The following is a 57,671-nucleotide window of genomic DNA, read 5'->3' on the forward strand; positions in this document are numbered from 1 at the left end:
GAGGCAGATGACTCATTTCGAGTCATCTGCCTCCCCCCTATTTAGAACTGTCATTAACCGACAGCCCCTTTTTATAGACTATATAATATTTGGAATTTAGGTGGTTGCAGAAATATACTCAATTTCATTTTCTTGAAAATAAGCCATGGCTTCTTCAGGGATAGGATCGTTGCTGATGATTGCGGACGGCTGCTTGTTAGGAAATAATGCAATAGTAGATAATTTAGATAATTTTGTATTGTCTGCAAGTACATATGTTTTGTTGGCGCTCATGGCCATAGACTGTACTGCTTCAGCACGAGAAATATTTGAGTTTAAAAAACCTCTGGCGGGGCTGAATCCACTGAGTCCTACAAAAAATTTATCTACATATATCTGTGATACACACAGTTTTACCAGAGGTCCTACAACTACTTCTGCATCTGGATGGTAATCACCGCCAAGAAGGATAATATTTGTATTGTGTTCTGCAATATAGCGAGGAATGAAAGTAGAGTTTGTAATAATGGTAACATCTCGTTTTTTTTCGGCTACGATAGAAGCAAACAGCGCACAGGTTGAGCCAGACTCAACTAAAATAGTTTCTCCGTCGCTGACCAGTGAACATGCCTTGCGGGCGATTGCTTGTTTGGCTTCATAATTGAAAGCCATCCTATAATTGATATTGTCGGAAGATACACGGGAGGCATATCCATGCTGACGTTTTAAAAGTCCTTGGTTTTCCAGATATTCCAGATCTTTTCGGATAGTTGAAGGCGAAATATTAAATTGTTTTGCCAGTGTTGTAACGTCTAATCTTTCATGGGTTTCTAAGAGTTCAAGAATATTCAAATGTCTTTGTAACATAATATCACCTCAAATTATAGTTTTAAATCACTTTGAATAAAAGAGCGGATTTCTTTGTATCGTTGGTATTTTTCTGTGTAATAATTGGCTTTTGAATATGTTGGGGGTTTAATTTTATCAAGGGAGTTGCTGCTCTTGACAGCCTCTTCTATGTTGCCGAAATAATTCAATGAAATGGAAGAGACAGCAAATAGTCCAAAAAGGCCGGTATTTTTGTTGGAATTGATCCACAGAGGAGCTTCAAGAATATCGGCGCGTAATTGAAGCCAGTCCTCGAATTGGGCCCCGCCTCCTGAGGCAATTATGCGATTACTGGATATTCCGCAGTTCGACAGCAGTTCCATGTTTAACTTCATTTCGAATGCAACCCCCTCCATGACAGCCAAAAGCATGTCATGTGCTGTTGTTTTATCTTCCAGTCCCCAGAAACTACCGGATAAATAAGTGTGACAGAAAGGTGTTCCGGAACCATTGATAAATGGAAAAAATAAAACATCTGTCTGACGTGAAATAGCCATGTGGATATCATCTGCGCAAGCCTTGGCAGAAAAATTACCATGAGAAGAAAATAAAAGACTATATGCCCATGTCAGAGATTTGCCTCCGCTTGGGATCTGTGCATAAGTTAAGTAATTTGATGTGTTGAAATAAGGTTCACATTGAAATCCATATTGATAGGTATCATTGTTGATAATGGAGTCTGGAAGAATTATATTCAGACTATCAGAAGTACCCATACCATATACGGCTTCTCCGGGATACATTGCTCCAGCCCCGATTGTGGCAAAAGGCTGATCATGCCCACCGGCAATCAATTTTGGAACCATTTCAGTATTATATCGCTTGCAGAAATAAGAAGACATCATACCCGTAATGTCACCAGCCTCTCTTACGGGAGAAAATTTTTCTGCAGATACGCAGGCTGCTTCTAGGATTTCATATAATTGCTCTTGGGCATTGAAGTCCATCCAATTTGTAGTTACGGCAAATGATTTTGACATAAAGGGGGCCGCACCAAGACGAACCAGGATATAGTCAGCAACAAACAGGATGTGAGAGCTCTTCTTTAGAATCTCTTTCTGATTTTCCTGCATCCAGCAGAGCTTTCCCAGAGGAGAAACGGTACCTAGACGATGCCCTGTCTGTTGGTAAATAGACGATTCATCATACTTTTGGCACAGCTTTTGGAGCTGCGGTTTGGATCGGGTATCAAAGTACAGAATGCTGGGAGAAATGGAAATACCTTTTTGGTTAGTACAGACAAAAGTTTCACCAAAAGAGGTGGAGGTAATTGCTTCAATATTATGGAAGCGTGAGAAAAGTTTTAAAAGTTCACGATCGATAGCCTGAAAAATGACTTCACAGTCAATCATATTATCTGGAAGCTGTGCATTGTGTGGGAAAGCAGATTCCTCCAAAAGTACTCCCTGTGAATTAATGACTGCAATCTTGCACCTGGTTGTTCCAATATCAATACAAATAACGCTCATTTGAGAGTATCTCCTTTTTCAAATAAGATTTTTTGATAGAACAATTATAACTTTACAAGACTAATAAATCAATATTTACCTTAAAAATCGGCATGTTTCATATAAATATTTGCTTGATTTTGATAAATATGACTAAAATGCTTATTTGAGATAAAAAATATGCTCAAATGAGAAAAATATTATTGACAAATAAAATATTGGCGTGTATTATAAGGACAAGAATAACGGAGCTGGCCAGAACCGAAAGAAAACAAAACTGAAAGGAGAAGCAAAGTATTATGTTAGTACCTATGAAACCGCTTCTGGATGAAGCGCAAAAGAAGAAATACGCTGTGGGTGCTTTTAATGCAGGAACGGTGGAAACGATGGAGGCAATTATCGAAGCGGCTGAAGAAGTCAATACACCGGTTATTTTTAACCATGCGCAGTGTATAGAAGAGTTTGCACCCATTCGTGAAGTTGCTCCGAAGCTGATTTCCATTGCAAAGGCATCAAAAGTACCAGTTGCTGTGAATCTGGATCATGGTCTTGATTTTGAATATATTATGACTGCGATCCATTTGGGCTTTACTTCTGTCATGTCTGATTTTTCACTTCTGCCTTATGAAGAAAATGTAAAAAATGTAAAACGGGTTGTTGATATCTGTAAGGCATGTGGTATTTCTACGGAAGGTCTGCTTGGAGTTATGCCGAGCAATGTAGTTGGGCAGGAACAGAAAGTTCCGGAAGGAATGAAAGTAAGTGACTTTTATACCAAACCAGAGGAAGCAAAAGATTTTGTTGAAAGGACAGGTCTGGATGCTCTTGCAATTTCGTTTGGTACGGTGCATGGTCTCTATGTCGAAGATGTAGTGCTGGATATTGATTTGCTAAAAAAGATTCGCGAAAACGTAGACTGTAATCTCGTCATGCATGGAGGATCCGGTGTAGCCCCGGAACAGATTAAGAAAGCAATTGACAATGGTGTTAGTAAAATCAATTACTATACCTATATGTCCAATGCGGGTGTATCAGCAATGAGAGAAGTAATGGAAAAATCTACAGTTCCGCCTTATGTACATGAACTGGCTTACTACTCAAAGAATGCGATGAGAGAAAATGCAAAGAAGGCAATGCTTCTTTTCAATAATGGTTATAAACGCGAAAAATAAGATTAAAAAGTGTAAAAACGAAGAAGGGAAGGAGGATTTCTTATGAACAAGAAAATTTTGGGGTTAATGCTTGCTATGATTTTAGGTACTTCTGCCCTGGCGGGTTGTGGAAAGACGGAAGAAGCAAAAGAGGCTGAGGTTAAGACAGAAGAAACTAAGACAGAAGAAAAAGTAGAAAATACGGACGGCGAGTTACCTAAACTGATCTTTATTGCAGGTGATATGTCTAATGAATCGCAGGTGTTTGCGTCCAAGATGTTTACAGAACATGCAGAAGAGTATGGATTTGAAGTTTCTACCTTGGATGGGCGCGGGGATCCACAGATTCAGGCACAGGTTGTTGGTAATGCCGTTGCTCAGGGTGCGGATGTAATCTGTGTAAATCCGAATGATGCGAGTGGAATTGTTCCAAGCTTGGAAGCTGCAAAAAAAGCAGGTGTTATTGTTGGTGTATATGGCTCTGAGATTATGAGTGACACTCCTGAAAAGGCACGTGACTTTTATGTAACCCAGGATGATATCCAGGGAGGAAAACTCGCAATTGAAGCAATTCTTGAAAAGTATCCGTCTGGATGCAATGTAGTAGAAGTTGAAGGACAGGCTGGTCATGATGCAGCAATTAAGCGTCATACTGGCTTTACAGAAAATCTTGATGGTACAGGACTGAATCTTCTTGCATCTATGGCTCCGACACAATGGGCTACAGCAGAAGCGCTTTCTATTACAGAAGACATGATTGTAAAATATGGCGATGAGATTGATGCGATCTTTTGTCATTGGGATAACGGTGCAACTGGATGTATTGAAGCTTTAAAAGCTGCAAATATGGAAGATGTTGTTGTAATCGGTATTGATGGATGCCAGGCAGGCTACAATCAGGTGAAAGCTGGTGATCAGTATGCTACAATTAGTATTGATGCAGATAAACTGGTAAGAAGATGTATGGAAGTGGCACGTAAGGCTATTAATGGTGAAGAATATTCAGCAGAAAATCTGATTGCTTTTGATATGATTACGCAGAATAATATTGATGAATTTCCGGTTCCGGAATGGTAATATATAGAAGAAGGCTCGTATCGGCTTTGAGCCGATACGGGCTTTGTCTTTTTTATAGAGGACAGAATATTCCGGTTTTTTGAACAGAGGCGAAAGGAATGGATATAGATATGAGCGAAAAGGATTCCGTGTTTATTTTGCAGGTAGAAAATGTTTGTAAATCATTTCCTGGAGTTAAGGCACTTGATCATGTAACTATAGAAGTACAGCGCGGGGTCGTGCACGGAATAGTCGGTGAGAATGGTGCAGGAAAATCTACCCTGATGAAAATTCTGTCGGGGGTTTATACAAAGGATGAAGGAACGGTTATTTTTGATGGAGAGGTGATTGAGCGTACGACACCAATACAGTCTTTGAATCGCGGCCTCAGCATTATTTATCAGGAGTTAAATTTGGTAAATACGATGAGTGTGGGAGAAAACATTTTTTTGGGACGGTTTAAAGAGGCGAAGGGGATGCGTGGAACACATACAAAAGCGCAGAAACTTTTGGAACAGATTGGGTGTTCTATTGATACGCATACGATGGTTTCGGAACTTAGTGTTTCACAGAAACAGATGGTAGAGATTGCAAAAGCACTTTCTTTTAATTCAAAGTTGATTATTATGGATGAGCCCAGCAGTAGCCTTACAAATGATGAACTGAAAGGACTCTATAAGATTATTGGTGATTTGAAACAAATGGGGATTTCCATTATTTATATTAGCCATAAACTAGATGAGATTTTTGATCTTTGCGATATGGTAACGATTATGCGTGATGGTAATGTGATTGACAGTAAACCTATTACTGAATTGTCGCGCGAAGAGATGATTACTAAAATGGTAGGAAGAACTATAGAGAAGGAATATCCGGAACGCCCCTACTGCGTTGGTGCCCCCCTTCTGGAAGTGCGTAATCTAAATACCAGGAAACTACATAATATTAATTTTACTCTACATAAAGGAGAAATTCTAGGACTGGTTGGACTGGTAGGAGCGGGGCGTACAGAGATTATTCGTGCAATTTTTGGAGCAGATAAAGTAAAAGGGCAGGAGGTTCTGATTGATGGAAAATCCGTAAAGATCAAAGGCCCAAAGGATGCGATCAGAGTTGGAATGGCATTGGTGCCGGAAGACAGAAAGCAGCAGGGGCTGATCCTTTCGCAGAGTGTTGAGACGAATATTACAATGGCAGCACTGAAGGATCATGTAAAAGGTATTTTTCTGGATAAAACATCTCAAAAAAAGATTGCAGAAAAGCATGTTGCGTCTTTGGCTATTAAAACTCCTGGTATTAAATCCAGAGTAGTTAGTTTGTCAGGAGGAAATCAACAAAAATGCATTGTCGGAAGGTGGCTGGAAATACAACCGAAAATTCTAATCATGGATGAACCAACACGAGGAATTGATGTCGGAGCTAAGTACGAAATCTACCTTTTAATGAAAAAGATTGTAGAGGATGGAGGTTCCATTATTTTGATTTCTTCTGAATTAGCTGAGGTCCTGAGTATGAGTAATCGTATTCTTACTATTTGCGGTGGCAGAATATCTGGTGAGTTTAATCCTGAGGAAGTCAGCGTTAATTCTATTATGGAAAGAGTGCTGGGATAAGGAGGGATTATGGTGCAGAGTAAAGAAAATATAAAATTTCGGGGAACTGTAAGCAAAGTGATGAAATTCCTGAAAAGTTATCTTGTCATGGTTTCCATTGTACTTCTTGTTATTGTGACAATTCTGGTGGAACCTAAGTTTTTATCTATGCCAAATCTGATTAATATTATTCGTCAGTTTGGCCCTTTAAGCTTTTTTGCATTGGGAATGACCTTTGTAATAATGTGTGGTTTTATTGATTTGTCTATTTCCGGTATTATCTCACTGGTTGTTGTAACGACTTATTTACTGATTGAACCGTTAGGGCAGTGGGCTGCAATGCTTGTCGGAATCGTGGTTGGTATGGCTGCCGGTTACTTAAACAGCATTTTGATTATAACATGCGGGGCATTGACCAGTGCGAAAGCATTATTTATTACATATGGTATGAGTACAGTTTACGGAGCAATTGCATTGATTATTACGGCTGGAAAAACAGGGCATTTATCCTGGCTTCAGACAGATACGTCAGCATTTTCGCTGCTGGCGCAGGGAGGATTTGGAGAACTGCTGTCGTTCTCTTTTCTGCTCTTTATTGTGTGCCTGATTTTATTGTACATTTTTCAGTCGAAAACATATATGGGTCAGAGTATCTATCTGACAGGTGGAAACAAAGAAGCAGCGAGATTGTCAGGTATTTCTATTTATAAAAGTATTTCAACCATATATGTTATCTCAGGTTTAATGGCGGCTATTGGAGGAATTGTTCTTTTATCGCGTGTTACGACAGCATCTCCGGTTGTTGGAAAAGGGTATGATACAAATGCAGTTCTCTCTGTTGTTGTTGGAGGTACGCGTCTCAAAGGAGGACAGGGAAGCGTTATGCGAACAGTTATGGGAGTACTGTTGGTGACGTTACTGTCAAACTGTCTGAATTTGTTGGGCCTTACACCTTATATGCAGACTGTATTCCGTGGAGTAATTCTTGTGATTGCAATTTGGATTGATAATCGAAACGAGGAGGGAAATTAATGAGGGGTCAGAAAACAGTAAAACGTCTGGGATATCCAATATTAAAGCAGAAAGCCTTTCTTGCGACGGTTGCGATTCTCGTTATAATGATCTTTCCGAAGACGGGCTTTTATACAAGTTATAATTTAATAGAATTACTGAAGGCAGCTGCGGTGTTGGAAATTCTTGCATTTGGAGTTACACTTACGGTTATCTGTGGCGGCTGTGATCTTTCCATTGGAAGTACTATGAGTCTTTCAGGAATAATTGCGATTTTGCTGATGAGCCATGTCCCTATGTGGATAGCGATTCTGGCAGGTATTGCAAGTGGGGCAGTGATTGGTTTTATCAACGGTTTCTTCATTGTTCAGCAGAAAACAGAACCCTTTATTATTACTTTAGGAACCGGCATGGTAATCAAAGGCGTCTGTCAGCAGCTGACAGATGCAAAACCCATTGCGCCGGACAATCCAATGTTCGTTAAGTTGGCAAATGGACTTGCTTTTGGGTTCCTGCCGAATGTAATTCTTGTAACTATTATTTTAATGATTCTGTTTCATCTGCTTCTTCGCTACACAGCCTTTGGCCGGAATTGCTATGCGATAGGAGGCGGTTACGATGTTGCTTTATACTCAGGTATCAATGTAATCAAGACAAAATGGATGACTTATGTTATTTGTGGGATGACAGCTGCCGCTGGTGGAATTATGCTATCCTCACAACTTAATACGGGGTCTTCTATTTATGGAGATAACACAGCTCTGCTGGTTAATTGTGGCGTAGTTGTAGGTGGTACATCATTTGCAGGTGGCATTGGAGGCATACCTCAGACTGCTATTGGACTTCTCTTATTTTCTGTTTTGGAAAATGCAATGAACAGTCTGATGATAAGTCCTTATATTCAGCAGGCAACAAAAGGAGTTCTGATTGTGCTGATTATCTGGCTTGATTGTTATACCATAAAACGGAAAAATGAAGCAGTTTAGGAGGAAAGAAAATGAAAGAACAGAACTATTTGGATCATCTGGTAGGTGTATTTGGACAGCCTGTTTCAGAAAATCCAGGTGTTGTAATTCAGGATGCAGCTTTTGAGGCAATGGGGTTGGAACGTTGGCATTTTCTGACCCTGGATGTGGATAAGGATAAGTTGGAGGATGCAGTTCGTGGTTTGAAAGCCTTCAAAATGCGAGGAATTAACTGTACGATTCCGCATAAAATAGCAGTTATGAATTACCTTGATGAGATATCGGAAAGTGCAAAGTTAATTGGCGCGGTCAATATGATTGTAAATGAGAATGGACATTTATTTGGAGAAAATACAGATGGAAAAGGTTTTATGATGTCTCTGGAGTCCAATGGGATCTGTGTGGAAGGAAAAAAAGCAGTGATTATGGGAGCTGGTGGAGCTGCCCGTGCAATCACTGTCGAAATGAGCCTGGCAGGCATAGCTGATATAACAATTGTAAATCGAACATCGGATAGGGCATTGGGAGACGCTTTGGTTGATATTTTGAATAAGATTGGGAAAACAAGGGTTCATTATGTAGATTGGAATGGTACATATTCTGTTCCGGAGGATACAGATATTGTGATTAATGCTACATCTGTAGGTTTGTATCCTAATGTAAATGATATGCCGAATATTGATTTGGATTCCATCAAACAAAGCATGTTTGTTCAGGATGTAATTCCGAATCCAATACAGACAGCTTTTATAAAAGAAATGCGTCGAAGAGGAATTCCTTGTGCGACGGGCGCAGGCATGTTGATCAATCAGGCAGCTTTAAATATTGAAATGTGGACGGGAAGAAAACCTGATAAGCAGATAATGCTTAAGGCTCTGGAAAATGCTCTGGAGTAAAATGAAAGGGGCTGTCGGTTAATGACAGTTCTAAATAGGGGGAGGCAGATGACTCGAAATGAGTCATCTGCCTCCCCCTAAAATTTTACCTATAAAAAGAGAAAAAGGTGGCTAACGACAACCACCTTCGCTCCGTTACATTGTATAATGTAACTATGAATAGCAATAAATATTATAACGAATTTTTTGAATTAGGGCAACAAAAAATCAACTTCAACTTCTACGACTTGAGTTTACCTGATGACGATCCAGTCTTTACCCTTAAAAAAGTTATGGAGGAAATGGATTTTACAGCTTTATTAGCACAGTATTCAGGCAAGGGAAAACACGGGTTTAACCCAATCATGAAGTATGGAGTCCTTACATATGCAAACATGCGTGGCATTCGCGAGATAGACCGCATTGTGGAACTATATAAAAGAGATCTGGCATTCATCTGGCTCTCACAAGGAGAGCAGCCAAAAAGAGATGCCTTTTATGATTTTATAAACAAGAAACTTACACCGGAAATATTAGATGATCTGAATTATCAATTGTTACGACGCTTAAAAAAGGAAGGTCTGATCACATTAGAGGCGCTTTTTATCGATGGTACGAAGATAGAAGCCAATGCAAACCGTTACACTTTTGTTTGGCGTGGAACTTTGAACTATCATCTTGTGGGACTCCTTGACAACATAGATTCTCTTTATCGTAAATACAACGTACTGTTAGAAGATAATGGATATAACGAAAAATACGGATTGGGAAATGCAAGGATATTTATTATCGAAGGTATGGATAAAGTGCGTGCAGTGATTGAAAAGAATCGGAAGTGGAAACTCACAAAACACAAAAAACTGCCAAACAATACCATCATTGAAATTGACCACTGTTCTCCGTTGGATATATTAAAGTTGCAGAAAAATCTGATGACGATAGCAGAGGGCGAAGGAATCGGATTCGTTTACGGAAAAGGAAAGAAAAAATCCGAAATACAGCAGCTTTATGAAGAATTAGATGTTTGCGGCAGCAAACTTATGGAATATAAAGAGTGTTTTGAAGTCATGGGAAAAGAACGTAACAGTTATTCCAAGACAGACCTGGAAGCAACTTTCATGAGAATGAAAGATGATCATATGATGAATGGTCAGCTCAAACCAGCTTACAATGTTCAGATCGCAGTAGAGAATTACTTCATTGTTCATGCATATGTAAGTAACGACAGAACAGATTACAATACATTGATTCCGGTTGTCCAAAAACATATCCATGCTTTTGGAGAAGTGTTGAAAGAAGCTACTGCAGACAGTGGATATTGTAGTGAGAAAAATCTGCTGTTTTTAAAAGAGCATAACATAGAAAGTTATATCAAACTGCAGGATCACGAGCAGAGAAAGACGCATGCTTACAAAGAAAATATCGGGAAATATTATAACATGACAACTCAGATATTCGAAGACGAGCATTTTTATGTTTGTCATGATGGACGGGAACTGAGACATATCCGCACAGAAGAAAAAGAAATGGATGGTTATACACAAACCCTGGAAGTGTATGGATGCGCTGATTGCAGTGGCTGTAAACACAAAGCCCAATGTCTTTACAAATACAATCCCGAAAAAGATGCAGATAAAAATAAAGTCATGAAGATCAATGAACGCTGGGAAGCATTAAAAGAAAAATCTCACGCGAATATTCAGAGTGAAAAAAGTATCCTGAACCGTCAGATCCGGTCCATTCAAACAGAGGGGCACTTTGGAGACATCAAAGAGAATGATGACTTTCGACGATTTAATCATCGTACAGCCGATAAAGTATACAAAGAGTTCATGTTATATGCAATTGGCAGGAATATCAACAAATATCATCGTTTTCTTTGCAATGAAATACAGAAATTCGAGGGCAAAAAAGAAGAAAATGCAGCTTAAATAAAAGTCTGTTTGATTTTACATATCCCTTTGATTTTTTGCGCCAAAAAATAATAATCCATCTTAGAAATAGAGATACCCCGCGGAATATGCCAGTGCTGAGAAGCACGCATTTCCGCGGGGTATCTCTATTTCTCTTTAAAATTGGTAGAAATCGGCATTAGCCGATTTCCCCCCTGTGATTTTCTATAAAAACTCTGTCAAGTTCCTATACCAGATTTTTGATGATATCGAAACAGTCGAAGGTGGCGAAATAATCCTTCGGGGTCTCTGCCCGACGGATAAGTTTCGCGCTGCCGTCCTCCTTCAGCAGAATCTCGGCGGACTTCAGCTTGCCGTTGTAGTTATAACCCATGGCGAAGCCGTGAGCTCCGGTGTCATGAATTACCAGATAGTCGCCCATATCCACCTTGGGCAGCGGACGGTCGATGGCGAACTTATCGTTGTTCTCGCAAAGGGAGCCGGTCACATCGTACACATGGTCGCAGGGCTCATTTTCCTTGCCCAGAACAGTAATATGATGATAAGCGCCGTACATGGCCGGACGCATCAGGTTCACTGCACAGGCGTCTACGCCGATGTACTCCTTGTAGGTATGCTTCTCGTGAATGGCTTTGGTCACCAGACAACCATAGGGGCCCATCATGAAACGGCCAAGCTCCGTGTAGATAGCCACATCACCCATACCTGCCGGGACCATAACCTCCTCGTAAACTTTACGGACGCCTTCGCCGATGGCGCGGATATCGTTGGGCTCCTGTTCTGGGCGGTAGGGGATACCTACGCCGCCGGACAGATTGATGAAGCGGATATCCGCTCCGGTCTCCTTCTTCAGGCGGACAGCCAGCTCAAAGAGAACCTTTGCCAGCATGGGATAGTAATCGTTGGTAACGGTGTTGCTGGCCAGGAATGCATGGATACCAAAGTGTTTGGCGCCCTTCTGCCGCAATACCCGATAGGCGTCAAAAAGCTGCTCCTCGGTCATACCATACTTGGCATCGCCGGGGTTGTCCATGATATCGTTGCTGATCTGGAAGATTCCACCCGGGTTGAACCGGCAGCTGATGGTCTCGGGGATATAGCCCAGAGTCTTTTCCAGAAAATCGATATGGGTGTAATCGTCCAAATTGATGATGGCTCCGATCTTTGCTGCGTATGCGAACTCCTCGGCCGGAGTGTCGTTGGAGGAAAACATAATGTCGTCTCCCTTGACGCCGATCTCATGAGACAGCATCAGCTCTGTCATGGAAGAGCAGTCGCAGCCGCAGCCGTACTCCCGCAAAATATTAATCAGGAACGGGTTCGGCGTCGCCTTTACCGCAAAGTACTCCTTATAGCCTTTATTCCAGGCAAATGCCTCCTTCAGGGCCTTTGCGTTTTCCCTGATCCCCTTCTCGTCATAAAGATGGAAGGGAGTCGGATAGGTCTTTGTGATCTCCTGTATCTGTTCCAGTGTTACAAATGGTTCTTTTTTCATTGGTGACGCTCCTTTTTCTCGTTTCTTTCGTTTTATGCCTTTCGTTTATCGCGAAATCCGCGAATTCTGCCTTTTATCCTTGACTATTATAACCATATTTCTTATCATTTGTATAGCGAATAATTTTGATTATTATAATTTATTTTTTCGATTATAGGAGGAGTTATGGATACCCAGAATCTGAAAACCTTTCTGACCCTGGCCGGAGTCAAAAACTTCACACGGACTGCGGAACTCATGTACATTGCCCAGTCCACGGTAACGAACCGGATCGCGGAACTGGAAAAGGAAGTGGGGAAGCCACTTTTCATCCGCAATAAGAAAAATATTTCTCTCACCCGGGAGGGCCTGCTCTTTCAGGATTATGCCCGGCGTATCCTGGATCTGGAGGAACGCTCCATCCTGGAACTGAATTCCCCCGCCTTTTCCCGGACGGCTCTCCGTATCGGCACCACCAATACCATCTACGAATGCTTCCTGGCCCCCGCTCTGATTCGGCTTCTGAAGGAGGATACCGGTTACGCGGTCAACCTGACCATCAGTCACTCCGTCAGCCTTCTGAAGGATCTGCAGGACGGCCTTCTGGATCTGGTTTTCACCTACCAGCCCCTGCAGAAATCCGGCTTTCGCTGCCGCCTTTTCAAGACCGAGGAGCTGCTTTTAGTGACCTCCCCCTCCAATCCCCGCTGCCGGGACGCCGTGCGGAAGGAGGATCTTCCTTCTTTAAATTATCTGTTCTGTAACTTTGCTCTTCAGGAGGTGGGCCAGTTCATCCGGGAGCTGTTTCCGCCCTTTTATCAGTTTCCCTTCGAGATCGATAACAGTACCAAGCTCACTGACTACCTGCTGGCCGGTATCGGATACAGCTTTCTCCCCACAGGTCTGGTGCAGCCCCTCATCGAAGCAGGCAGCTTATGTGTGGTACGGCTGCTGGACTTCGGGGCCCCGCGGATCAACTGTTATGAGTGTTTTCCGGAGGGGAAGGAGCCGGTGCTGCTGCTCTGATTTTACAGCAGGCGGAACACAGCCATTCCGCCTGCCCTTTTTCTCAATTACATCCACAATTCGTTGTGCCGCTGTCAAAAGCCGGATTGAAAGCGTAAAAATTCTTGGAATTCAGTTTATCCTGCACAATCCGCAGGGCTTCACCGAAACGCTGGAAATGAGCGACTTCCCGGGCCCGCAGAAAACGGATAGCATCAGTCACATCCGGCGAATCCGCGCAGAGCCGCAGAATATTGTCGTAGGTGGTGCGGGCTTTTTGCTCTGCCGCCATATCTTCCGTCAAATCTGTAATCGGATCACCCACAGACTGGAACATGGCAGCCGTAAACGGCGTTCCCGAAGCCGCCTGAGGCCACAGAGCCAGGGTATGATCCACATAGTAGTCTTCAAAACCGGAGGTCTTCAGCTCCTCCATGGTCATATTCCTGGTCAGCTGGTGGACGATGGTGGCAATCATTTCAAAGTGCCCCAGTTCTTCGGTGCCAATGTCTGTTAAGACCGCGGCACACTCCTTATAGGGCATGGTATATCGCTGGGACAGATAGCGCATGGAGGCACCCAGCTCACCGTCCGGTCCGCCGTATTGCGTCAAAATCGCCTTTGCCAGCTTTGGATTCGTCTCCTTGATATGAATGGGATACTCCAACCGTTTTTCATAATTAAACATAAACTCTCATCCTCCCTTCTACTGCCATGGCCACGGCTGGTCTACCCAGTTCCAATAATCCTCTGGATGATGGACATGGGCAAGGGTCAACGGACCATATTTCTGCGAATACTCATGAAGGGCCTCCTGATATTTCCGGTTGTTTTCCCCAAAATAAGAGATAGCCCCCGTATCCTCCGGATGGGTATCCAGATAAAGGCTGGCATCCACGCAGGCAAAACCGGTGGTGAAAATGCGCCGCAGCAGCTGTTCTTTGGATAAACCGCTGCAGGAGCAGCCGCTTTCCGGACGGACCGGACCGGGACCGGAGGGCGGAGCCGTCGGCATGGGGCAGCTGTTGACATTCCGGGGCTGCGAGCAGGGCCTTACGGGCTGCTGACAGTTATTTCTTCCCATCATCTGCATCCACCCCGCTTTCCTGAAAATGGTTTATTTAATTCCGGAAAGATCGTCCCGCACTGCAGGGCTTTTTCCAGGTCGTAGGTCTGATCCCAGTATTGCCAGGGCACGTAGGCCATGGCTGGAGACAGGCCCCGCAGGGGATCCCGCATACAGGAGCAGCGCATGGAATTCTGGTTTCGATAATCAGCCATGAGAGATTCCTTTCCATAAAACTATTCCTGATATCTTATGAAAAAAACCAGAATAGGTTCGCCAACCGCAAAAAAGGGAGCGCAGTACGCTCCCCATCTCTCTCTATTGACTTCTACGCTTTCTCCACATACACGATCCCAAAAGCCCCAGGCCCGATATGGGTGCCGATGGCTGCGCCCAACTGGAGACGGCCGACCGTGGTGATTCCGTGCTTGGCAAGCTTCTCCTCGAACTGTCCGCAGTTTTCTGTTCCGCTGGTGAATACGGAATACCTGGGGAATTCCTCATCCAGCCGACGCTCATCCAGCCATTTAAGCATGGCGCTCATGGCCTTATTTTTTCCGATGGTCTTTCCGATGACGCCCACACCGCCTTCTTCGGTCAGGGTAATCAGGGGCTTCAAACGGGCCAGCTCTCCCAGCATGGCGGCTGCCTTTCCGATACGTCCGCCCTTTTGCAGAAATTCCAGCGTATCCATCATGGCAATCACATGAACCCGGGATCTGAACACTTCTGTGAGCGCAGCTACCTCCGCGGCGCTCCGTCCCTGATCCGCCAGCCCTTTGGCGTAATCCGCAAGCACCCGGATAACTCCGGTGGCCGTCAGGGAGTCGATAAGATGAATTCCCTCATAGTCCGCCATCTGTCTGGCCAGAACCGCGCTCTGATAGGTGCCGCTTAAAGCCGAGGATAAGAGAATCGCCACGATCTCGTCCCCGTCCTTCTTCGCCTGCTCAAACAGATCCAGGAAAACCTGGGGCGACGGCTGGGAGGTCTTCGGGAAGGTTTCTCCATTTACCAGCAGGTCGTAGAACTCATCCTTTGTCAGATCTACACCGTCCTCATACTCCTTCCCTTCCAGGCTGATGCCGATGGGCACAAATAAATATCCTTTTTCTTCTGCTTCCTCCTTCGTCAAATCCGAAGAAGAATCTACCAAAATCTTTATCATCCAATTACCTCTTCTGCCATATTTGCAATCAGGTCAAAGAGCTTTACGATCTCCTCTGAGCGCTCCCAGCCGATCCGATTCATCAGCTCGTCCACGAACTTCAGAATCCGCTCATGCTCCTGCTCATACACTTTTGCCTGCTCCATCCGGAATGTCACATAGATCTGCCGTTTATCCCTCTGGGAGCGCGTACGCGCAATCAGTCCTTTTTTCTCCAAGCTGTTCAGGGTTCGGTTCATCTGGGATTTCAGAATCTTCGTGACGCTGCACAGATCCGTGGCTGTCAGCTCCCTGGAACTGAGGCTCTTCTGATTCCGGTACAGGATTCCGCAAATCAGGAACTCATTATAGGGCAGTCCGGACACTACCCGTTCGTTATTGATCGCCAGGGACAGCTTCATCCAGCTCTTTAACACATTCTCTCTGTCATTTTCCATCCCCTGCTCCTCCTTCCTGCATATTCACATTCGTTCACAAAGCGAATAGTTCACATAGTATACTATTTTCGTCTGCATGTCAAGCAGATTATTCCCTATTCCAAAAAAAAAGAGCGTGAACACACTGTTCACGCCCTCTGTCGTTCTTCTCTTATTTTTTCACGAAAAACCGGTATCCCGTCTTTGCATGATAAGTCTCTCCTGCTTTCACAATGGGACTCTTAAAGTTCGCATGATGGCAGGCATCCGGAAAATACTGAGCCTCAAAGCAGACGGCGCTCCGTCTTTCATAGGTACGTCCGCCCTTTCCGCCTTTTTCATGATCCAGGAAATTCGCTGCGTACAGCTGGATACCCGGCTGATCGGTAAATACTTCCATACAGATACCGCTCCGGTCGGAAATCAGTTTTCCGCACAGCATGTACTTTCCGTCGTTCTTTAGCACATAATTATGATCATAACCTCCGGCCAGCTTCAGCGGCTCGTAATCCGCCTCAATCCGCTCGCCAATGGTATGCTCCGTCCGGAAATCCATGGGTGTATCCGTCACATCCCGGATCTCACCGGTAGGCACCAGCCCCGCGTCCGTCGGTGTAAAAGCGTCTGCGTCCAGCCACACCTTCTGCTCCAGCACGGAAGTCGAATCCTGTCCGTCCAGATTAAAATAAGAATGATTGGTGAGATTAAAAATGGTGTCCTGATCCGCCTTTCCCTCATATGCAATCTGCAGCTCATTGTCATCCGTCAAAGTGTAGGATACCGTGATATCCGCATTGCCCGGATAACCCTGATCGCCATCGGGACTGTGAAGGGAAAACTCTACCTTATTGTCATCGGCAATGATGCCCTTCCACATTCTGGTGAAGTACATATCCGGTCCGCTGTGCAGGTTATTCTCTCCGTTATTTTTCGCAAGGGGATAGTCCCTGCCGCCAATGGTAATCACTGCGCCTCCAATCCGATTGGCGCTCCGGCCCACCACAGCTCCCAGATCCGGCCCGTTGACCTCATAGCCCGCTGCGCTTTCATAGCCCCAGACCACATCCCGAAGCAGTCCGTCCTTATCCGGCACCTGAAGTTCCGCCAGCACCGCGCCCAGATTCAACACCGCGGCCTTCATACCTTTTCCGTTTTCCAATATGTATCTTTTTACCTTCTGTCCGTCCTTTACGGTTCCGAACTCTTCCACCCGAATACTCATTCTTTACCCCTTTTTACTCAGTCCTTTTTCGCTCCCTTTAAATACAGATACCAATATACGATGCCGATGGCCATTCCGCCCACCAGATTACCCAGGGTAACTGGCAGAAGATTTTTGGTCAGAGCCGCGCCCAGATTTACTGCTGCATCTCCTACCCAATAGATGGAATTACTGAAGATACCCACCATCAGATAATACATATTGGCAATACTGTGCTCGAAACCGGCCATAACAAAGATCATAATGGGAAAATAGAGTCCTGCGATCTTGCTGGCCACGGTCTTGCCCGCGAAAGACATCCACACGGCCAGACATACCATCATATTACATACGATACCGCGCAGGAACGCGTCCCCGAAGCTTAAGGCCACCTTGCCGGAAGCTACAGACATGACCACGTCCAGAAGTCCGCCGTCCAGCAGAGAAGGGCTGTGTCCGAAAGCCACCAGAAAAGCCAGAATGGTGGAACCCACAAAGTTACCAAGGTAAACGCAGACCCAGTTGCGCAGTACGCCGCCGAAGGTCACCTCACCTTCCAGAAGCGGGATCACAAGCAGGCAGTTTCCCGTAAACAGCTCGCTTCCCGCGATCAGCACCAGACCCAGACCGGCCGGGAACATACAGGCGCCAACCAGCTTGCCCAGGGCTCCGCCAATGGTGGCCGTGGCCATCTCATAGGCCACTCCGCCAATTCCGATGAAGATGCCGGCCATAATGCCCAGAATAAAAAGCTTCAGCGCCGGTGTGTTTACCTTTCCTTTTCCGATTTCCACGTAGTTTTTTGCGATTTCTGCAGGTGAATTCATGCAAAATCCCTCCTTGACATAGTTTATGTTATGTTTGTTAAAATTATAACGTTCTCTTCAGGGTGTGACCATCATACAAACTGTATGATCCTTTACTTTACATGCTCATGGGTAAACAGATGATCCTGGCAGTACTCGTAGTTTCCATTGCATTTGGAACAGTAACGGAATACCAGATCCTCCCCGTCTTTCTCTGTTCGGCCGCAGACCGCGCACTTATGGACGCTGGCCCGCTTCTCCCCCTGCTGCACACTCCGGCTGTAGACCTGTCTCCGGTGTACCTCCTTCGGGGAATACCGCCGCATATTTTTCATGCCGAAGAAGAAAATCAGAAAGTTGCCAAGGGATACCAGCGCCATGACCGCAAAGGCCGGATGCGGTATAATTCCCGCCTGAATCAACGCCAGTTTTGAAGTATAAGAAAGATATGGTGCTGCAAATCCCGCCAGAATCGTCACTCCGAAATAAATCGCGTTGATGATGCCCAGCCACTTCGCCTTGATGGGAATAATGAAGAACAGCAGAAACTGCATGTCCGGATAGGTAGCCGCAAAGGCGAAAAACAGCGAATAGTTCAGATAATAGGTGCCGAACATCGGTCCGATATTGGCTCCAAACACATAGCAGCTTAAGAAGGCTGCCACCACGTGAAGCAGCACTCCGGTCAACAGATACAGGTTAAACCGGAAGGCTCCCCACTGCATCTCCAGTACCTTTCCGATGGAATAATACAGGTACATGCTGATCAGAAAGAAAAACAGTCCCGATGACGGCGGGTAAATAATAAAGGTCACGATTCTCCAGATCTGGCCACGCATAATGGCCGTCGGATCCAGGGACAGATATCCTGTATAGAAATCAGGTGCCACCACACTGATCACATAACCCAGGGCATACAGAATGATCACGTAATACATCAGGTTGGAAATCGCGTAACGTCCGAACTTTTTCTCCAGCTTGTCAATCCAGTTCATAAAAATAAGTCATCCTTTCCTGCGGGAGACCTTACAGCTCCCGAAAAATGTCTGTGATACAACATTTCCGGGCCGCAGAAGCTCTCTTTTCTCTATAATTCTGCGAATCCCGGAAACATTTTCAGATGATTTTATTATAGGCACGGAACCCCTGTTTGTCAACCGGAGGCAGCCTCCGGAACTCTTTTTATCGTCCCGGAGAGCTCAGTTCCCGGGGGCGTCGCCCCAGAGGAATGCACACCTCGTCTCCCACCTGCAGGTTATAAATATTGATATAGGGGTTGGCCGAAAGGATCGCCCACAAAGGCACCCTGTAGCGGCGGCTTAAAAGGTAGAGGGTGTCCCCTTTTTTCACAGTATGCAGAAATCCATGACATTTTTCCATAAAAATCAACTCCATTTCTTCCTATCTATATACATTTACTGTATGCCCTCTGTAAAATCTTGTGTTTTATGCGCCTTTTTATTAAACTTTCCTTGAAATCTTTATAGTTTTTTTATTTGCTTTCAAAAATCTTGTGTCGTATAATGTACATTAGTGTCGATTAGAACCTTTTGCTCTTAACAGAAAAGGAGGAGGCGGAAGATTCCGCCGTGATTTTTATGAACCATTCATCTACATATACATTGGGAATCGATATCGGTTCCACTACAGTCAAAGTTGCTGTATTAAATGAGGAGCATCAGCTTCTCTTTTCTGACTATGAACGTCACTTTGCCAATATCCAGGAGACCCTGGCGTCTCTTCTGGAGAAAGCGGAAACCCGGCTTGGAGATCTGACCGTCTATCCCGCCATCACCGGTTCCGGCGGTCTGACTCTGGCGAACCACTTGGGCGTCCCCTTTATTCAGGAGGTCGTGGCTGTGGCTACGGCTTTGGAACAGACTGCGCCCCAGACTGACGTGGCCATAGAGCTGGGTGGCGAAGACGCAAAAATCATTTACTTTGAGGGTGGCAATGTGGAGCAGCGTATGAACGGCATCTGTGCCGGGGGCACCGGATCCTTCATTGACCAGATGGCTTCTCTTTTACAGACGGACGCCACCGGCCTGAATGAGTACGCAAAGAACTATCACTCTCTTTATACCATCGCGGCCCGCTGCGGTGTATTTGCCAAGTCCGATATTCAGCCGCTAATCAACGACGGCGCCACCAAGGAAGATCTGGCTGCATCCATTTTTCAGGCTGTGGTCAATCAGACCATCAGCGGTCTGGCCTGTGGAAAGCCCATCCGTGGACATGTGGCGTTCCTGGGCGGCCCGCTCCATTTCCTGTCCGAACTGAAAGCGGCCTTTATCCGCACCCTGAATCTGGACGACGAGCACATCATCGCCCCGGAGAATTCTCATCTGTTTGCCGCCATGGGTTCTGCCTTAAGCTGTGAGCAGAAGACAGGCGTGTCCTTAAATGACATGAAAAAGCGGTTACAGGCCCACATAAAATTGGATTTCGAGGTGGCTCGTATGGAGCCTCTTTTTGCCAACGAGCATGAGTACGCCAAGTTCCAGGAACGCCACAGCCGCCATGAGGTCATGCGTGGTGATTTCCAGGCCTATGAGGGCGACTGCTTCCTCGGAATCGACGCCGGAAGCACCACTACCAAGGCGGCTCTGGTAGGCAAGGATGGAGCTCTGCTCTATTCCTTCTACAGCAGTAACAACGGTAACCCCCTGGCGACTACCATCCGCGCCATCAAGGACATCTACCGGTTTCTTCCGAAGAACGCGCGCATCGCCCGTTCCTGCTCCACCGGCTACGGTGAAGCCCTGATTAAGGCGGCCCTGATGCTGGATGAAGGCGAAGTGGAGACCGTTTCCCATTACTACGCGGCAGAATTCTTCGATCCGAATGTAGACTGCATCCTGGACATCGGCGGTCAGGATATGAAGTGTATCCGGATCAAGAACCATACCGTAGACAGCGTACAGTTAAACGAGGCATGTTCCTCCGGCTGTGGTTCCTTCATCGAGACCTTTGCCAAGTCCCTGAACTACACAGTGGAGGATTTCGCCAAGGCTGCGCTTTTTGCCAAGCACCCCATTGACCTGGGAACACGCTGTACTGTCTTTATGAACTCCAAGGTCAAGCAGGCACAGAAAGAGGGCGCGGAGGTATCCGACATCTCCGCAGGCCTGGCTTACTCCGTTATCAAGAACGCGTTATTCAAGGTCATTAAGGTATCCGACGCTTCCGCTCTGGGGAAAAATATCGTGGTACAGGGCGGTACTTTCTATAACGACGCGGTTCTTCGAAGCTTTGAGAAAATCGCAGGCTGTGAGGCAGTCCGTCCCGATATCGCCGGCATCATGGGCGCTTTCGGTGCAGCTCTGATTGCGAGAGAGCGTTACAAAGACGGTATGGAGACCACCATGCTCTCCATTGACGAGATCAACAACCTGGAGTTCTCCACCTCCATGACCAAGTGTAACGGCTGTACCAATCACTGTCGTCTGACCATCAATAAATTCTCCGGCGGACGCCGTTATATCTCCGGCAACCGCTGCGAGCGGGGTATCGGAAAAGAAAAGAACAAAGACAATATTCCGAACCTGTATGAATATAAGAACAAGCGTCTCTTTGACTATGAGCCGCTGAGCGAGGAAGCGGCCGGGCGCGGAACCGTAGGTATCCCCCGCGTACTGAACTTCTATGAGAACTATCCTTTCTGGTTCACCTTCTTTACGAAGCTGGGCTACCGGGTCGTGCTCTCTCCTTCCTCTACACACAAGCTTTATGAAATGGGTATTGAGTCTATTCCCAGTGAGTCCGAGTGTTATCCGGCCAAGCTGGCCCACGGTCATGTGACCTGGCTCATCCGTCAGGGCCTGAAGTTCATCTTCTATCCCTGCGTACCCTATGAACGGACCGAGTTCAAGGATGCGGGCAACCACTACAACTGCCCCATCGTCACATCCTATGCGGAGAACATCAAGAATAACATCGACGAGCTCTCCGACAGTGATATTGATTTCTTTAATCCGTTCCTTTCCTTTGAAAATGAACAGATTCTGGAAAATGGACTTGTTACAGAATTCTCCAGGCACTGCGGTATCTCTGAGAGCGAGATCCGCGAGGCATCCAAAGCGGCCTGGGCGGAGATGGAACATACCCGGGAAGATATCATGCGAAAAGGCGAAGAAACTCTGGAATACATGCAGAAAACCGGACGCCGGGGCATCGTACTGGCCGGTCGGCCCTACCATGTGGATCCGGAGATCAACCATGGTATTCCGGAAATGATCAACTCTTACGGTCTGGCTGTACTGACAGAAGATTCCATCAGCCATCTTCATCCGGTGGAACGCCCGCTGTTCGTTATGGATCAGTGGATGTACCACTCCCGGATGTACGCGGCCGCAAGCTTCGTAAAGACCCGGAATGACCTGGATCTGATTCAGCTGAATTCCTTCGGCTGCGGTCTGGACGCTGTCACCACCGACGAGGTCAGCGACATTCTGACCAATTCGGGCAAGATCTATACCTGTCTGAAGATCGACGAGGTCAATAATCTGGGCGCTGCCCGGATCCGCATCCGCTCTCTCATCGCCGCCATCCGCGTGCGTGAGAACAAGGGTGAATGCCGGAGCATCGTCTCCTCCGCTTACGACCGCGTTATTTTCACCGAGGAAATGCGTAAGAACTACACGATTCTGTGTCCCCAGATGTCACCCATTCACTTTGACGTCATTGAGCCAGCCTTCCGCTCTGCAGGCTACAAGCTGGAGGTGCTGCCGGATTCTGACCGTGCCGCCATCGACATGGGCCTGAAATATGTAAATAACGATGCCTGCTATCCCTCCCTGGTGGTGGTAGGACAGATTATGACCGCTGTGCTATCCGGTAAATACGATACCGACAAACTGGCCGTCATCATCACCCAGACCGGAGGCGGCTGCCGTGCCACCAACTACATCTCCTTCATCCGCCGGGCCCTGGCCAAGGCCGGACAGGAGCAGATTCCGGTCGTCTCCCTGAACTTAAGCAGTCTGGAGGAGAACCCTGGCTTCAAAATTACAGCAGGTTTGGCTGTGAAGGGTCTCTACGGACTAGTCTTCGGCGATATCTTCATGCGGGTACTGTACCGGATGCGGCCCTACGAGAAGGAACCCGGAAGCGCAGACCGGCTCCATGCGAAATGGCTGAAGATCTGTCAGGACTTTGTCTCTCAAAAATTTGTAAGCCACCGGAAGTTTGTAAAAATCTGCCAGGGTATCATTCAGGAGTTCGATGCCCTGCCCATCCATGAGGATATGAAAAAACCCCGGGTCGGCGTAGTCGGTGAGATTCTGGTGAAGTTTTCTCCTTCCGCCAATAATCATCTGGTGGAGCTTCTGGAACACGAAGGCGCCGAGGCAGTCGTACCGGACTTGATGGACTTCCTGCTCTACTGCTTCAAAAACAGCGAGTTCAAGGCGGATCATCTGGGCAAGAAACGTTCCAGCGCCCGAATCGCCCGGGTCGGCATTCAGGCCATGGAATGGCTCCGAAAGCCCGCTGCCAACGCTTTCCGGGAAAGCGTTCATTTCAACGCGCCCGGCAATATCGACGAGATGGCTGATATGGCCTCCGACATCGTATCCGTGGGTAATCAGACCGGCGAGGGCTGGTTTCTGACTGCCGAAATGCTGGAGCTGATTCATGAGGATGTGCCGAACATCGTCTGCACCCAGCCCTTCGGCTGCCTGCCGAACCACGTGGTCGGCAAAGGCGTCATTAAAGAGCTGCGCCGCCGCTATCCCGCTTCCAATGTGGTAGCCATCGACTACGATCCCGGTGCCAGCGAAGTAAATCAGCTGAACCGGTTGAAACTGATGCTTTCCACTGCGAACAAACATCTGAAGGCCCATTCATAACAAGGCCCATCTTTCATTTCATACAAAAGAGCCGCGGGATTCCTGTAAAGGAGAATCCTGCGGCCTTTTATTTTTTCTGGAAATTTCCGGAACCTTATTCCCATTTAAACAAAATAACCCCGACGATGGCCACCGCCATCCCCACCATCTTCCGCCAGGAAAAATCCGCCTTTTCCACTCCAAAAAGCCCCAGCAGCTCAATCAGATAGGCCACTAAAAGCTGGGCTATGACAATGAGCATCACCGCCCTGGCGGGCCCCAGGGCGTCCATCCCTTTGATGACTGTAAAAGTGATAAAGGCACCGATGACCCCTCCCAGCAGAAAGTACTTCGGTGTCACCTGCAGAGCTGTCAGCGGATTCGTCCGATCTGCAGCCGCCCAGACCGCCAGACAGGTCAGAAGGGCCGTCAGCTGTACCCAGGCTGCCGATACCCAGACACTGCTGGCCTTGGTCACCTCCGTATTAAAAACTCCCTGAATACTCATCAGCGCGCCAGAAAGAAGCGCAATAAAAATTCCAGTCACAGTTTCACCGCTTTCTTTTCTTTTAGAAATCAGTGTTTCCGTGACTGGAATTTTTTATTCTTATTCTGTTTTTATTCTTATCCTGATTTTGCGACAATTATTCCTGGGTCTGAAGCTGCTGCATAACCTTCTGGGTCACCGCGTCCACTTCCGTATTCACGTCGTTCCCCTTCCAGATATTCGCAAAAGCAATCTCCATCTCGATCCAGTAATTGCTTAAATCCGTCAGCTTCGGTACCTCCACCGAATTCTCATACTGATCCAGCAGAACCGGCATCTGACTGTTCTCATAATCCACATTCAGGCATACGGGCATTTTATCTGACATAGGATACAGATCCTGTACCCGCTCACAGGTCAGATAGCGGGCAAACTCTTTGGACAACTCCCGCTCCTTCGAATAGGCATTCACCACTACAGAATTTGTGACAGAAAGACCCTTGGTAGCCAGGTCTCCGGTCAAATCCGGAACCTCCGCGATTCCGTAGAATCCCTCGCCTCCCTGTTCTGCCACTGCTGCGTCCAGCTTCGCGATGGCGTCGGTCTTTGCAATGGTGTAGACAGTTTTTCCGTCGATAAACTCCTGCAGCACACTATCTGTAGTAACCTCATCCGCATCAATGGCGAAAAAGGCATTCAGGCTCTGATAATACGCCAGGCAGTCCTTCACCTCCTGGGCATCCAGCTGTACCTGCGCCGGATCGTCCCCGGTCTCTCCGCCCAGATTCACATAGTTAGAGATAAAAAAGAAGTTTGAGAAAATATCCGCCACGTTCCATTTGAAGATATTTTCCACATTCTGCGTCTCCTCTGTGGCTTCGTAATTGTCCGCATAATCCAGAATCTCATCGATGGTATCCGGAGCGGAATCCACATAGTTGGTATTATACAGCAGGAAACAGGTTTCAAAATAAAAGGGATAAGCCATAAGCTTTCCGCCGCAGGTAGCCGCGTCGATGGCCTTCTGGGGGAAGTCCTTCTTCAATTCTCCTGCCGTAAAACTGTCATTTTCCACTGTCAGACCCGCAAGTCTGGCCTTGCCCAGAAGCTCGCTGGAAGTGATAAACAGATCCGGTCCTCCCAGATCGGAGATACTGGCTGTATTGATATGCTCAATATAGTCCACGGCTGTCACCAGCTGCAGGGTCACCTCTGCACCATACTCCTCCTCAAAAGCTGCCGCTGCTTCCACCAGATAGGCATTCAGCTTTTCATCCGTGTACCAGAGAGTCAGCTTCTTCCGTTCTGTCTCCTGTCCGGCTGCCGCAGCCTCCTGCTGCTTCCTGTGGTATGAAAATGCCACCTGTCCCATCTGCGCAAATACGAGCAGCACCACCAGAATGGCGATGGCTCTCCGGTAAATCGTATGTCTCATTTGTGTAAAATCCTAACCTTTCGTCAAAGCCCTCTCAAGCTTTTCAACCATTTCGTCTACATGGTCTTTAGTGATGACCAGAGGCGGAACCAGACGCAGTACATCGCTTCCGGCCGTAATCACGATCAGACCCTCATCCATAGATTTTAACACAACTTCTCCCACAGGTCTACCCTGGATTACCAGTCCCTGTATCAGTCCCTTGCCCCTGCGGGCTGCAATGCAGTCGTACTTATCCACCAGAGCATCCAGCTTCTCCTGCAGATAAGCACCAACCTCCTGTACATGCTCCACGATATGATCCTGCTCAAAAATATCCAGCACCTTGGATACTGCCGCACAGACAAAGGGGTTGCCGCCGTAGGTGGTGCCGTGATCTCCGGGCGCCAGGGAACCCAACGCTGTCTTTTCATCCAGCACAAAAGCACCCACCGGAACGCCGCAGCCCAGAGCCTTGGCACAGGTCATGATATTCGGCTTCACACCGTACTCCTGCCATGCAAATAAATGGCCGCTCCGACCCATTCCGCACTGGATCTCGTCCAGAATCAGAAGCGCGTCATGCTCCTCGCAGAGAGCCTTTACGCCCTTTAAGAACTCCTCTGTGGCCGGATAGATACCGCCCTCTCCCTGGATCGTCTCCAGAATCACCGCGCAGGTGCGCTCGTTAAACTGGGCCTTTACGCTCTCCAGATCGTTGTAATCCGCAAAACGGATGCCGCCGATGAGCGGGCGGAAGGGCGCCTGGTATTTCTCATTGCCGGTGACAGACAGGGCTCCCATACTCCGTCCGTGGAAGGAATGGTTCATGGCAATGATTTCATGATCATTTTTACCGTCTTTCAGCCAGGCATATTTACGGGCTGCCTTTAAAGCTCCCTCGATGGCCTCAGTTCCGCTGTTGGTAAAGAATACCCGGCTCATGCCGCTCATACGCACCAGCTTCTCTGCTGCCTCTGCTGCCGGCTCATTGTAATACAGATTGGAAGTATGCATCAGTTTATCAATCTGGCCTTTCAGCGCCTCGTCGTAGCCCGGATAATGATAGCCCAGGGCCTGTACCGCGATGCCTGCGGCGAAGTCCAGGTATTTATTGTCGTCTGTGTCGCAGAGATAGACGCCGTCGCCGTGATCCAGTACCACCTGGTAACGGTTGTAGGTATGAAGCACGTTTTCTTCCGCCTCTTTGATAATCGTCTCTTTATTTTCCATCATAATAGTTTTCCTCTCCTTCGCCCAGAATGGCTGTACCGATTCCCTTGTTGGTAAAGATTTCCAGAAGTAAGCAATGGGCGATACGTCCATCCAGGATATGCACTCTGGATACGCCGTTCTCGATGGCGTCGATGCAGTTATTCAGCTTCGGAAGCATGCCTCCGCCGATATTTCCGTTCGCAATCAGCTCTCTTGCTTCCTTTACATGCAGCTCGGAAATCAGGCTCTTCGGATCTTCCGGATCTCTCCGGACGCCCTCGATGTCCGTCAGGAACGCCAGTTTCTCCGCGTTCACAGCCCGGGCAATGGCGCAGGCCGCGTCATCAGCGTTAATGTTATAGGTATTGAAGTCTTTGTCCAGACCCACCGGGCATACGATGGGCAGGAAATCCTTCTCCAGCAGATCGTAGAGAATCTGAGGATCCACATCGGTGATCTCGCCCACGAAGCCGATGTCCTCCCCCTTGGAATATTTCTTCTCCACCTTCAGAAGACCGCCGTCCTTTCCGCTTAGGCTGACTGCTTTAACGCCCAGCCCCTCGACTAACTGCACCAGACTCTTTCCAACCTTACCAAGGACCATTTCCGCGATTTCCATGGTTTCTTTGTCCGTTACGCGAAGACCGTTGATGAACTTGGGCTCCATACCGACCTTGCTCACCCAGCGGCTGATCTCCTTACCGCCGCCGTGTACAATGATGGGCTTAAAGCCTACCAGCTTCAGAAGGGTGACGTCCTGAATGACGCTGCGCTTCAGCTCCTCATCCACCATGGCGCTTCCGCCGTATTTGACCACGATGATTTTCCGGTTAAAACGCTGAATATAAGGAAGGGCCTCAATGAGGACCTTGGCTTTCTCCAGGTAGGTATTCATTTCTTCTTCTCTGCTCATAATATTTTCTCCTCTGTATGTCCTGCGCCGCGCCCGGCGCTCACACATTTCCATTCTAAAACGCTTTTATTCTGCTTTTAGGAACGATAATCCGCGTTGATTTTCACATAATCATAGGTCAGGTCACAACCCCAGGCCGTGGCTGTGGCGTGGCCCATTTTCACGTCCGCAATTGCTGTTACTTCCGGCTCGGAGAGGATCTTCGTGGCCTCTTCCTCGCTGTAGTTCACTGCCACGCCATTTTCAATAATCTGGATCTTTCCGGCTGCGCTCTCGAAAAACAGCTCCACCTTCTCCGGGTCGAACTGGGCTCCGGAATAACCCATGGCGCATAAGATCCGGCCCCAGTTGGCGTCATGGCCGTAAATGGCTGCCTTCACCAGACTGGAGGTAACCACGGATTTGCTCAAAATCACAGCCTGCTCCTTGCTCTCGGCTCCCACGATTTTCACCTCGAAGAGTGCTGTCGCGCCCTCGCCGTCGCCTGCCATTTTCTTTGCAAGCCAGGTGTTGACGGTGTTCAGCGCCTTGGCAAATGCTTTGTAATCCTCATTTTCTTCCGTAATCTCCGGATTCTCTGCCATGCCGTTTGCCAGCACCAGCAGGGTGTCGTTGGTGGAAGTATCGCCGTCCACGGAAATCATATTGAAGGTGTCCTTTACGTCTGCGCTTACACATTTCTGCAGCATCTCTTTGGAAATGTTCGCGTCGGTGGTCACGAAGGCCAGCATGGTACACATATTCGGATGAATCATGCCGGAGCCCTTGCACATACCGCCTACGGTTACAGTCTTGCCGCCCAGTTCCACCTGGACCGCGATTTCTTTATTCACAGTATCCGTGGTCATAATGGCTTTGGAGGCTGCAGTTCCATGCTCCAGGGTGCTGCCCTTGGCTTCTTTTAAAAGGCTGATTCCCTTTTTCAGGCGATCCATGGGAAGCTGCATGCCGATGACGCCGGTGGACGCCACCAGAACGGCATTTTCCGGAACGCCGAGAACTTTGGCTGCCTCTTCCGCGGTCTCCTTACAGTAGCCCATGCCCTCCTCGCCGGTGCAGGCATTGGCGATGCCGGAGTTTACGATGACTGCCTGGGCGTAGGGAGACTCCTTTACAATCTTCTGATCCCATTTCACCGGGGCTGCCTTTACGATGTTGGTGGTGAAGGTGCCTGCCGCGTGACAGGGCTTTTCGCTGTATACCAGGGCCATGTCGGTCCTTCCCTGGTACTTGATGGCTGCCGCCGCTGCTGCTGCTTCAAAGCCCTTTGCCGCAGTGACGCCGCCCTTGATTTCTGTGATTTTCATAATACTCCTCCCTTTCCGTTGTGAAGTCTATTCGTTAAACGCTTCAATATTTTCTTTATTTAAGACAAAATCATAGTAGTTCAAATCCAGACGCTGCGTCCAGCCGATACGGTTCCAGAAGGCGTTGCCGATATCGTTCTGGGTAAAGGCAATCAGGGATACCTTGCTGATCTGTTCTTCTTTTAAGGCGTTCATAGCAAAGACTACCATAGCCTTGCCAATCCCCTTCATCCGGTAATCCCGGTGGACGCAGACATGGTAGAGACAGCCCCGGCGTCCGTCGTGGCCGCAGAGGATGCTGCCTACCACCTTGCCGTCCTCGATGGCTACCACACTGGTGGTGGGATTTCGTTTTAAAAATCGCTCCACGCCCACCCGGGAGTCGTCGATGCTCCGGATGGCAAAGCCTTTGATAGTCATCCAGAGGGCGTAGACACCGTCGTAATCGTCGATGGTCATTGTTCGGATAGTCATTTTCCTGTACCTCACCAAGTATTAAGGAAACACCTCACCAAGTGCTCATGATTAAGGAAACACCATGGTCACGGGAACATGGGAACGAGCTCCAGACCCTCGCTCTCCTTCAATCCGAACATCAGGTTCATGTTCTGGACGGCCTGGCCGGCTGCGCCCTTCACCAGGTTGTCCATGGCGCCCATCATAATCACACGCCTGGTTCTCGGATCGAGTTTGAAGTTCACATCCACATAGTTGCTGCCCTCCACCCATTTGGTCTGGGGGCATACGTCCTTGTCCAGTACCCGGACAAATTTCTCCTCTGCGTAATACTTATCGTAAGCAGCCTTCACTTCCTCATAGGAAACCTCTTTCTTCAGGGAGGCATAGGCTGTGATCAGGATCCCTCGGTTCATGGGCACCAGATGGGGTGTGAAATTGATCAGCACCGGCTGGCCTGCCGCGTAGGACAGCTGCTCCTCAATCTCAGGCGTATGACGATGATTTGCCACGCCGTAGGCCTTGATATTTTCATTGACCTCGCAGTACAGGTTGTCCACCTTCGCGCCTCTGCCCGCGCCGGAGGTTCCGGACTTGGCGTCGATGATAATGGTGTTCGGATCGATAAGCCCTTCCTTTAAAAGCGGATAGATGGAAAGGGTGCTGCAGGTGGGATAGCAGCCTGGATTGGCCACCAGCCGCGCCTTCTTTACCGCCTCCCGGTTGATCTCACAGAGTCCGTAGACAGCCTCCGGGATAAACTGGGACGTCGGGTGCTGGATCTTATACCATGCTTCATAGGTCGCCACGTCTTTTATCCGGAAATCCGCGCTTAAGTCTATAATTTTTACCTTAGAAAGAATCTCCTCATTGACCAGAGAGGCGCAGAGACCCTGGGGCGTCGCTGTAAAAATCACGTCTACCTGGTCTGCCAGCGCTTCCATATTATCGTCCATGCATTTGTCGTCTACAATCTGAAACATATTCTGATAGACTTCCGCATACTTCTTATCTATGTAGCTTCTGGAGCCGTACCATTTTATCTCTACATTCTTATGTCCCGTGAGAATACGGACCAGCTCGCCGCCTGCATATCCGGTTGCTCCGATAATTCCTGCCTTTATCATTCTGTTTTTCCTCTCTTTTCTGTTCAGTTCCTTTACGCTTCTAATGCTACGCGTTTGCCCTTATTTTAGACCTGTTTGGTCGGTATTTCAAGCACTTTTCCGTTTGTATGTATTTTTATACATTTGTTTTGCATATATTATCACTTTTATGCATATTATTCAAGCACTATTTTATTTTTATTCATATTTCTATGAATCTTTTTCTGAATTTTACCTTGCATATTATATAGAAATGATGTATATTAGTTTTCAGTGAACGCAAGTGGTATGCATAAACATTCATGCCGCATCAAAATCATAAAACACTCAGGAGGATATTTGAATATGAAAGACAAAGTAGTACTTGCCTATTCCGGCGGACTGGACACCACTGCCATTATTCCGTGGCTGAAGGAGCATTTTGATTACGACGTAGTTTGCTGCTGTATCGACTGCGGCCAGGGAAATGAGCTGGACGGACTGGACGAGCGTGCGAAGCTCTCCGGTGCTTCCAAGCTGTACATCGAGGATCTGGTAGACGATTTTGCTGAAAATTATATCATGCCCTGCGTAAAGGCTGACGCTGTCTACGAGAACAAGTATCTGCTGGGTACTTCCATGGCACGTCCGGCTATCGCCAAGAAACTGGTGGAGATCGCAAGAAAAGAGAACGCGGTCGCTATCTGCCACGGCGCTACCGGTAAGGGAAATGACCAGATTCGTTTTGAGCTGGGTATCAAGGCTCTGGCTCCGGACCTGAAGATCATCGCTCCCTGGAGAATGACCGATATCTGGACCATGCAGTCCCGTGAGGACGAGATCGCGTACTGCGAAAAGCACGGCATCCATCTTCCCTTCTCTACCGATTCCAGCTACAGCCGCGACCGGAACCTGTGGCACATCAGCCATGAGGGACTGGAGCTTGAGGATCCGGCCAACGAGCCGAACTACGACCATCTGCTGGTTCTGGGTACCACCCCGGAGAAGGCTCCGGACGAACCGGAATATGTAACCATGACTTTTGAAAAGGGCGTTCCCACATCTGTAAACGGAAAGCAGATGAAGGTGGCTGACGTGATCCGCACCCTGAATGCACTGGGCGGAAAGCACGGCATCGGCATCGTGGATATCGTTGAGAACCGTGTGGTAGGCATGAAGTCCCGTGGCGTATACGAGACACCGGGCGGAACTATCCTGATGGAGGCTCATCGTCAGCTGGAGGAGCTGGTTCTGGACCGCGCTACCATGGAGACCAAGAAGGATATGGCCAATAAGTTCTCTCAGATCGTATACGAAGGAAAATGGTTTACTCCGCTGCGTGAAGCCATCCAGGCTTTCATGGAGGTAACTCAGGAGTATGTAACCGGCGAAGTAAAGTTCAAGCTCTACAAGGGCAACATCATCAAAGCCGGCACTACTTCTCCCTACTCTCTGTACAATGAGTCTCTGGCATCTTTCACCACCGGCGACATGTACGACCACCACGACGCAGACGGATTCATCACCCTCTTCGGCCTGCCGCTGAAGGTTCGGGCTATGAAGCTGGCTGAGGTGGAGAAGAATAAGAACAATCACTAATTTCCACGAAAAAAAGGCCCCCGCGTCATCAGACGCGGGAGCCTTTTCTTTTTCTTTTTCTTACTGCTGCAGTCCGCTCACATAATCATCAATGGCTGTAGTGGTGATAGCCACATCGGAAGTATCCGGTTTATTGACGGTGTCGTAGATGGAGTAGCCCAGCCAACATACCAGCGCAAGAGCGATCACGCCTGCACATACCTTTATCAGAAACTTCCTACGCTTCTCCCTGGCCATGATCTGCTTACGGTTGGCTTTCTGCTCTTTATAACGATCTACTTTTTCCTGACTCATAGTTTTTATCCTCTCTGCCTCTGTAACTGCCCCGCTTCTTCTGTACCGGCAGAATTTTCGCGAAACAGTTCCATATTTATTTTATATTATATCATAGATTTGTGAAAAAGCCATGAAAAATTTCAGGATTTTAAACAGGATTTTCTGCTTATACGGCCACAATAACACCACCGTCGCTGGCGTAGAGGCTGCTGACTCCCGCCGTATCCAGGATCAGGAAATCCTTCACCTGAATCCGCTTCTGAATCTCCTCTTTCATGAACTCTGCCCGCTCCGGACAGTTACAGTGGGAAATAGCCACAATCTTCTCCTCGGGATGAATCACTTCCTCGGCCACATAATCCGCCATGCGCTTCAGGGCACGGTTCATACCCCGGGCCTGATCCTTTTGACAGATGGTTCCGATGGACGTGGCGCCCATCACCGGTTTAATGTTCAGGGCATTGGCTACAAAAGCCTTCAGGTTACTGAGACGGCCGTTTTTTCGGAGGGCCTCCAGGGATTCCAGCACAAAATATGTGTGCTGCTCCGCGATAAAGGCGTCCACCTTTGCCACGACCTCCTCAAAGGGAAGACCCGCTTTCTCATATTCCTCGATCTTCATGGCGATCAGTGTCTGTCCGACGGACGCGGAACAGGAATTAAACACATGGATATTCTTGGCTCCACGCTCCTCTTCATATAGTTTCTTTCCCAGCTCTGCACTGTTGTAAGAACCGCTCAGCTCTGCGGAAAGAGTCACCACATAGACGCGATCTGCTTCACAGGTATAGGCTTCCATATATCTCTGCGGAGAAGGACAGGAAGACTTGGGACAGTTGGGGCTGGCCGCTACTCTTCTCAAAAAGTCAGCCTGATCAAAGGTCTCGTCGTCCACAATCTGATACCCGTCGATGTCCAGAGTCAGCGGTACGCTTTCAAAATGCTCATCCTTTTTATAGCTTTTCGGCAGCTCACCGCAGCTGTCCACGATAATTTTATAACTCATAACGTTCCTCCGATATTTTTCATAACCACAAATCAGATTTTTTACATTCCCGAAATGTAGTTTTAAATACTACATAAGATAATAGCACAACGCCATGAGCTTTTCAATACCTTTTCCACTATTCCGTGAAAAATGCCTCCACCGTCCGCACCAGACTTTCCTGATCCGCCGTTCCCATCAGTTCCCGGCTGGAGTGCATGGCCAGCAGCGGTACGCCGATATCCACGGTTTTTACGGGAAGCAGCGCTGACGCAATGGATCCCAGGGTGCTTCCGCCTGCCACATCGGAACGATTGGCAAACTTCTGATAGGGAATCTTTCGGGCGTCGCAGATCTGCTGCAGGATTCCCACCGCCTCGCTGTCGGTGGCATAGGACTGGCTGCTGGACTCCTTGATACAGATGCCCCGGCCCAGCACATCCTGATTGGTAGGATCGCACTTTTCCGAATAATTGGGATGTACTGCGTGGCCCACATCCACCGAAAGCAGCATGCTGTCCGCATAGGTCTCCAGGAACTTTTCCCGTCCCCTTCCGAAAGCCAGCAGAATCCGTTCCATCACCGAGGGCAGCAGCATGGATCCCGCTCCCTGTTTGGTGCGGCTTCCGATCTCCTCATGGTCAAAGAGTACCGCCATATTGACGCCCTGTTCCCGTTCTCCCTCCAGGAGTCCCTGAATCACCGCCTGTACGCTGGTCAGGTTATCCAGACGTGGCGAGGAGATGAATTCCTCGGAGAGTCCCAGAAAATCGCCTGTATCCGTGTTATAGAGACCCAGCTCATACTCCAGGATATCCTCCTTATCCACCCGCAGCTTTTTCGCCAGGCAGTCCAGGAAAAAGTCCTGATCCGCCTCCTTCCCGGACAGATCCTGTAAGCCCAGAATGGGCAGCAGATCCTTCTGGCGGTTCAGCTCCACGCCCTTATTGACCTCCCGGTTCATGTGGATGGCCAGATTCGGAATCGTCAGGAAGGGCTTCCGGAAGTCCACCAGGCGCACCTCCGGATGAAAGACATCGTCGCTTCGCAGCACCACCCGTCCCGATACGGAAAGCGGCCGATCCAGCCAGGTATTCAGAATAGCTCCTCCGTAGACCTCCACATTCAGCTGACGATAGCCATTTTTCTCTATCTCAGGACGGGGCTTGATCCGAAGTCCCGGAAAGTCCGTATGGGCCGCCGCGATCCGAAAAGTATCTCCAAACATAAACTTCTTACCCAGCCGGAATGCCACCAGACTGGATCCATTATGCACCAGATAGTACTTTCCTCCGTTCTCCAGCCCCCAGTCCTGTCCCAGACTCAGTTTCTGAAAGCCTGCCGCTTTCAGCTGCCGCTCGGCCGCCGCCGCCACATGAAAGGGCGATGTTCCCTCATCCGTCAGCTGCAGCAGTTTCTCCGCGTATTTCATGGTATTCATTTGTCTTTATCCTCCTTTTTGCCCCTGGGGGCACGTACACACGCTCTTTTCTCCAGTATACAATGAATTGATTTCTATTTCAATTCCATGTATACTAAGAAAGAATTCTATTTTCTATTCCATTTTCCATAAGGAGGAGCTATGATTTCTTTTCAGATCGAAGACGTAAAGAATTTTATGAATAAACTGCTGCTGGGCGGCACCTTCGATGCCTTCCATGTGGTGGAGGGCAGCGTTATCACCTACAACACCTTCCATATCGACGGCCATCTGCACCCTGACTATTATAGTAAGGAGGAACAGGAAGCCCTGGGTCTTTCCACCCGTCGCTTTTCCCGATGGCAGGAGGTAAAACCCTTCTGTCTGGAGCTCATCAAAGGAAAACGGACGCCTCTGGGGTTTCACTTTACCTTTCAGCTTTCTCCTGAAAATACTGAGAAATTACTGAGCCAGACCGCCTCTCCCTTTTCTCCGGGGGATGTGAACGGTCTGGCCCTGAATATCCGCTATGAGGACGGGCATGTGATCTGCACCACCGCCCTGTCGCTGAATTTATTTACCATGGACAAATCCCTGGAGCACGCCTGGGATCAGATGGTACAGAAGTTCTTTCTAAAGCAGGATCTGGCCTTCCACCTGCTGTAACTGTTCTGTATTCTATCTGAGTCGTCCGCGTTTATCCCAGTACATCATGCAGCACGTCGTCCTCCAGAAAAGTATTCAGATTATAGAGAAAGACCACATCGGTAAAATCATACTGTTCCATCAGCTGATCCAGGCTGTCGTAATAATATCTGGGATCCACCAGCACGATTTCTTCAAAGTCGCCGGTCAGGAAGGGGACCAGGCAGTTGGCGTAGGAATCCTTTACCAGCAGAAGCTTCCGTCCCGTGGAAGCCATGGTACGGATCTCTGTCAGCGGATGGTTACCGTTTAAAAACATGCCGTATTTGTCTTTTGTATCCAGCTTCTCTGACGCGTACAGGGAAGCTGATTTTATCTGCTCCTGCACGTAGGTCACCACCAGCTCTTCCTCCTGTTCCGGCCAGTAGACCTCTATGGTATCATCGGGCACCTGATAGCCGCTTCGGGCGGAAAGGGTTCCCTGAAAGCTGTCCGTCACCGGATACAGCTGTTTTTCCATGGAATCCGCCCTGTTCTCCGCTCCCGGAAGCCCCATGACCTCCGCCATTTTTTCATAGGCGTACCCTGCCCCCCGGGTGGTCCAGTGGTGATCGCTCCAGTAATACAGGTACTCGTCCTTATGCTCCCGCAATGTCTCATACAGAGGGATCTCCATCACCGGCTCCTCCCGCTTTTCCAGATACCTTCCTATCTTTTCCAGCTGTTTTTCCTGATCTTCCACCGGCGCGTATGCCGGAAGTCCTTCCTTCTGGACGGAAGCTGCGTCGGGAACCAGCATCAGATAGCTTCTCACCCCAGGATAATGTCCGCTGAAGCTTCCGATGGCTTTCAGATTCTGCCGGGTTCCCGCCCGGATTCCGGAGGGCTCCTCAAAGAGCTGATCCTTTCCCAGATATACATCCCCTGATTTATTTTTCCCCAGAAGCCGGTCTGCCGCTGTCTGGAAACGAATCCACTGATCCCGGAAAGCGAACTGGTCCGTCTGATATTTCTCAAAATCCGTCATAAACCGGCCATCCATCAGTTCCGTCAGGCTGAAGACCGGCCTCTGCTCCAGCATCCGGTTCTCCGTATCGGAAAACTTCACGTCCTGATGAAGCAGATTGGCCAGGGTAAAGCCTCCCAGCAGGAGGACAAATCCCAGCCCCAGTATATTGTTCAGATAACGTCTGTCTCTCATGATAACTGCCTCATTTTCTAAAACCGGAAATACAGAAACGGGTTATAGGTGTCGTGGATCAGATAGGCCACAGCCAGCAAAAAAATCACCAGATAGCCTGTGACAGTCAGGACATCCCACCAGTCGCTTTCCTGCAGACGCCGCCACAGCGCTCCCGGCAATGGCGTGGAACCCAGGGCCGCCAGCAAAAATAAAACCGCGCCTGTGGTCAGATAATAGAGACTCGCTCCATCCACCACTCCCACGGCTCCCTGTCCCACCAGCAGTCCCAGATAGGTTCCTGCTGCCTGAAGATTTGGGCTGAAGAAAAAGACCCAGCCGATCATGACCAGCACCAGCGTATAAAAACGCCCCACCACCGGCAGCTTTCCCTTTTTCCCTTTCCCGAGCCGGTTCAGGACATATTTTTCCAGAATCAGCAAAAGCCCGTAATAAAGGCCCCAGACCACAAAGTTCCAGCTGGCCCCATGCCAGAGCCCCGTACAGGCCCAGACCACCAGCAGGTTAAAGATATGCCGCCCGGTGCTGACCCGGTTGCCGCCCAGGGGAATGTAAACATACTCCCGGAACCAGGAGCTTAAGGAAATATGCCACCGTCTCCAGAAGTCGGTGACGCTTGTCGCCCAGTAAGGATAACGGAAGTTTGGCTGAAACTCAAAGCCCAGCATTTTTCCCAAGCCGATAGCCATGTCCGAATAGCCGCTGAAATCAAAATAGATCTGGAAGGTATAGGCCAGCACCCCCAGCCAGGCGGAAAGCACTGACAGGGAAGACAGGGCCGTAATCTCCCGATACATCACGCCCAGATTATTGGCCAGAAGCACCTTTTTCCCCAGACCCACGACGAAATAGCGGACTCCCTCCCCGAACCGGGAACGAGACATTTCCCGGCTCTGAAGCTGGGCGTCCACGTCCGCGTACTGGACGATGGGCCCGGCCACCAGCTGGGGAAACATGGAGATATAGAGACCGAAGGAAATCAGATTTTTCTGGCTCTTTGCCTTTCCCCTGTACACATCCGCCAGATAGGAAATGGACTGGAAGGTGTAGAAGGAAAGTCCGATGGGAAGGCTTAAGGAAAGCGCCGGAAGCTTCACAGAAAGCAGCGCCTCCAGGTTCTGGGCCAGGAAACCATAGTATTTGAAAAAGCCCAGAATCAGCAGATCCACGGCCACGCCCAGGGCCAGACTGCCCTTTCCCCTTTTTCCCTTTTCCTGCTGCCTGGCGATATCCAGTCCCATCACATAATTCCACAGGATGCTGTACCCCATAAGCAGGCAGTATACCGGCTCTCCCCAGGCATAGAAGATCAGACTGGCCAGCAGAAGCACCAGATTCCGAAGCTTCCCCGGAGCCAGATAATAAACCGCCAGCACCGGCGGCAGAAATGCAAATAAAAAGACAATACTGCTGAAAACCATGATTACTTATGCTCCTAACTTCCTGTCCGTTCTGTCTGAAACAAGTCTTTTCGGTATGCCTTTTTGATATCGGAGACCCGATCCGAAACTGCGAACAGCACATAGCTGCCGTCTCTTCGAATGACACACCCGTTCAACAGCTGCACCTGCTCCGGGCCGTAGCCTTCAAAGTTTTTCACCTGAGTTTCCTTCCGGTTCCGGGCCGCCTCCAATACCTGTTCGGCCTGTTCCGGAGATGCACACTCCACCAGAAGCAGCTCCTCCACCGCCATATTGTCTGAGGCGGTATACAGGACCCAGTGGGCCAGTTCCCCTGCGTTCAGGTCATAGAACCGCCGGAGCATCCTGGCGTCTCCCTGCTTCATATCCGACAGATCCATGGCCTTCTCCACGTCTGCCTGCAATTTTCCAAAATCCACCTGCCGGGCCGTTCCCTTCACCACCAGCAGGCCGCCCGCTGCCAGAAGTACCAGAAGCAACAGCTTCGCTATCCTCAATATCCAGTCTTTCATAATCCCATCCTTCACAGGCCCGCTGCCTCCTCCATCTGTTCCAGCCAAAGGGGATAGGGCGCGCTTTTCAAATGCACCGCGTCCTTCTGATACCAGTCCGCATGATCCTGAAACATCTGGCTGTTGTCGATAAAGACCAGGTTCTGTTCCTCACACATGGACTCCAAAGCCCCGTTAAAAGCGTCCACCTGCGCCAAAAAGGGCTTTTTCTCCACGGCCTCCGGCAGCACCGGAAGGATGCTGTTTACATAAATGGGCAGCTTCGGCGCCTGCTCCCGAATCTCCTGAATCCGCGCCGTATAGCGGCTGATAAAAAGTCCGCTGTCGCCCCGGCAGTATTCCAGATCGTTTAAGCCAATGGACAAAAACATGACCTCCGGCGCAAGCTCCAGAGCCTTCTCTATCTCCGGCCCCGCCGTGTCCGTCCGCAGTCCCCGCAACGCTACGATGGAGGTGGAGTCCAGAATCTCATAATCCAGAAAGCCCGTGGCCACCGAATCTCCCACCAGCACCGCATTTCGGAAGCGTTCCTTTAAAGAACCCCTATCCAGCTTTGCCGGATCCTTTATCTGCTCCGCCTGCTCTTTTGCATTCAGCTTCTTTTCGATCTCCTTTACGTCCTCCTGCTCCTGTTCCCGGATCCAGCTCAGCGCCGGAAAGTCCTCTTCGCTCTTTTCCTGCTTCTGGCTTCGCCCCTCCCGGGCCAGCAGTACGCCCGCCAGGATCAGAAGCAGAATCACATACCAGGCCATCCGCGTGCCCTGTCGGATAGTCTGTCCCTTATCCCGTCCTTTATTCTGTCTCGATTTCTGTCTCATATTTCAAAAGCGCTCCTGTTTGATTAGACGATGGAGGGTTCCAAATAGTTTCATTTTTAATAAACTTATAACCAGAATTCCAGCAAATGTTCCGCTCCGTAAAACCACCGGGGATTCATCTGCTGCATTTTCTCATAGACATCCGTAAAGATCGTAAGAAAATGGTAAACCATGGACTGAGCAAACAACAGCAGAAATGCTCCGTACACCCGGTTCCAGGCTGCCGTCCCCGCCGTACTATGGGCGATTCCGCAGATAGCCGGAACCGCAGCCAGGAAGAAGAGCCAGGTGAAGTCCACCGTATACCGGGGAATCAGACCTCCGATCTGCAGATCCACACAGGCCAGCAGAAGGCCCAGAAGCAACAGAAGCCATGCCCAGCAGTAAGCGTCCTTCTGACCTATATACTTCTTAAACTGCCGGGGAATCAGGCTGATCCACAGAATCAGATTCAAAGCCATGATTCCCCCGAAGCCGCTTTCCACGATCGCCTGGCCATAAAACTGGCTTTTCACATCCACCTGTTCAAAATAGGGGAAGAGCCCAGTAATCACAGGCGGCTGGAACAGCATGGTAAAATAGCCGGGTATGATTCGTCCCAGTTTAAATTCCCGTTTGGTCATATTCTGGATAGTCAGATTATAGGCCGCTCCAAAGTCTGTCACACTTCCGAACCGGATCTGATTATAATACATCAGTCCGGCCGCCACCAGCACCACCGGCAGGAAAAAGGCCGCAAGATCCGGAAGCCTTTTCTCCTGAAGTACCTTTTTCTCCCGGAACGCCCTTCCAAACAGCGGAATAGCCAAAGCGCTCACCAGCACCAGCTGGGGACGGCACCCCGCCACCAGAGCGATAAGGAAGGACCCCAGTCCCATCCGCACCCGATTGCACCGCTCCCCCGAAAGGGCCTTCAGCCAGAATGCCAGTCCCCAGACAGCAAAAGCAAGTCCCAGTAGAATCGGCACATCATAGAAGACCGGATTCCGGAAAAACATCCAGACGCCGCTTCCGTTGGCAATCAGCAGCCCCAACAGCAGGTATACGGAAAAGGGCGTTCCCCGATACCATTTCTTTATGATTTCCCCCAGCAGGATAAAAACTCCCGCCATAAACAGACAGCCGGTGAACCAGACCACCGGAAGGGTGGACAGATCCTGCCCTGTCACCAGGTAATAGGGCAGAAAGAATACCAGCTCCGGCACGATACCGAAATACACGTAATACTTTCCTTCGTAGTAGGCTGTATCCCACAGATAACTACCGCCCTCGGTCTCCATCTGCATGCTCCGGGCCCGGTAGTCATAGGGATCCGGCATACTTTTCAGCCATTCCTCTGGCTCCACGTCCAGCCAGGGATGCCCCTCCGCCAGAGAATGGGCCAGCATCTGATACTGCCTGGTCTCTTGCTCCTCCCGATCCCGGGATACAGCCGGGAGATTCTGATTCTGCACCACCGCCGCTGCCGCGAATTCCAGGCAGAGAATCACAGCCACCAGAGCGTATCCTTTCCAGCCACAATCCACATACTTCTTTTTATGAATCCCCGACATGGGACGTAAAAGATAAGCTGCCAGCAGAAGCCCAAAAACTGCTGCCAGCCGTCCCGCCGAGAAGGAAAAGGGCACCGGCACATTTCCACTGATATCCTCGATCCGAATTACCTGTCCCTTGGTTCCATGAATCAGAATCATGGCTTCCGTTGTGGTTCCACTCAGATGTACCCGCATATATTCGCTTTTTTCCACACCTCTTACGATGGCCCGCTCCGTCAGACGGAAGTACTTTTCATTGGCTTCATCGTTTATTTTCACCTGCACCAGAACCGCGTCCTCCTCCGCAGAGGCCGGATTTTCCACTGTCATACGGATATGAAGGTTGTAAAGCTTCTGATTGATATTCAGAATCTCGATGGAGGCTGTCTCTTCTCCCTCTTCTGCCGTAATCCGGTAGAGATTATCCCCCAGAGGCTCCAACCCCTCGCCCATCAGACGTTCCTCCAGCAGTGTATGTTCTGTTCTCCATAGGTATGATTCCCAGTGCCGGATATTAAATACAAAAAACTCCAGAAATACTGCCAGGCATCCTGCCAGAACCGGAATCATCCAAAAAGCAGTTTTCCATTTCTTCCACTTACTCATGTTTTCTGTCTCCCCTGTAATATCTTCGCTATTATAACACATTCTCTCCCATCCGTTTATACTTTTTTAAGAAAGTTTATAAACTTTTGTTAGCACTCGATCGTTTAGAGTGCTAATTTTCTATTGACTTTTGAAATCCGACGCGTTACAATATTTATCAGTTACGAAACATACCAAAAGGAGTGAATGAAACATGGCAAATACACATGGAAGTCTTTCCATTAACAGTGAAAATATTTTCCCAATTATTAAAAAGTGGCTCTATTCGGACCACGATATCTTCTTCCGCGAGCTGATTTCCAATGGCTGCGACGCCATCACAAAGCTTCATAAGCTTTCCCTCATCGGCGAGTACACTTATCCGGAAGGCCATAAGGACAGCGTCCGCGTGATCGTAAATCCCGAGGAGAAGACCCTGAAGTTCATTGATACCGGACTTGGTATGACCGCAGAAGAAGTTGAGGAATACATCAACCAGATCGCCTTTTCCGGCGCGGCTGATTTTCTGGAGAAGTACAAGGATAAGGCAAACGACGACCAGATCATTGGCCATTTCGGACTGGGCTTCTACTCCGCGTTCATGGTAGCGGATGAGGTTCATATCGACACTCTTTCCTATAAAGACGGCGCGCAGGCTGTTCACTGGGAGTGCGACGGCGGCACCGAATACGACATGTCCGAGGGAACCCGCACTGAGATCGGTACGGAGATCACCCTGTTCCTGAACGAAGATTGCCTGGAGTTCGCCAACGAGTACCGTGCCCGTGAAGTCATCAGCAAGTACTGCTCCTTCATGCCGGTGGAAATTTTCCTGGAGAAGGCAAATGCAGAGCAGGAATACGAGACCATCGATGAATCCGAGCTGCGCGATGACGACGTGGTAGTGGAGCACATCCATGAGGATGCCAAGACGGAGGAGATCGAAAAAGAGGACGGCACCAAGGAGACCAAAGAGGTATCCCCGGCTCGGGATCGGGTCAAGATCAACAAGCGTCCCGTATCCTTAAGCGATATCCACCCGCTGTGGACCAAGCACCCCAATGAGTGCTCTGACGAGGAATACAAGGCCTTTTACCGCAAGGTGTTCCAGGATTACAAGGAGCCTCTGTTCTGGATTCACCTGAACATGGATTATCCCTTTAACCTGAAGGGTATCCTGTATTTCCCGAAGATCAATACGGAGTATGATTCCATCGAGGGAACCATCAAGCTGTACAACAACCAGGTATTTATCGCAGATAATATCAAGGAAGTCATTCCGGAATTTCTGATGCTCTTAAAGGGTGTCATCGACTGCCCGGATCTGCCGCTGAATGTATCCAGAAGCGCCCTGCAGAACGATGGCTTTGTAAAAAAGATTTCCGATTACATCTCCAAGAAGGTAGCGGACAAGCTCACCGGCATGTGCAAGACCGACCGGGAGACCTACGAAAAATACTGGGACGACATCAGCCCGTTTATCAAATACGGCTGCCTGAAGGATGAGAAGTTCTGTGATAAGATGAGGGATTACATCCTGTTCAAGGATCTGGACGGCAAGTATCAGACCCTGAAGGATCTGGTTCCGGAGGAAGAAGCCGCTGACGTAGACGTGGTAGAGAATCCGGAGGAGACCAAGGATGAAACTACTGAGGAGAAGGAGCCTGAGAAGACGACCATCTTCTATGTAACCGACGAGGTACAGCAGAGCCAGTATATTAACCTCTTCAGGGAGGAAGGCAAAACTGCCGTTATTCTGAAGCACAATATCGACACCCCGTTCATTTCCCATCTGGAAATGAAAAACGAGAAGATCAAGTTCCAGCGCATCGACGCAGACCTGACCGAGGACTTCGTGGAAACCACCGATGAGACGGAACTGAAGGAAACCACTGATTCCCTCACAGACATCTTCCGCAAGGCCCTGGGCAACGATAAGCTGGACGTGAAAGTGGAGAAAATGAAGAATGAGAACATTTCCTCCATGATTACCCTCTCCGAGGAAAGCCGCAGAATGCAGGATATGATGAAGATGTACAGCATGAACGGCATGGACATGGGCATGTTCGGCGGCGGAGAAACTCTGGTTCTGAACGCCAATAACAAGCTGGTTCAGTACATTCTGGAGCATAGGGACGGCGAAAATGTAAATCTGTTCTGTGAACAGCTCTACGACCTGGCCATGATCAGCCACCAGCCTCTGACACCGGAGAAAATGACCAAGTTCATCAGCCGAAGCAACGAGATCATGATGTTGCTGGCAAAATAGTTCACTGACCACATTCAAATAAACCCGGAGAAAGGCCCTGCAGGCATTGCCTGCAGGGCCTTTCTCTATGATACGGTACACGCTTCTTTTACCGCTCGTTATAATCATCCAGGAAATTATATTCCTCGTCATCCTTATGATAGCCGATGACCGTCCGCAGATTGATATTGTGGACGCTCTGGAAGATGTTGGACTCGATCACATCGCTGGTGGCCCGGAACTGCTTCATCAGCTCCTTCATCTCGTCCCGCTTGGAGCCCTTCTCGCCGCCGCAGGTGGCGCAGTTCTCAGTGAACCGGCAGGCGCACTGTATAAAATGAAGCTTATGGTAATCCCTCCAGGCCTTGATATCCTCCTCTTTGATCATATACATGGGACGGATCAACTCCATACCCTCAAAGTTCTTACTATGGAGCTTCGGCATCATAGTCTCGATCTTTCCGCTGTAAAGCATACCCATGAGAATGGTCTCAACCACGTCATCGAAATGGTGGCCCAGGGCGATCTTATTGCAGCCCAGTTCTTTGGCATGGGCGTAGAGATTTCCCCGGCGCATCCGGGCACACAAATAGCAGGGGTTCTTGTCCACCCCGGCCACGATATCAAAGATATCATTTTCAAATACGGTCAGAGGGATTCCCAGCACCTTGGCGTTGTCCTGAATAATCTTCCAGTTGTCCTCGTTATAGCCCGGATTCATCACCAGGAATACCAGCTCAAAGGGATACTTGCCGTGGCGCTGCAGCTCCTGCATCAGCTTGGCCATCAGCATGGAATCCTTGCCGCCGGAGATGCAGACCGCGATTTTGTCCCCCTCCTGAATCAGGTCATACTTCTGGATGGCCCGGGTAAAGTTTCGCCAGATGGGCTTCCGGAACTTTTTGATCAGGCTGCGCTCGATCTCCGCCGTCTTTTCCTTCCGTGCCTCTTCCTCCTGCACAAAGCCGCTCAGCTGCAGCCGCAGATAGGACCGGTAGCCGCCCTCCATATTCCAGGCGTCCCAGCCCTGGGCCTCCAGCATCCGCACATATTCCTGACTCCGTTCGCCTGTGTGGCACATGAGATAGACCGGCTTCTCCCTCGGAATCTCCGCCATGCGCTCTTCCAGTTCTTCCATGGGAATATTCACCGCACCCTCAAAGGTACCCCGCTGATATTCCGCTTCGGGACGGATATCCACCACGGTGATTTCTTTCGGATTCTTTTCCAACACTTCTTCTATGGTAATGGTGTTCATCACTTTCTCCTCAAAAAAGCCGTGGACGCAACCACGGCTTTTTTATCCTGATTTTTATGTTTCTTATTTATTTCTCTGCAGAAACTCCGGAATCACCAGGCCCTTCTCGGGAATCTTGCTCTCCGGCTGCTTCGGTACGTTCAGTCCCGGCATGGGTCTGAATACCGGCGGCTCCGTCGTATGTCCGGCTCCGCTCTCTGCATGTCCCGTGCTCTCGTAGGCGGGCTTCACCGCGGATGCGGAAGGCATCTTCGTGAATCCGTTGTTCTTCGGGAGTACCTTGGTGCTGCTCTTCTCATCCAGTCCTGTGGCAATAACTGTGATAGTCGCTTCGTCGGTGTATGTATCGTCATACATGGCACCGAAGATGATATTCGCGTTCTCGCCTGCCAGCTCCTGTACATAGCTTGCCGCGTCATTAGCATCCATCAGGGAGATATCTCCGGAAATATTGATGATGACATGGGAAGCACCCACAATATTCGTCTCCAGCAGTGGGCTGGCCACAGCCTGCTTCACAGCGTCCAGAGCCTTGTCGTCGCCCTTTCCGGAACCGATACCGATGTGGGCGATACCCTTGTCAGTCATGACGGTCTGTACATCCGCGAAGTCCAGATTAATCAGGGCCGGCAGGTTGATCAGGTCTGTGATACCCTGTACGGCCTGCTGCAGAACCTCGTCCGCTTTCTTCAGGGCATCCGGCATGCTTGTCCGGCGATCCACGATCTCCAGAAGCTTGTCATTGGGGATCACAATCAGAGTATCCACGCTCTCCTTCAGTTTCTGGATACCTGCCAGCGCATTACTCATACGCACCTTATTCTCAAAGCGGAAGGGCTTGGTCACCACGCCTACCGTCAGGATTCCCATATCCTTCGCCAGCTTCGCGATCACAGGCGCTCCGCCTGTACCGGTTCCGCCGCCCATACCACAGGTCACGAATACCATATCCGCTCCCTGGATAGCTTCCTTCAGTTCCTCTACGCTCTCCTCCGCAGCCTTCTCACCGATCTCAGGCTTTGCGCCTGCGCCCAGGCCCTTGGTCAGCTTTTCGCCGATCTGAATCGCCCGCTCTGCCTTACAGAGCTGCAGTGCCTGACGGTCTGTATTCACACCGATAAACTCCACGCCCGCGATCTGCTCGTCTATCATACGGTTTACCGCGTTATTACCGGCTCCGCCCACTCCGATCACGATAATTCTGGCTGCAGCCTCGGTATCATTCATCATAATTTCAAGCAAAACATTGCCCTCCTATTCCGACTTCCCATCTATTTTTATTTCTGTTTTTTCTTTTTTAACATTCTTTCTCTTTCTGTTTTATCCCTTTCCAAAGACTTTCTGCTCTTTCTCTGGTCTTAAGAAAGGCCGGGAAGCCCCGAATTTTCTCATACTATATATGATAACTTTTTTCCAGAAATTTATCAAGCCATAATTATAAGATTTCCAAATAAATTTTTCCTATTCCATTTTTCGGTCTATTCTGTTTTTTCAAAGCTGATGAACTTGGAATCGCTGGTGTAATTTTCCATCCGGAGGATTCCGGCCCGGCCCTCCAGATCCGGAAACAGCTCATGGAGACGTCCGATCTTGTCCTCCAGGGAACCGCCGGTGCCCAGAGCCACCCGCATCTCGCCGAAATACAGGGTCAGGGCCAGATTCTCGCCGAATTCGATGCGATCCGGACTCAGCTCATACTTTTTCACCAGCTGAGTGATATTCAGGATCCGATGGAAAATGGCGTCGTCCTCCACCGCCAGCTTCTGGTACAGGGTCAGAGCCGTGAACTTCAGGCCGGAGATACAGGGGATCCCCTCCTTCACATCTGCGGAACTCTCCACCACCACGCCATCCCGGTCAAAGTAAAAGTTCGATCCCATATAGGTCACATAACCAATGATGCTCTTTTCATAGACCCGGATCCGCACCTTGCCCGGACTCTTTAAGGAGATCTCCAGCTTGTCGATAAAGGGAAGTTCTTCCTGACCAAAATACTTATATTTCAGATAGAGATACAGGGAATTCTGGCTATACTTGTCCGTAATGACCCGATCCTCGATCTCCTGGGCGCTGTAAAAGCTGTTGCCCGTAACTTCCACATCCCGGATCCGGAACAGGGTCACCGCCAGAACGCCGGCCAGCAGCAGTACCAGAAGCAGTACCGCTGCCGCTATCAGTCCTTTTCGCTTTTCCCGTCTCTGTTTTTTCCTTTTCTGCTCTTTGAATTTTCCCATGCTGTTTCCTCTGTCAATTTTCCTGCATTCTAGTGTATCACAACTCCCAGCGCTTGCAAATCCCTGATGATGTTTTCATAGCCCCGCTCGATATAATGCTTCCCCCTGATCCGACTTTTTCCTTCCGCAGCCGCGGCTGCAATGCACAGGGCCGCTCCACCGCGAAGCTCCGAAGCCTCCAGTTCCGTTCCCCGGAGACTCCCTCCACGGATCCGGACTCTGCTGCCGCAGGCCTCTATCCGGGCGCCCATCTTCTGAAGCTCCCGAACCGCACCGAACCTGGCCTCAAAGACTGTCTCCTCCACCAGGCTTTCCCCCTCCGCTCTGCTAAGGGCCGCCAGAAGAGGCGACTGAAGATCCGTGGGAAAGCCCGGATAGGGCTCCGTCCGGACAAACAGGCCGCCTTTCGGCCTGCCTGGGCTTCGGATCCGCATTTCTCCTTCCCTCCCGCTTTTCTCCCGGCTCACGCCCATGGAGGCCAATACCTTTTCCACAGCTTCCAACTGCTCCATGGGCGCATTTTTAAGCACTACCTCTCCTCCCACGGCCGCTGCCAGAAAAAGATAGGTTCCGGCCACGATCCGGTCTGGCATCACCCGGAATTCCGTATCCTGAAATTGCTTTTTCCCGGAGTCCTTTCCTTTTATAACGATCCGGGGGCTTCCCTCTCCTGAAATCTCTGCTCCCTGGGCTCGCAGAAACCTGCACAGTTCCCGGATCTCCGGCTCCCGGGCCGCATTTTCCAGTACCGTTTCCCCTTCGGCGGCCACCGCCAGAAGAAGCACATTTTCCGTGGCCCCCACACTGGGGTAAAACAGCCGGATCCTGGCTCCTCTGGGTCTTTCACACCGGGCTCTCAGTCCCTGCTCTTCCTCCTGTATCTCCGCTCCCAGCTGCCGTAGGGCCAGAAGATGCAGATCCACCGGCCGTTTTCCGATGACACAGCCGCCGGGATAGGGCAGATAAGCTTCCCCGGTTCTGGCCAGAAGGCTTCCCAGCAGCAATACCGAGGCCCGCATGTTCTCCGCTCCCGGAGCCACCCCAGTTCCGGCTTTCACGATTCCGGCCCGGATCCACAGACTGTTCCCCTCCCACTTCACCTGACAGCCGAAGCCCTTCAGCAGCTCTCCCATGGCCGTCACGTCCGCGATCTCCGGACAGTCGTGCAGTACTGTAGTTCCCGGATTCAGAAGCGCCGCGGAAAGAATCGGAAGCACCGCGTTCTTGGATCCCTGGATCCGCACCTGACCGCACAGCTTCCTTCCTCCCTCTATTTCCAGACAATCCACTTTCGTTCCCTCCGCAGTCTCTGATCTATGTTTAATATATGCCGGACTGCGGTTATGGTTCCTGGCGGACATTCCGGGACACGCTTAAAGCCAGCCCCATTTCCGCCAGGAGGAATAAGACAGAGGTGCCGCCATAGCTCACAAAGGGCAGGGTGATGCCTGTATTGGGAATGGTATTGGTGACCACGGCAATGTTCAAAATCACCTGAATCACAATATGGCCCATGATACCCGCCGCCAGCAGACAGCCGGACAGATCCGGCACATGAAGCGCAATCATCAGAAGCCGCCAGACCAGAAGCAGAAACAGCCCAATCAGAAGCACTGCTCCCACCAGTCCAAATTCTTCGCAGACGATGGAAAAAATCATATCATTCTGGGCCTCGGGCACAAAGCCCAGCTTCTGCAGACTCGCCCCGTAGCCAGTGCCGAAAAGTCCGCCGGAACCGATGGCGTAGAGTCCCTGCATGGTCTGATAGCCCTTCTCATAGGCCTCCGGATTCCGCCAGATGGCCAGACGTTCCAGACGGTAGGATTCCACGCTTAAGAACACCCCCAGAAAACCGATTCCCAGGCCGCCCAGCAGAAGAAAATGGCCATAGCCCGGACTGGCCGTGAAGATCAGGCATACGGCGATTCCCATGATAATAATGGCTGTGCTCAGATTATTGGTTCCCACCAGTCCCACGATGGGCAGAATCCATACCATCACCAGAAACATCTGTTTCAGGGTGGTGATCTTTTTCATTCTTCCACTGATCACAAAGGACAGCAGTACAATGACCGCCAGCTTGGCGAACTCCGCCGGCTGAAAGGACAGGGGGCCCAGGGAAAGCCACCGTCTGGATCCATTGTACTCATCACCGAAAAAAAGCACCGCTGTGGACAGCAAAAGGGAAAACACATAGCCCGGTACGGCCAGCGCTTTCAGTCGGTGATAATCCATCCGCGAAACCACATACATGGCTGTGAGTCCCAGCGCTGTGGCCAAAAACTGCTTTTTCAGATAGTAGGCCTTATCCGCGAACTTCACCTGACCATTCCAGGCGCTGGTGCTGTATAACACAACAAGTCCGAATCCCACCAGAATCAGAACGACCAGCACCAGGCTGTAATCCAGAGGCTCCTGCCTCCGCGTCTTTTCCTTTCCGGTGGAATCCGGACCTGCCATATAACCTCCGTCCCGGGTCTGCCGACCCACTGCCAAATCTGTTTTCCGGCTTTCGCATCCCATGCTTCTGCCTGTTCAAACCTTCTCCCCGTTTTTACTCGGGAAGCGCACGGACGTAATCTTTAAACATCTTTCCTCTCTGCTCGTAATTATCAAACATGCCCCAGCTTGCGCAGGCCGGGGACAGAAGAACCGCGTCTCCGCTCTCTGCCTTGTCGGCACACACCTGCACCGCTTCTTCCAGGCTTTCGGTAAATACGATATTCCTAAAGCCATGTTTTCTTGCAGTCTCCGCGATCTGCTCCGCAGTCTGGCCCAGAAGCACCAGCCATTTCACCTTGTCACCAAAACATTCGATCCAGTCGTCGAAGGTCACATGCTTGTCGTAACCGCCGCCGATGACAATGGTGGGACGGTTCATGGCCTGAACCGCTTTGATGGACGCATCGGTATTCGTTCCCTTGGAATCGTTGTAGTAAGCCACACCCTTCTTCTCCGTCACGAACTCGATACGGTGTTCCACGGCGGTAAAGTGAATAACTGTCTCACGGATATAGGGGAACGGTACGCCCATAGCTGCCGTAATGGCTACCGCCGCCATCACATTCTCGTAGTTGTGGGTTCCCAGAAGCTTCAGCTCCTTCACATCGCAGATCTTTGTCCGGACGGACTCATCCGCATATACGATGGCCGTTCCGTCCATATATACGCCCTGTTCCAGTATATGTTCCCTGCTGAAATACAGAACCGAAGCCTTGCAGTTTTCGCCGAAACGTCTTGTCTCCTCGTCGTCATAGTTCAGAACGCAGGTATCCTCTTTGGTCTGATTTTCCGCTATCTTCTCTTTTGTCTCAATATAACACTTCATCGTATGATGACGATTCAGATGATCCGGCGTAATATTCAGGATGGCGCTGACCTTCGGATGAAAGTTCTCGATGGTCTCCAACTGGAAGCTGCTGATTTCCGCAGCGGTCACACTGTTCTCTGTCATCTTCAGGGCCTCCTGGGTGTAGGCGGTCCCGATATTGCCCACCACGAAAGCCTCCGGGTAATAGCTCTTGAAGATCTCGCCCACCAGTGTTGTGGTAGTGGTTTTTCCGTTGGTTCCGGTAATGGCCGCGATTCTGCCCTTACCGAAATGATAAGCCAGCTCCACCTCGCCCCAGATGGTTGCTCCATTTGCGCGAAGTTCCTCCACCAGCGGCAGATCCACCGGAACACCCGGACTTAAGACTACCAGTTCCGTCTCCTTCTTCATGCTTTTCGGAAAATCACCCAGCACGATGGCGCACCTGCTGCCCTCGGGCAGTCTGCCGCGCACCTCCGCCTCGGTCAGTTTCTCATTGCTGTCATAGAGGGTGGGAGCTGCTCCCGCCGCCTCCAGAAGCTTCACGGCTCCGACACCGCTGACGCCGCTGCCTATCACTACTATCTTTTTATCCATAATCATTTCCCATATCCTCCTTAAAGCGCCAGTAAGCCCACCAGACACAGCAGTGCCGTCACGATGGAAAATACAGCTACCACTCTGGTCTCGGACCAGCCACCCAGCTCAAAATGATGATGAATCGGCGCCATACGGAAGATACGCTTTCCGCCGCTTATCTTAAAGTAGGTAACCTGAATCATCACAGACAGAATCTCCACCCAGTAAATCAATGCCACAATCAGGATAAAAATCGGCATATCCATCATATAGGCCGTGGCCGCCACAAAGCCGCCCAGGGCCAGAGATCCGGTATCGCCCATGAACACGCTGGCCGGAAATACGTTAAAGAGCAGAAAGCCCATCAGGCTTCCCACCACCGCACAGGTAATCGGATGCAGGCCGCTGCCGGTTCCCACCGCAACCACCGTGAAGAATACGGCAATCAGTACGGTGACGCTGGAAGCCAGGCCGTCCAGGCCGTCGGTAAAGTTGGCTCCGTTGACCGTTCCGATAATAGCAAGGAACGCCACCGGGATGGCCAGCCAGCCCAGGTGCAGATAATGTCCCGGCCAGAAGGGAATCAGCATGGCCATATCCCCGCCGGTCATCTTATAATAATAAAACACAAATACGCCGGTCACCAGAAACTGGCCGAACATCTTCTGTCCGGGCGTCAGTCCCTCGGAACGATGCAGAATGATCTTGATATAATCATCCAGAAATCCGATGATACCAAAACCCACGGTCACGAAGAGAACCGGAATAATCTTCGGAAAATCTTTGGCATAGATCAGGGATGTGACAATAATGGCCGCCAGAATCATGACGCCGCCCATGGTGGGCGTACCTGTTTTCTTCAGATGACTCTTAGGTCCCTCCTCCCGCTCTGTCTGGCCGAATTTCATCCTGCGAAGCAGCGGGATCACAATGGGACCCAGGGCCGCGCTGATTGCAAATGAAATCAAAACCGGAAATATCAGTGTTTTCAAATCCATAACTTTTTACCTCTCTTTGTAATGATCCAGTACAGGCTTCAGCCTGCGCTGAACGCAATGGCTAATCTGCATTATAAGCCTTTTCATCCGTTTTTTCAATGCTAAGATTCACACCAAGATAAGGAAGAATATTCTCCAGGACGTCCCGGATCACCGGAGCCGCGATGGTGCCGCCATAATAGACTCCCTGGGGATTACAGATAATGCACATGGCCAGAACCTCCGGATCATCTGCCGGGGCAAAGCCCACAAAGGAGGAAATATAACGGCCCGTGCCCCGGGGCAGGGTCTGGGATGTGGCTGTCTTTCCGCCGATGCGATAGCCCTCGATATAGGCCCGTTTGCCGCCGCCCTCGCTCACCACCTTTTCCAGCAGATACCGCATGGTTTCCGAGGTCTGTTCCGAGACCACTCCCTGTTTTTCTCCGTAAGTGAATCGTTTCAGGCACTTTCCCTCAGGGCTTCGGATCTCCACCCCGAAATGGGGCGTCACCCGGACACCGCCATTTACGATGGCGCTGACTGTAGCTGCCATCTGCATGGGCGTGATCTGAAAAGACTGGCCAAAGGACATGGTGGCCAGCTCCACCGCTCCGATATTCTCCAGCTTATGCACGATGATATTTGCCTCTCCGGGCAGATCAATGCCGGTCTTTTCCATGAGCCCGAACTGCCGGAAATATCCGTAAAAGTCCTCCGCTCCCACCCTCTGGCCGATATCGATGAATACGGGATTGCAGGAGTTCTCGATGGCCTGTACAAAGGTCTCCGTCCCGTGCCCCCGGACCTTGTGACAGCGGATCCGCCGATCCTCCACGATCCGGAATCCCGGACAGCTGAAGGTATCCTGCAAGGTCACCACACCCTTTTCCAGGGCGGCTGCCGCGGTAACCACCTTGAAGATGGAACCGGGCTCATAGGTATCGTTGATACTCTGGTTCCGCCACATCTGATTGCGCAGATTCTGTATTTCCTCCCGGGAAAGTTCTGCACCACCCCGTCCCGTCCGTTCCAGATAATCGTCCAGATTATAAGGATCGTTCAAATCAAACTCCGGCACATTCACGCAGGCCTGGATTTCACCGGTTTTCGGATTCAACACCAGGACAGACACATACTCCGCCTGTTTTTCCTCCAGCACCCGCAGGGCTGCCTGCTGGGCATAGGTCTGGATATTATAATCCAGGCTCACCACCAGATCGTTTCCCGGTACCGGTTCAATCCGCTCCTCCCCCGCATCGGACAGCTCGATCCCCCTGGCGTCCGTCAGGGTCAGGATGGTGCCATTGCTTCCCTGCAGGTAACTGTCATACTTCACTTCCAGGCCGATGATCCCCTGGTTGTCGCTTCCGGTGAAGCCCAGCACCTTGGAAGCCAGACTACCGTAGGGATAATACCGCTTGAAGTCCTCGTCGATCTTGACCCCGGCCAGTTCCAGAGCTCGTATCCGATCCCCCGTTTCTTTGTCCACATTTGCCTTGATCCGCTCGATGGAGCTGTACTTCTCCACCCGCTTCCGCACAGTTTCCTCCGGAAGCTGAAGCTCTCTGCTTAAGGCCGCGATAACCTGCTCCGGATCCCGGATCTGACTATGAACCACTGACACGGTACAGACCGTCCGGTTGGAGGCCAGGGTCACCCCTTTCGCGTCCAGGATTCTGCCCCGGGCTGCCTTGATGCTCCGCTCCCGTTGATGCAGATCCTCCGCCAGTTCCTGATAATAGTCCGCCCGAAAGACCATCAGCCAAAACAGACGGGCCGACAGTCCCACCAGCATCAGGGAACAGATCCCGAACAGCAGAATCAGCTTTCTGCGGTTGTAGGTCCGGTTCTTCCGTTCTGATTTTACCATAAAAAAGCCCCATAACCGGTTTATTCTAACCTATTATGGGGCTTTCTGTTTTATTCTTCTGCGGATCCTCCGCCTCCCGGAAGGATGGGGCTTTCATAGCCGCCCAGGAAGCCGTCGTCCCCCTCGGCCTGAACCTCTTCCTCGGTGGGCATCTTCACGGTCTCGCCCGTGTTCGGATCCACCAGGGTTCCCTCCTCCGAAGGAGTGGTGTCCTCTTTTGCTTCTTCCTCTGCAGCCTGCTCTGCATCGGCCTGTTCCTGGGCCGCCTTCTCAGCCGCCACCTCATCCTGCATATCCGCCGGAATCTCCTCGGTGGCATAGATATTCAGATAAGGCATGGCCTCCTTCATGATATTCTTGAAGATCTCCTGGGCAAAGGCGCTGCTTGCCTGGGTCGTGGGGCTGTCCGCGTTGGGCTCGTCCACCACCACATAACAGACCACCTGGGGATTGTCCGCCGGAGCGAAACCGATGAAGGATACCAGATACTTTCTGGCAGAACGGGGAATTTTCTCCGCCGTTCCCGTCTTGCCTCCCATGGCGTAGCCGGCCACCCGGGCCTTCTTACCGGTGGGGTTATTGCCATTGGCGTCCGGCGAGCCGTACATGGTGTGATACAGGTACTGACGGATCAGGGCCGACGTCTTAACCGATACGGTCTGACGCACCAGAAGGGGATTTACCGTCTCCACCGTACCACCATCCGCGTCCAGAATCTTCTTCACCACATGGGGCTGATAATAGTAACCGCCGTTGATGGCAGAAGAAAAGGCCGACGCCACCTGAATCATGGTGGCGTTAAAGCCCTGTCCGAAGGAACTGGTAGCCAGCTCCATGGGGCCCATATTGTCCTTGGTAAATACGCTGGAAGCGTTATTGGCTTCACCCGGAAGATCAATATTTGTCTTCAGACCGAAATTGAAAATCTGCTGATACTTCAGGAAATTGTCATATCCCAGCATGGCGCCCATCTGCATCAGAGCGTCATTGCAGGAAAACATAAGCGAGCCCTCCAGGGAAATAATTCCGTGTCCGGTCTTCTTCGCACACTTGATCTTGGGCTGTCCCTGGACAACCACCTGTCCGCCGTCGCAGAGAAAGGTAGTGGAATCGCTGACCACGCCCAGCTCCAGGGCCGCCGCCACAGTCATAGGCTTCACGGTGGAACCCGGCTCATAGCCGTCGCTGATGCAGAAGTTCCGCCACATTTGGTTCTTTGCGTCTAGCTGCTCCTCCTCGGACATGGCGTCCACCTCTTCCTGGGTCAGATAGCCGTTGGCCACCAGATCGTGGGGATTATTCAAATCAAAGTTCACATCTCCGGCCATAGCCAGAATCTCCCCGTTCTGGGGATTCATCATCAGAACGCCGATGTTCTTGGCCGCGGGACCTTCGGTATTTTTATTCGTATAGTCCTCGACGAACTTATTGATATACTTTTCCGCAATCTCCTGAAGGGTGGCGTCAATGGTGGATACCACCGTATGGCCGTCCGTGGCCTTTTTCACCACGGTGGACTGCTCCAGGTCCTCGTTCAGATACTTGTAGCTGCGGCCGTTGGTGCCGTTCAGGGTACTGCTGTACTCCTCCTCGATACCGGTCTGGCCCTGATTGCCCGTAACCGTATAGCCGATCACATGACAGGCCAGGGAATTATACGGATACCGGCGGATATAGGAATCCTCGAACCAGACGCCCTTGATCCTGCTTCCGGCGGTCTTATCCGTCTGGAGTTCCCTGAACGCGGAGATCTCATCCTTGCTCAGCTGTTTTAGCAGGATCACATAGCTGCTGTCCTTCTTTTCGCTTAAGGTGGTCCGAAGCTCCGCTTCGTCCAGCTCAAAGCACTGGACCAGGGCCTGGATGGTGGGCTCCACACAATCCTTCTCCGCGTCCTCCTTGTCCTGGTTCTGCAGCAGCACCTTGGGATCCAGGATCAGATTATAGACCTTCTCACTGGTAGCCAGGATGGTGCCGTTCCGGTCCAGGATGTCGCCTCTCCGGTAGGGGAGCAAAGTGCTGTTCGTATCCTGCTGGGCCAATACCTTTTTGGTATACTTATCCCCATTGGTCTTATTGATATAGGCCAGCCTTACATTCACTCCAACTAAAGCAAGCACTATTATAAAAAATAACAGTGCCAGCTTGTTTCTCATTCGATTTACCAAAAGCGCCTGTCTGCGCGCCTTTCCTCTTTCTTGCTTGCTCAAATTACTCACCTGCTGATCGTGCCGAGCAGTCCCTTCAGACTTTTCTCATCTTCCGGAATGTCAGCGTACTGTTTTACATAGTCGCTCCCCTCACCATCATACAGGATCACCTGATCCTGATCCGCGTAAACCATGCCCAGTTCATTGATGGCAATATCCCGGATCTGCTCCAGATCCACGGAAGTCACCACCCGATTGTACTCGTCATCGTTTTCCGTCTTCAGCTCCGCCAGCTGGGACTCCAGGGCGGCAATGTTCTTCACCCGGGCGGTATTGTCCGCCTGCAGCTGCAGATAGCCCGTACAAATCCACAGGGCCAAGGCTGAGGCCGTTGCCAGAAACAGGGTATAGCCAATGCTCAGATGCTTTTCCTTCTTCGCCGGACGGTGAGCCGTGCGCGCACGCTCTGCTGTCCGGTTCCCGCGGCGTCTCTCCGGCCGCTCCTCTACCTGAAGCTTACGGACTGTGGCACCATCCACATAGCCTGTCTTTTTTCTGTCTGCAATTTTTCTTTTGTCCGTATCAATGCTTCTGATCTCTGCCATTTTACTATCGCTTCCTAAATTTTATCTCCACTCTAAGAAATCAGCTTCGCTCAAATACCCGAAGCTTCGCGCTCTTGGAACGCTTATTGTAAACCAGCTCCTCTTCTCCCGGAGCAATGGGCTTTCTGATAGGTGACCTGCCCTTCGGCTTTTTACCACACACACACACAGGAAAGTTGGAAGGGCAGGTACACGGGTTTTCATTGGTCTTGAATATGGTCTTTACGATCCGATCCTCCAGAGAATGGAAGGTAATCACACAGATCCGTCCTCCCGGATTCAGAAGATCGATCATATCGTCCAGCGAGTTCTTCAGAACCTCCAGTTCCCGGTTCAGCTCGATCCGGATGGCCTGGAAGGTTCTCTTGGCAGGATGTCCTCCCACGGCGCGGATCTTTGCCGGAATCGCTCCCCGGATGATCTCTGTCAGTTCTCCGGTGGTCTCAATGGGTTTCTTTTCTCTCGCAGCCGCGATATGCTTCGCAATATTTGCTGCGAACTTTTCTTCTCCATAATCCCGGATCACACGGTATAGCTCATGCTCCGTATAGCCGTTCACGATATCCCGGGCTGTCTTCGTCTGCCGCTGGTCCATACGCATGTCCAGAGGCGCGTCCACCCGGTAGGTGAAGCCCCGGTCCGCTGCGTCCAGCTGGTAGGAGGATACGCCCAGATCCAGCACGATGCCGTCCACATGGTCGATGCCCAGGGCTGCAAGCTC

The 57,671-nt window shown here is 49.9% G+C and carries 50 protein-coding genes (1 of these 50 running past the window's edge); 12 read left to right on the plus strand and 38 right to left on the minus strand.

Going from position 1 to position 57,671, the window contains the following annotated elements:
* Nucleotides 1-96 precede the first annotated feature (96 nt).
* Nucleotides 97-846: a DeoR/GlpR family DNA-binding transcription regulator gene (locus H8S44_RS14155; protein ID WP_186997539.1), complete on the minus strand. Its 750-nt coding sequence runs from the start codon at nucleotides 844-846 to the stop codon at nucleotides 97-99.
* Between the two features lie 14 nt (nucleotides 847-860).
* Nucleotides 861-2,336 carry an FGGY-family carbohydrate kinase gene (locus H8S44_RS14160; protein ID WP_186997540.1) on the minus strand — a complete coding sequence of 492 codons (1,476 nt, stop codon included), beginning with the start codon at nucleotides 2,334-2,336 and terminating at the stop codon, nucleotides 861-863.
* A 278-nt stretch (nucleotides 2,337-2,614) separates the two neighbouring features.
* Here H8S44_RS14160 and H8S44_RS14165 point away from each other — a divergent pair, with 278 nt between their 5' ends.
* The 7 genes from H8S44_RS14165 (at nucleotide 2,615) to H8S44_RS14195 (ending at nucleotide 10,896) form a co-directional block, all read left to right on the plus strand.
* Nucleotides 2,615-3,487, plus strand: coding sequence for a class II fructose-bisphosphate aldolase (locus H8S44_RS14165; protein ID WP_186997541.1), 873 nt, complete (start codon nucleotides 2,615-2,617; stop codon nucleotides 3,485-3,487).
* 42 nt (nucleotides 3,488-3,529) lie between these two features.
* Nucleotides 3,530-4,543 (plus strand): sugar ABC transporter substrate-binding protein, encoded by a 1,014-nt coding sequence (locus H8S44_RS14170; RefSeq protein ID WP_186997542.1) that lies wholly within the window; start codon nucleotides 3,530-3,532, stop codon nucleotides 4,541-4,543.
* Between the two features lie 98 nt (nucleotides 4,544-4,641).
* A complete protein-coding gene (locus H8S44_RS14175; RefSeq protein ID WP_186997543.1) occupies nucleotides 4,642-6,135 on the plus strand; it encodes a sugar ABC transporter ATP-binding protein in 1,494 nt (497 codons plus the stop codon).
* A 9-nt stretch (nucleotides 6,136-6,144) separates the two neighbouring features.
* Complete coding sequence (locus tag H8S44_RS14180) at nucleotides 6,145-7,146, plus strand: ABC transporter permease (protein ID WP_186997544.1); 1,002 nt, start codon at nucleotides 6,145-6,147, stop codon at nucleotides 7,144-7,146.
* Complete coding sequence (locus tag H8S44_RS14185; protein WP_186997545.1) at nucleotides 7,146-8,111, plus strand: ABC transporter permease; 966 nt, start codon at nucleotides 7,146-7,148, stop codon at nucleotides 8,109-8,111. Before H8S44_RS14180 ends, H8S44_RS14185 begins: the two co-directional genes overlap by 1 nt.
* A gap of 11 nt (nucleotides 8,112-8,122) precedes the next feature.
* Nucleotides 8,123-8,986 carry a shikimate dehydrogenase gene (gene aroE, locus H8S44_RS14190; RefSeq protein ID WP_186997546.1) on the plus strand — a complete coding sequence of 288 codons (864 nt, stop codon included), beginning with the start codon at nucleotides 8,123-8,125 and terminating at the stop codon, nucleotides 8,984-8,986.
* A 155-nt stretch (nucleotides 8,987-9,141) separates the two neighbouring features.
* Nucleotides 9,142-10,896: a transposase gene (locus H8S44_RS14195; RefSeq protein ID WP_207726277.1), complete on the plus strand. Its 1,755-nt coding sequence runs from the start codon at nucleotides 9,142-9,144 to the stop codon at nucleotides 10,894-10,896.
* Between the two features lie 208 nt (nucleotides 10,897-11,104).
* Here H8S44_RS14195 and H8S44_RS14200 read toward each other — a convergent pair whose 3' ends face one another.
* Nucleotides 11,105-12,373, minus strand: coding sequence for a diaminopimelate decarboxylase (locus H8S44_RS14200; RefSeq protein WP_186873858.1), 1,269 nt, complete (start codon nucleotides 12,371-12,373; stop codon nucleotides 11,105-11,107).
* A 165-nt stretch (nucleotides 12,374-12,538) separates the two neighbouring features.
* Between H8S44_RS14200 and H8S44_RS14205 the strand changes: the two genes are divergently transcribed.
* Nucleotides 12,539-13,378, plus strand: a complete 840-nt coding sequence (locus tag H8S44_RS14205) for a LysR family transcriptional regulator (protein ID WP_186873859.1) — start codon at nucleotides 12,539-12,541, stop codon at nucleotides 13,376-13,378.
* A 43-nt stretch (nucleotides 13,379-13,421) separates the two neighbouring features.
* On the opposite strand, the gene H8S44_RS14210 is transcribed toward H8S44_RS14205, so the two are convergent.
* From H8S44_RS14210 to H8S44_RS14250, 9 genes are all read right to left on the minus strand, one after another.
* A complete protein-coding gene (locus H8S44_RS14210) occupies nucleotides 13,422-14,045 on the minus strand; it encodes a manganese catalase family protein (RefSeq protein ID WP_186873860.1) in 624 nt (207 codons plus the stop codon).
* An 18-nt stretch (nucleotides 14,046-14,063) separates the two neighbouring features.
* Entirely contained in the window at nucleotides 14,064-14,444 is a 381-nt protein-coding gene (locus H8S44_RS14215; RefSeq protein WP_186873861.1) for a spore coat protein CotJB, read from the minus strand.
* On the minus strand, nucleotides 14,441-14,611 hold the full coding sequence (locus H8S44_RS14220; protein ID WP_186873949.1) for a spore coat associated protein CotJA: 171 nt from the start codon (nucleotides 14,609-14,611) through the stop codon (nucleotides 14,441-14,443). Before H8S44_RS14220 ends, H8S44_RS14215 begins: the two co-directional genes overlap by 4 nt.
* A 140-nt stretch (nucleotides 14,612-14,751) precedes the next feature.
* Nucleotides 14,752-15,591 carry a DegV family protein gene (locus tag H8S44_RS14225; RefSeq protein WP_186873862.1) on the minus strand — a complete coding sequence of 280 codons (840 nt, stop codon included), beginning with the start codon at nucleotides 15,589-15,591 and terminating at the stop codon, nucleotides 14,752-14,754.
* The gene (locus H8S44_RS14230; RefSeq protein WP_186873863.1) at nucleotides 15,588-16,028 is read right to left on the minus strand and encodes a MarR family transcriptional regulator; all 441 of its coding nucleotides are present in this window, start codon (nucleotides 16,026-16,028) and stop codon (nucleotides 15,588-15,590) included. Before H8S44_RS14230 ends, H8S44_RS14225 begins: the two co-directional genes overlap by 4 nt.
* A gap of 151 nt (nucleotides 16,029-16,179) precedes the next feature.
* The gene (locus H8S44_RS14235) at nucleotides 16,180-17,229 is read right to left on the minus strand and encodes an aldose epimerase family protein (RefSeq protein ID WP_186873864.1); all 1,050 of its coding nucleotides are present in this window, start codon (nucleotides 17,227-17,229) and stop codon (nucleotides 16,180-16,182) included.
* A gap of 17 nt (nucleotides 17,230-17,246) precedes the next feature.
* A complete protein-coding gene (locus tag H8S44_RS14240; protein ID WP_186873865.1) occupies nucleotides 17,247-18,035 on the minus strand; it encodes a formate/nitrite transporter family protein in 789 nt (262 codons plus the stop codon).
* 92 nt (nucleotides 18,036-18,127) lie between these two features.
* Nucleotides 18,128-19,009 carry a rhomboid family intramembrane serine protease gene (locus H8S44_RS14245; RefSeq protein WP_186873866.1) on the minus strand — a complete coding sequence of 294 codons (882 nt, stop codon included), beginning with the start codon at nucleotides 19,007-19,009 and terminating at the stop codon, nucleotides 18,128-18,130.
* Between the two features lie 187 nt (nucleotides 19,010-19,196).
* Nucleotides 19,197-19,394, minus strand: a complete 198-nt coding sequence (locus H8S44_RS14250) for a LysM peptidoglycan-binding domain-containing protein (RefSeq protein ID WP_243167618.1) — start codon at nucleotides 19,392-19,394, stop codon at nucleotides 19,197-19,199.
* 218 nt (nucleotides 19,395-19,612) lie between these two features.
* Between H8S44_RS14250 and H8S44_RS14255 the strand changes: the two genes are divergently transcribed.
* On the plus strand, nucleotides 19,613-23,863 hold the full coding sequence (locus H8S44_RS14255; RefSeq protein WP_186873951.1) for a 2-hydroxyacyl-CoA dehydratase: 4,251 nt from the start codon (nucleotides 19,613-19,615) through the stop codon (nucleotides 23,861-23,863).
* Between the two features lie 94 nt (nucleotides 23,864-23,957).
* Here the strand turns inward: H8S44_RS14255 and H8S44_RS14260 are convergent, their stop codons facing one another.
* The 7 genes from H8S44_RS14260 to argC form a co-directional block, all read right to left on the minus strand.
* Complete coding sequence (locus H8S44_RS14260) at nucleotides 23,958-24,389, minus strand: DMT family transporter (protein WP_186873867.1); 432 nt, start codon at nucleotides 24,387-24,389, stop codon at nucleotides 23,958-23,960.
* Between the two features lie 97 nt (nucleotides 24,390-24,486).
* Entirely contained in the window at nucleotides 24,487-25,764 is a 1,278-nt protein-coding gene (locus H8S44_RS14265) for a sugar ABC transporter substrate-binding protein (RefSeq protein WP_186873868.1), read from the minus strand.
* A gap of 12 nt (nucleotides 25,765-25,776) precedes the next feature.
* Entirely contained in the window at nucleotides 25,777-26,976 is a 1,200-nt protein-coding gene (locus H8S44_RS14270; protein ID WP_408609391.1) for an aspartate aminotransferase family protein, read from the minus strand.
* Nucleotides 26,966-27,871: an acetylglutamate kinase gene (gene argB, locus H8S44_RS14275; protein ID WP_243167619.1), complete on the minus strand. Its 906-nt coding sequence runs from the start codon at nucleotides 27,869-27,871 to the stop codon at nucleotides 26,966-26,968. Before argB ends, H8S44_RS14270 begins: the two co-directional genes overlap by 11 nt.
* A gap of 77 nt (nucleotides 27,872-27,948) precedes the next feature.
* A complete protein-coding gene (gene argJ / locus H8S44_RS14280) occupies nucleotides 27,949-29,178 on the minus strand; it encodes a bifunctional glutamate N-acetyltransferase/amino-acid acetyltransferase ArgJ (RefSeq protein ID WP_186873870.1) in 1,230 nt (409 codons plus the stop codon).
* Nucleotides 29,179-29,205: 27 nt separating this feature from the next.
* Nucleotides 29,206-29,652, minus strand: coding sequence for a GNAT family N-acetyltransferase (locus H8S44_RS14285; RefSeq protein WP_186873871.1), 447 nt, complete (start codon nucleotides 29,650-29,652; stop codon nucleotides 29,206-29,208).
* A 68-nt stretch (nucleotides 29,653-29,720) separates the two neighbouring features.
* Entirely contained in the window at nucleotides 29,721-30,761 is a 1,041-nt protein-coding gene (argC, locus tag H8S44_RS14290) for an N-acetyl-gamma-glutamyl-phosphate reductase (RefSeq protein WP_186873872.1), read from the minus strand.
* 324 nt (nucleotides 30,762-31,085) lie between these two features.
* Here argC and H8S44_RS14295 point away from each other — a divergent pair, with 324 nt between their 5' ends.
* Nucleotides 31,086-32,318 carry an argininosuccinate synthase gene (locus H8S44_RS14295; RefSeq protein ID WP_186873873.1) on the plus strand — a complete coding sequence of 411 codons (1,233 nt, stop codon included), beginning with the start codon at nucleotides 31,086-31,088 and terminating at the stop codon, nucleotides 32,316-32,318.
* A gap of 60 nt (nucleotides 32,319-32,378) precedes the next feature.
* On the opposite strand, the gene H8S44_RS14300 is transcribed toward H8S44_RS14295, so the two are convergent.
* From H8S44_RS14300 to H8S44_RS14310, 3 genes are all read right to left on the minus strand, one after another.
* Nucleotides 32,379-32,612, minus strand: a complete 234-nt coding sequence (locus tag H8S44_RS14300; protein ID WP_186873874.1) for a hypothetical protein — start codon at nucleotides 32,610-32,612, stop codon at nucleotides 32,379-32,381.
* 148 nt (nucleotides 32,613-32,760) lie between these two features.
* A complete protein-coding gene (locus H8S44_RS14305; RefSeq protein ID WP_186873875.1) occupies nucleotides 32,761-33,600 on the minus strand; it encodes a DegV family protein in 840 nt (279 codons plus the stop codon).
* 118 nt (nucleotides 33,601-33,718) lie between these two features.
* Entirely contained in the window at nucleotides 33,719-35,020 is a 1,302-nt protein-coding gene (locus H8S44_RS14310) for a M18 family aminopeptidase (protein WP_186873876.1), read from the minus strand.
* 141 nt (nucleotides 35,021-35,161) lie between these two features.
* Between H8S44_RS14310 and H8S44_RS14315 the strand changes: the two genes are divergently transcribed.
* Nucleotides 35,162-35,665, plus strand: a complete 504-nt coding sequence (locus H8S44_RS14315) for a DUF5721 family protein (protein ID WP_186873877.1) — start codon at nucleotides 35,162-35,164, stop codon at nucleotides 35,663-35,665.
* 31 nt (nucleotides 35,666-35,696) lie between these two features.
* On the opposite strand, the gene H8S44_RS14320 is transcribed toward H8S44_RS14315, so the two are convergent.
* The 5 genes from H8S44_RS14320 to H8S44_RS14340 form a co-directional block, all read right to left on the minus strand.
* Entirely contained in the window at nucleotides 35,697-36,845 is a 1,149-nt protein-coding gene (locus H8S44_RS14320; protein ID WP_186873878.1) for a DHHW family protein, read from the minus strand.
* Nucleotides 36,846-36,862: 17 nt separating this feature from the next.
* Nucleotides 36,863-38,266, minus strand: a complete 1,404-nt coding sequence (locus H8S44_RS14325) for an MBOAT family O-acyltransferase (RefSeq protein ID WP_186873879.1) — start codon at nucleotides 38,264-38,266, stop codon at nucleotides 36,863-36,865.
* Nucleotides 38,267-38,280: 14 nt separating this feature from the next.
* On the minus strand, nucleotides 38,281-38,778 hold the full coding sequence (locus tag H8S44_RS14330; protein WP_186873880.1) for a DUF4358 domain-containing protein: 498 nt from the start codon (nucleotides 38,776-38,778) through the stop codon (nucleotides 38,281-38,283).
* Between the two features lie 11 nt (nucleotides 38,779-38,789).
* On the minus strand, nucleotides 38,790-39,596 hold the full coding sequence (locus H8S44_RS14335; protein ID WP_186873881.1) for a GDSL-type esterase/lipase family protein: 807 nt from the start codon (nucleotides 39,594-39,596) through the stop codon (nucleotides 38,790-38,792).
* A gap of 65 nt (nucleotides 39,597-39,661) precedes the next feature.
* On the minus strand, nucleotides 39,662-41,737 hold the full coding sequence (locus H8S44_RS14340) for a hypothetical protein (protein ID WP_186873882.1): 2,076 nt from the start codon (nucleotides 41,735-41,737) through the stop codon (nucleotides 39,662-39,664).
* 193 nt (nucleotides 41,738-41,930) lie between these two features.
* Between H8S44_RS14340 and htpG the strand changes: the two genes are divergently transcribed.
* On the plus strand, nucleotides 41,931-43,985 hold the full coding sequence (gene htpG / locus H8S44_RS14345) for a molecular chaperone HtpG (protein ID WP_186873883.1): 2,055 nt from the start codon (nucleotides 41,931-41,933) through the stop codon (nucleotides 43,983-43,985).
* A gap of 88 nt (nucleotides 43,986-44,073) precedes the next feature.
* On the opposite strand, the gene H8S44_RS14350 is transcribed toward htpG, so the two are convergent.
* The 11 genes from H8S44_RS14350 to rsmH form a co-directional block, all read right to left on the minus strand.
* Nucleotides 44,074-45,222 (minus strand): ATP-binding protein, encoded by a 1,149-nt coding sequence (locus tag H8S44_RS14350; protein WP_186873884.1) that lies wholly within the window; start codon nucleotides 45,220-45,222, stop codon nucleotides 44,074-44,076.
* 63 nt (nucleotides 45,223-45,285) lie between these two features.
* Nucleotides 45,286-46,464 (minus strand): cell division protein FtsZ, encoded by a 1,179-nt coding sequence (ftsZ, locus tag H8S44_RS14355; protein ID WP_186873885.1) that lies wholly within the window; start codon nucleotides 46,462-46,464, stop codon nucleotides 45,286-45,288.
* Between the two features lie 236 nt (nucleotides 46,465-46,700).
* Entirely contained in the window at nucleotides 46,701-47,456 is a 756-nt protein-coding gene (locus tag H8S44_RS14360) for a cell division protein FtsQ/DivIB (protein ID WP_186873886.1), read from the minus strand.
* Between the two features lie 29 nt (nucleotides 47,457-47,485).
* On the minus strand, nucleotides 47,486-48,745 hold the full coding sequence (gene murA / locus H8S44_RS14365) for a UDP-N-acetylglucosamine 1-carboxyvinyltransferase (protein WP_186873887.1): 1,260 nt from the start codon (nucleotides 48,743-48,745) through the stop codon (nucleotides 47,486-47,488).
* A 52-nt stretch (nucleotides 48,746-48,797) separates the two neighbouring features.
* Entirely contained in the window at nucleotides 48,798-49,916 is a 1,119-nt protein-coding gene (locus H8S44_RS14370; protein WP_186873953.1) for an FtsW/RodA/SpoVE family cell cycle protein, read from the minus strand.
* 94 nt (nucleotides 49,917-50,010) lie between these two features.
* Complete coding sequence (gene murD, locus H8S44_RS14375) at nucleotides 50,011-51,369, minus strand: UDP-N-acetylmuramoyl-L-alanine--D-glutamate ligase (protein WP_330593582.1); 1,359 nt, start codon at nucleotides 51,367-51,369, stop codon at nucleotides 50,011-50,013.
* 14 nt (nucleotides 51,370-51,383) lie between these two features.
* Nucleotides 51,384-52,343, minus strand: coding sequence for a phospho-N-acetylmuramoyl-pentapeptide-transferase (gene mraY, locus H8S44_RS14380; RefSeq protein ID WP_186873888.1), 960 nt, complete (start codon nucleotides 52,341-52,343; stop codon nucleotides 51,384-51,386).
* 61 nt (nucleotides 52,344-52,404) lie between these two features.
* Nucleotides 52,405-54,195, minus strand: coding sequence for a peptidoglycan D,D-transpeptidase FtsI family protein (locus H8S44_RS14385; protein WP_186873889.1), 1,791 nt, complete (start codon nucleotides 54,193-54,195; stop codon nucleotides 52,405-52,407).
* A gap of 50 nt (nucleotides 54,196-54,245) precedes the next feature.
* Nucleotides 54,246-56,405 (minus strand): peptidoglycan D,D-transpeptidase FtsI family protein, encoded by a 2,160-nt coding sequence (locus H8S44_RS14390; RefSeq protein WP_243167620.1) that lies wholly within the window; start codon nucleotides 56,403-56,405, stop codon nucleotides 54,246-54,248.
* Between the two features lie 5 nt (nucleotides 56,406-56,410).
* Nucleotides 56,411-56,950, minus strand: a complete 540-nt coding sequence (locus tag H8S44_RS14395; protein WP_186873890.1) for a hypothetical protein — start codon at nucleotides 56,948-56,950, stop codon at nucleotides 56,411-56,413.
* A 40-nt stretch (nucleotides 56,951-56,990) separates the two neighbouring features.
* A protein-coding gene (gene rsmH, locus H8S44_RS14400) for a 16S rRNA (cytosine(1402)-N(4))-methyltransferase RsmH (RefSeq protein WP_186997548.1) crosses the window boundary here: on the minus strand, nucleotides 56,991-57,671 show its 3' portion. The gene runs 255 nt beyond the window's last position; the window shows 681 of its 936 coding nt (coding positions 256-936); its start codon lies beyond the right edge, outside the window — the gene reads right to left on this strand; it ends in the stop codon at nucleotides 56,991-56,993.

It is taken from the genome of Anaerosacchariphilus hominis, assembly GCF_014290175.1.
Lineage (GTDB): Bacteria > Bacillota > Clostridia > Lachnospirales > Lachnospiraceae > Laedolimicola > Laedolimicola hominis.

Excerpts from the sequence above, each read along its gene's own strand:
- H8S44_RS14205 (WP_186873859.1), top strand. The coding sequence starts at position 12,539 with ATGGATACCCAGAATCTGAAAACCTTTCTGACCCTGGCCGGAGTCAAA.
- H8S44_RS14240 (WP_186873865.1), bottom strand. The coding sequence starts at position 18,035 with ATGAATTCACCTGCAGAAATCGCAAAAAACTACGTGGAAATCGGAAAA.
- H8S44_RS14270 (WP_408609391.1), bottom strand. The coding sequence starts at position 26,976 with ATGGAAAATAAAGAGACGATTATCAAAGAGGCGGAAGAAAACGTGCTT.
- H8S44_RS14340 (WP_186873882.1), bottom strand. The coding sequence starts at position 41,737 with ATGAGTAAGTGGAAGAAATGGAAAACTGCTTTTTGGATGATTCCGGTT.
- aroE (WP_186997546.1), top strand. The coding sequence starts at position 8,123 with ATGAAAGAACAGAACTATTTGGATCATCTGGTAGGTGTATTTGGACAG.
- H8S44_RS14210 (WP_186873860.1), bottom strand. The coding sequence starts at position 14,045 with ATGTTTAATTATGAAAAACGGTTGGAGTATCCCATTCATATCAAGGAG.
- H8S44_RS14265 (WP_186873868.1), bottom strand. The coding sequence starts at position 25,764 with ATGAGACATACGATTTACCGGAGAGCCATCGCCATTCTGGTGGTGCTG.
- H8S44_RS14220 (WP_186873949.1), bottom strand. The coding sequence starts at position 14,611 with ATGCGCTGCTCCTGTATGCGGGATCCCCTGCGGGGCCTGTCTCCAGCC.
- argB (WP_243167619.1), bottom strand. The coding sequence starts at position 27,871 with ATGAGCAGAGAAGAAGAAATGAATACCTACCTGGAGAAAGCCAAGGTC.
- H8S44_RS14195 (WP_207726277.1), top strand. The coding sequence starts at position 9,142 with ATGAATAGCAATAAATATTATAACGAATTTTTTGAATTAGGGCAACAA.
- H8S44_RS14350 (WP_186873884.1), bottom strand. The coding sequence starts at position 45,222 with ATGAACACCATTACCATAGAAGAAGTGTTGGAAAAGAATCCGAAAGAA.
- H8S44_RS14385 (WP_186873889.1), bottom strand. The coding sequence starts at position 54,195 with ATGGTAAAATCAGAACGGAAGAACCGGACCTACAACCGCAGAAAGCTG.
- H8S44_RS14155 (WP_186997539.1), bottom strand. The coding sequence starts at position 846 with ATGTTACAAAGACATTTGAATATTCTTGAACTCTTAGAAACCCATGAA.
- argJ (WP_186873870.1), bottom strand. The coding sequence starts at position 29,178 with ATGAAAATCACAGAAATCAAGGGCGGCGTCACTGCGGCAAAGGGCTTT.
- H8S44_RS14200 (WP_186873858.1), bottom strand. The coding sequence starts at position 12,373 with ATGAAAAAAGAACCATTTGTAACACTGGAACAGATACAGGAGATCACA.
- H8S44_RS14250 (WP_243167618.1), bottom strand. The coding sequence starts at position 19,394 with ATGGAAAAATGTCATGGATTTCTGCATACTGTGAAAAAAGGGGACACC.
- argC (WP_186873872.1), bottom strand. The coding sequence starts at position 30,761 with ATGATAAAGGCAGGAATTATCGGAGCAACCGGATATGCAGGCGGCGAG.
- H8S44_RS14235 (WP_186873864.1), bottom strand. The coding sequence starts at position 17,229 with ATGAGTATTCGGGTGGAAGAGTTCGGAACCGTAAAGGACGGACAGAAG.
- H8S44_RS14335 (WP_186873881.1), bottom strand. The coding sequence starts at position 39,596 with ATGAGACAGAAATCGAGACAGAATAAAGGACGGGATAAGGGACAGACT.
- murD (WP_330593582.1), bottom strand. The coding sequence starts at position 51,369 with ATGATTATGGATAAAAAGATAGTAGTGATAGGCAGCGGCGTCAGCGGT.
- H8S44_RS14225 (WP_186873862.1), bottom strand. The coding sequence starts at position 15,591 with ATGATAAAGATTTTGGTAGATTCTTCTTCGGATTTGACGAAGGAGGAA.
- H8S44_RS14285 (WP_186873871.1), bottom strand. The coding sequence starts at position 29,652 with ATGACTATCCGAACAATGACCATCGACGATTACGACGGTGTCTACGCC.
- H8S44_RS14255 (WP_186873951.1), top strand. The coding sequence starts at position 19,613 with ATGAACCATTCATCTACATATACATTGGGAATCGATATCGGTTCCACT.
- H8S44_RS14395 (WP_186873890.1), bottom strand. The coding sequence starts at position 56,950 with ATGGCAGAGATCAGAAGCATTGATACGGACAAAAGAAAAATTGCAGAC.
- H8S44_RS14310 (WP_186873876.1), bottom strand. The coding sequence starts at position 35,020 with ATGAATACCATGAAATACGCGGAGAAACTGCTGCAGCTGACGGATGAG.
- H8S44_RS14180 (WP_186997544.1), top strand. The coding sequence starts at position 6,145 with ATGGTGCAGAGTAAAGAAAATATAAAATTTCGGGGAACTGTAAGCAAA.
- H8S44_RS14370 (WP_186873953.1), bottom strand. The coding sequence starts at position 49,916 with ATGGCAGGTCCGGATTCCACCGGAAAGGAAAAGACGCGGAGGCAGGAG.
- H8S44_RS14330 (WP_186873880.1), bottom strand. The coding sequence starts at position 38,778 with ATGAAAGACTGGATATTGAGGATAGCGAAGCTGTTGCTTCTGGTACTT.
- H8S44_RS14305 (WP_186873875.1), bottom strand. The coding sequence starts at position 33,600 with ATGAGTTATAAAATTATCGTGGACAGCTGCGGTGAGCTGCCGAAAAGC.
- H8S44_RS14230 (WP_186873863.1), bottom strand. The coding sequence starts at position 16,028 with ATGGAAAATGACAGAGAGAATGTGTTAAAGAGCTGGATGAAGCTGTCC.
- H8S44_RS14360 (WP_186873886.1), bottom strand. The coding sequence starts at position 47,456 with ATGGGAAAATTCAAAGAGCAGAAAAGGAAAAAACAGAGACGGGAAAAG.
- H8S44_RS14295 (WP_186873873.1), top strand. The coding sequence starts at position 31,086 with ATGAAAGACAAAGTAGTACTTGCCTATTCCGGCGGACTGGACACCACT.
- H8S44_RS14315 (WP_186873877.1), top strand. The coding sequence starts at position 35,162 with ATGATTTCTTTTCAGATCGAAGACGTAAAGAATTTTATGAATAAACTG.
- H8S44_RS14185 (WP_186997545.1), top strand. The coding sequence starts at position 7,146 with ATGAGGGGTCAGAAAACAGTAAAACGTCTGGGATATCCAATATTAAAG.
- H8S44_RS14300 (WP_186873874.1), bottom strand. The coding sequence starts at position 32,612 with ATGAGTCAGGAAAAAGTAGATCGTTATAAAGAGCAGAAAGCCAACCGT.
- htpG (WP_186873883.1), top strand. The coding sequence starts at position 41,931 with ATGGCAAATACACATGGAAGTCTTTCCATTAACAGTGAAAATATTTTC.
- H8S44_RS14175 (WP_186997543.1), top strand. The coding sequence starts at position 4,642 with ATGGATATAGATATGAGCGAAAAGGATTCCGTGTTTATTTTGCAGGTA.
- H8S44_RS14245 (WP_186873866.1), bottom strand. The coding sequence starts at position 19,009 with ATGAACTGGATTGACAAGCTGGAGAAAAAGTTCGGACGTTACGCGATT.
- H8S44_RS14215 (WP_186873861.1), bottom strand. The coding sequence starts at position 14,444 with ATGATGGGAAGAAATAACTGTCAGCAGCCCGTAAGGCCCTGCTCGCAG.
- H8S44_RS14160 (WP_186997540.1), bottom strand. The coding sequence starts at position 2,336 with ATGAGCGTTATTTGTATTGATATTGGAACAACCAGGTGCAAGATTGCA.
- mraY (WP_186873888.1), bottom strand. The coding sequence starts at position 52,343 with ATGGATTTGAAAACACTGATATTTCCGGTTTTGATTTCATTTGCAATC.
- H8S44_RS14165 (WP_186997541.1), top strand. The coding sequence starts at position 2,615 with ATGTTAGTACCTATGAAACCGCTTCTGGATGAAGCGCAAAAGAAGAAA.
- H8S44_RS14325 (WP_186873879.1), bottom strand. The coding sequence starts at position 38,266 with ATGGTTTTCAGCAGTATTGTCTTTTTATTTGCATTTCTGCCGCCGGTG.
- H8S44_RS14320 (WP_186873878.1), bottom strand. The coding sequence starts at position 36,845 with ATGAGAGACAGACGTTATCTGAACAATATACTGGGGCTGGGATTTGTC.
- H8S44_RS14170 (WP_186997542.1), top strand. The coding sequence starts at position 3,530 with ATGAACAAGAAAATTTTGGGGTTAATGCTTGCTATGATTTTAGGTACT.